Origin of the sequence: Legionella maioricensis (genome assembly GCF_023618015.1) — a bacterium.
GTDB classification, from domain to species: Bacteria; Pseudomonadota; Gammaproteobacteria; order Legionellales; family Legionellaceae; genus Legionella; species Legionella maioricensis.
Genome location: NZ_JAJKBJ010000001.1, coordinates 1 through 57,671, shown reverse-complemented (window position 1 = coordinate 57,671; position 57,671 = coordinate 1). Strand labels below are relative to the sequence as shown.

Genomic DNA, 57,671 nt, shown 5'->3' with positions numbered 1-57,671 from the left:
TCTTTGATAATTAACCGGTGCTTTTTCTGCCTGTGCTTTAGACAATTCTATGTAAAAGCCTTGAACATTATTGAACCCCAGCTTCAAGGTGGATAGACCGGTGCGTTGTTTTTCTTCCAGTTCCAGCTGAACCAAGGTTTCGTTAGCATTGGTGCTTAGTATTTTTAATTCATCCAGCTCCTCATCAAAACCAGGAGCAATCACGCCACCATCACGAATGAGCACGGGGGGATTTTCGACTATTGCCGAATCCAGCAATTCCTGGAGGACAGGAAATGGGCTGATATGTTCTTTTAATTGGTTGATAAGTGGTGTTTGATTGTTGTGAATAGAAGCATTTATTTCTGGAAGCAAACTTAAAGTGGTGCGTAAAGCAATTAAGTCTCGTGGCCGGGCCGATTTTAAAGCAATCCGTGACACGATTCGCTCTACATCGCAGCATTGTTTGAGTAGCGGATGGAGCATTGTATCCTGTTGAAGATGTATGATTTCTTTAATGGCCTGTTGACGAGCCTGGATTAAATGCTGTTGTTTGAGTGGTCTTCCCAACCAACGCTTTAGTAAACGACTTCCCATGGTACAGGCGGTATTATCCAGAACCGAGAGTAAACAGTGATCACTTTTTCCATTAATATTTTCAAATAACTCTAAATGTTTCTGTGTTGAAGCGTCCAGTTGCAAGTAATCTTGCGAATTTTCAAGCGTAATGGAAGTCAGATGGGGCAATGCCTGTTTTTGAGTGGTTTGTAAATAGGCAAGTAAAGCACCTGCTGCGATTAGGGCTATAGGATGGTCTTGTTCACCAAATGCTGATAAATCAGTAACGCCAAATTGATTGCATAACAATTTATAAGCACTGTCTGCATTGAATTCCCAGCCTGGTCTGACTTTAACCGGGAAATTGCTGCAGTAATCGCGTAGGGGCGATGATTCTTCCAGCAGAAGTTCTGCAGGTTGCAACCGTGTTAACTCAGCACTAAGTTGATTGTTCTCCTGCAACTCAATTAAATGAAAACGGCCACTACTTAAGTCTACCCAGGCGAGGCCTATTCTCTGTTTTTGTTGATGGATGGCTAATAACAGATTATCTTTTTTGGCATCCAGAAAAGCTTCATCGGTTACTGTACCGGGCGTAATAATGCGCGTTACTTCTCGTGCAACGGGGCCTTTGCTGGTAGCTGGGTCGCCTATTTGTTCACAGATTGCTACCGATTCTCCTTTCTTAATAAGGCGAGCCAAATAGTTTTCTACCGCGTGATAGGGCAGGCCTGCCATAGGAATTGGTTTATCAGCAGATTGTCCTCTATGAGTCAGAGTTAAGTCCAGTAATTGGGATGCGCGCTTTGCATCATCAAAAAACAGCTCATAAAAATCACCCATACGATAAAACAAGAGCATATCGGGATATTCTGATTTGATGCGTAAATATTGTTGCATCATTGGGGTATGAGAAGTAGTCATGAGTGCTGGCTAAAATGAAATTGGGGTGATTCTAACAAAATCATAGGTGTAAGTCAGTAAAAGGAGTTGTCGATAAATGCTTGGGATAGGATTAAATCAACATACAGTTTCATCGTATAAAATCATATACCCAGCATGACAGATAGAGATCACCAATCGCGACACCGTAAGCTTTTAAAGCCCAAATTGCTTTAAAGAAGCAGCTTACTTACAGGATGTTTTGCATAAAAAGTAATCGTTATAGTATAATGTTGATTCAATAATGAAACATTTAACTTATAGTCTTGAACAAGAAATCAAGCATAAGGTAATCATCATAAAGAATGTGGGCATTTAGAGCAACTAAATGAAGCACTATTAATGGTGATTAAAATGGTTAATCCAATAGTATTTATTAACCAGATAAAATGTTTTCCATGAGACGACTTGTCTTCTCCCTAAGGACAGCTGGAGAACTGGTAACGCTACACCCCCTAGTTTTAATTAATAAACGGGTTCGTCGTCGAGGTAAAGACCAAAGGAACAGGTATATCGGTATTGCTTCTTATTGAACAATCCTGCCTGTTTTTATTGTGCTTTAGTTCGGCGAACCTTTTGTTTAGCCCTTCTGCTCAGTACCCTTTGGTTTCTTGCCTTCTATTTCATTTTTAAGCCAGGTTAAGCCTGTCTTGGAATCTTTAGGAGCAATTGACGATGTATTGCCATTTAGACAACCTTGAAAATCTTAATGCCGTAGAATTAGCGGGAGCCCTTGCAGAAATTTCAGCCTACGCCACCTCCCTTGATTTGAGCGGTAATAACCTTGGCAGCCGAACCGGTGCCGAATTAGCGACAGCCTTCGCAAGAGTTCCTGCCCATGTTACCTCCCTTAATTTGAGCGTGAATCAACTGGGCAGCCAAACCGACGCTGAATTGTCGACCGCTTTGGCGGGAATTCCAGCCTACATAACCTTCCTTGATTTAAGCTTGAATATATTTTACAACAAAACCGGTGATGAGTTGGCGAGAGCCTTTGCGCGAATTCCAGTTGGGGTAACCTCCCTTAATTTGAGCTTCAATAACCTGGGGGTCAAGACCGGTGATGAGTTGGCGAAAGTCTTTTCGGGAGTTCCAGTCGGGGTAACCTCCCTTAATTTGAGCTTCAATAACCTGGGGAGCCAGACCAGTGATGAGTTGGCGAAAGCTTTTGTGGGAGTTCTTGCTGGGGTAACTTTTCTTGATTTGAGCGGCAATAATTTGGGAAGTCAAACCGGTGCTGAATTGGCGAAAGTCTTTGCGAGAATTCCAGCTCACGTGACCTCCCTTGATTTAAGTAATAATGAATTATACAAATTAAATTCAGCCAACCTGCTCCTGGCCTTACAGTCTATTCCGACAACTGTAACTCACATCAATTTGGGTGGGAATCGGCTGTTTGTGGGAAAAACAACAATCGAACGTGATGAACTATTAGAGTCTCTAAAGCCCTTAGAGCAGGATGGACGTCTTATCCTTTCCTATAATGGCGAATCGGCTTTTGCTCGAGCTCTCCTGCCTTTACTTTCTGCAGTGAAGAGTCATCTTTTTACTTTTGATGTGGCAAGCAATATTTTGTCCTGTCTTCTCCTGAATAAAGAGGGTTTAGCTCCTAATGTTGTGGTGCAGTCTAAAATCAACCAAACCGTGACGAAGGATGATAATCAACTCCTTAACGATTGCTATAAGCGTTTTGGCGGAACTTTTTTTCAACCAGCCACTTTGGAATTACTGACGACCAGGCAAGAAAAATCCGAGGAACAAAGAGTCTGCGAGCAAACCCTGCAGCATTTTTGTTTGTAAAATAATTTATTTTACTTTTTAAACATTGGCAAAAACGTCATCCTGAACAGCGTAGGGATCTTCTAAAAAGGGGCTCCGTCCTTAATAAGAAGCTCCCTCACGCTGTTCGGGATGACGTAGTTTCCTCTACTATAAACTAGCGCATAGTGAAGTGGCCCTGTGTTTTGGTGTCAGATAGCCGGCCACCTCTGGCTATTTCTGACATAAAGAACCGCTGTGGGCGGATTAAAATTGACCCGGGTGGTGCAATAAAAAACATTACGGGACAATGTTTAACCTCTGAGGTTTGAACCAAAGATTAAGCCTCAGGTAAAACGTGCCCCATAAGACGACTAGTCTTCTCCCTAAGGACAGCTGGAGAACTGGTAATGCAACATCCCCCTAGTTTTAATTAATAAACGGGTTCGTCGTCGAGGTAAAGACCAAAGGAACGGGTATATCGGTATCACTTCTTATTGAACGATACTGCCTGTTTTCATTGCGCTTTAGTTCGGCGAGCCCTTGTTTAGCCTTTCTGCTCAATACTCTTTGGTTTCTTGCCTTCTATTTCATTTTTAAGCCAGGTTAAGCCCTGTCTTGGAACCTTTAGGAGCAATTGACAATGAATCACCATTTAAGCAACCTTGAAAATCTTAGTGCGGAAGAATTAGTAACAGCCTTTGCATCAATTCCAGGCGGCGTGACGATCCTTAATTTGCGTGGCAATAATCTGGGGAGTAGATCCGACGCTGAATTGGCGGCAGCTTTTGCGAGAATTCCATCCAGCGTGAGATCCCTTAATTTGAGCAGTAATAACCTGGGGAGCAAAGCTGGTGCTGAATTAGCTACCGCCTTTGCTGGAATTCCAGATGGGGTGACCTCCCTTAATTTGGACAGAAATAATCTGGGGAGCAAAAGTGGTGCTGAATTAGCGGCCGCCTTTGCGGGAATTCCAACCGGCGTGACCAACCTTCATTTGATCGCCAATAATCTGGGGAGCAAAGCCGGTGCTGAATTAGCGAAAGCCTTTGCGAGCATTCCATCCGGAGTCGCCGCTCTTAATTTGCGCGTCAATAATCTGGATAGTCAAACTGGTGCTGAATTAGCGACTGCTTTTTCGGGAATTCCAACTCACGTGGCCGCTCTTGACTTGGGAGGCAATAATCTGGGGAGCAAAGCCGGTACTGAGTTAGCGAAAGCCTTTGCAGGAATTCCTGTCGGAGTGGTTGCCCTTGGTTTGGGCTTCAATAAGCTGAGCACAAAAACCGGTGCTGAATTAGCGACTGCCTTTTCGGGAATTCCAGAACATGTGACCTTTCTTGATTTGAGCAGCAACAACCTGGGCAGCAAAGCTGGTGCTGAATTGGTGAAAGTCTTTGCGAGAATTCCAGCTCACGTGAGCTTCCTTGATTTAAGTAATAATGAATTAAACAACTTAAGTTCAGCTGACCTGCTCCTGGCTTTGCAGTCTATTCCGACAACTGTAACGCGCATCAATTTGGGTAATAATCGGTTGTTTGTGGGAAAAACAGCAATCGAACGTGATGAACTATTAAAGGCTCTAAAGCCCTTAGAGCAGGATGGACGTCTTATCCTTTCCTATAATGGCGAATCGGCTTTTGCTCGAGTTCTCCTGCCTTTACTTTCTGCAGTGAAGAGCCATCTTTTTACTTTTGATGTGGCAAGCAATATTTTGTCCTGTCTTCTCCCTAATAAAGAGGGCAAAGCTCCTAATATTGTGGTGCAGTCTAAAATTATCCAAACCGTGACTAAGGATGATAATCGACTCCTTAACGATTGCTATAAGCGTTTTGGCGGAACTTTTTTTCAATCAGCCACTTTAGAGTCACTGACCTTCAGGAAAGAAAACAGCAGGGAGCAAGGAATCTGCGACCAAACAGTGCAGCATTTTTGTTTGTAAGCGTACCAAAAGCCTCTGGATCCCAGCCAGAGGCTTTTCTTATGTCATTATTTTGTTTATTAGTTAACCACCCTTTCTTGAAAAAATTATATTTATCTTAGATTTAAGATATGTCCTTCATTTAATGTTACCATTTGCTACACTATAAAGAGATTTATAATAAATGTTAAATAAATAGGGAGAATAGTTATGAATCGTTTAGCTATGATAGCTGTAACTTGCGTTTTGGGTTTCGTATTAACTGCTTGTGGCCAACAAAGTACACCAAAGCCAACAGCAGGTGCTACTAATCCTCCTGCTAGCCAAACCACTGATCAGACAACACCAGCTAAAACAGATGGTCAAAGCCACTAAGAAACTCGCTGGTTTTTGCTGATTCAATCCAAGAAAACTCCATGTTGTTACTGCATGGAGTTTTTTCTTTTACAGGGTTTTCTTAATGAATCGTTTAATTATTTTAATTAAAGAAATAGCTCTGCTTTTAAAAAAGAATGATTGGCAATTAGTTACCGCAGAATCATGTACGGGCGGATTAGTTGCAAGTTATATCACTGAAATACCAGGTAGTTCTCTCTGGTTTGAACGAGGGTTTGTTACTTATAGTAATTTAGCCAAGCAGGAGATGCTTGCCGTGCCCAAAGAGCTAATAGAAGAGTTTGGAGCAGTAAGTGAAGAGGTTGCTTCGGCTATGGCTATGGGGGCCTTACAACGCAGCGTTGGCGATATTGCTTTATCCGTGACCGGTATTGCTGGCCCAGATGGGGGAACTGTTGATAAGCCTGTTGGCACAGTATGGTTTGCCTGGGCTACTCGCGATGGTTCATTAAATACTGTAAAAAAACAATTTGCAGGGACGAGGCAGGAAATTCGTTTGGCCGCATGCCATGAGGCTTTACAAGGCGCTCTTACGATGATTAAGAAAATTCAACTAATTCGCGATTAATTCACTTTGCTGCTCACCCACATCTGTGTGATAATTTTGGTCTTGCACACTACTACTTGGATAAAATTATGGAAGAGAACAAACAAAAAGCATTATCGGCAGCCCTCTCGCAAATTGAGCGTCAGTTTGGTAAAGGATCGGTAATGCGTATGGGCGATAGTAATGTATCGCGTGATATAGAAGCTATTTCTACAGGGTCTTTAGGCCTGGATATTGCATTAGGAATTGGCGGTTTACCTAAAGGTCGTATTGTTGAAATTTATGGTCCAGAATCCTCTGGTAAAACAACATTAACGCTTCAAGTTATTGCTGAATGTCAAAAAATGGGTGGTACAGCAGCATTTATTGATGCAGAACATGCTTTGGATCCAAGCTATGCTCAAAAACTGGGAGTGAATGTCGATGAGCTGTTAGTTTCTCAGCCAGATACCGGGGAACAGGCTCTGGAAATTACGGACATGCTAGTTCGTTCTGCGGCTGTGGATGTAGTGATTATTGACTCAGTCGCTGCTTTAACACCTAAAGCGGAGATTGAAGGGGAAATGGGGGATACTCATGTTGGCTTACAAGCAAGACTGATGTCCCAGGCATTACGTAAATTAACCGCTAATATTAAACGTTCTAACACTCTGGTTATTTTTATTAACCAGATTCGAATGAAAATTGGGGTTATGTTTGGCAGTCCCGAAACAACAACAGGCGGTAATGCATTAAAATTCTATGCTTCAGTGCGTTTGGATATTCGTCGCATCGGCTCAATTAAGAAAGGTGAAGAAATATTAGGTAGTGAGACACGCGTTAAAGTTGTTAAAAATAAAGTTGCGCCTCCTTTCAAAATGACAGAATTTGATATTTTGTATAACGAAGGTATTTCACGGGAAAGTGAAGTTATTAATTTGGGCGTTCAATTGAATCTAATTGAAAAATCAGGTGCATGGTATAGCTATAAGCAGGAAAAAATTGGCCAGGGCAAGGATAATGTCCGATTATATCTGAAGGATAATCCTCAAGTAGCTGCAGAGCTTGAACGGCAGATTCGTGCTGAGTTATTAGAAAAGAAATTACCCATGCTTGCTGCGGCAACTGAAGATAGCTTTGAGACTATTAATGACTAAAGCATTTGATAGCGCCTTACGCCTGTTAACCAGGCGTGAGCATGGCGCTATAGAATTATGTGATAAATTAGAACAAAAAGGATTTAGTCCTAAAGAGGCTAAAGATGCGTTGGAGTCTTGCCAACGTCTTGGTTTACAAAATGACAAGCGTTTTGTAGAAAATTACAGTCGCTCACGTATTCGCCAGGGATATGGACCGCTAAAAATCAGGCAGGAATTAAAAATCAAAGGTATTGACAGCGAACTTATCCAGTACGAATTACAGCAGGAACAAGACAACTGGGTAGACTATGCGATGAAGGTATGGCAGAAAAAGAGTAAGGGAAAAGTTGATTTATCGTTTGATGAGATGCAAAAACTACAGCACTTTTTACTTTACCGCGGCTTTAGTATGGATATAATCGCAAAGGTCGTAAAGGAATTGAAGTAAACTTTTAGACTATCATTAAAAATTTAAGGTAACAATTCACCACTATTATTCTCGAATAGACTCATGCAATGGTATAGTCATTGCAGTTGGTGCTGAGTGATAGACAAAGCCCAATTGCTCATTTGAGCACAATAAGTAGTGAAAGAAGCCCCGTGTCGGACTTCATTTCGTTCAGCGCTAACCAACGCTAATTAAATAGCGTGGTACGCTATTTAATTAACTTAACTGGTAAGTAGTAAAAATGAAAAGTTCTGAAATTAGACAGGCATTCTTTGATTATTTTGCACAACGCGGTCATCAGTTAGTAGAGTCCAGCTCATTGATCCCTGCCAATGATCCTACATTATTATTTACTAATGCAGGTATGGTGCAATTTAAAGATTTATTTTTAGGACTTGAAACTCGTCCTTATCAGCGTGCAGTTAGTGCTCAGCGTTGTGTTCGTGCCGGTGGTAAACATAATGATTTGGAAAACGTTGGCTATACCGCAAGGCATCATACCTTTTTTGAGATGCTAGGTAACTTTAGTTTTGGTGATTATTTTAAACGAGAAGCCATTCAATTTGCCTGGGACTTCTTAACTCAAGTCTTGCATTTACCTGCAGAGCGTTTATGGGTAACCGTATATAAAGAAGATCAGGAAGCAGAGGACATCTGGTTAAAGGAAATGGGCGTTTCTGCTGAACGCTTTTCCCGCTGCGGAGAAAAAGATAATTTTTGGTCTATGGGGGATACTGGCCCTTGTGGTCCTTGTACCGAAATTTTTTATGATCATGGTCCTGATATTGCTGGCGGTCCTCCTGGAAGTCCTGAGGAAGACGGGGACAGGTACATAGAGATTTGGAATTTGGTGTTTATGCAGTTTAACAGGGATAAAGAAGGTAATCTTCATCCCTTGCCCAAACCCTCTGTAGATACCGGTATGGGATTGGAGCGGCTTGCTGCTGTAGTGCAGGGAGTACATAGTAATTATGAAATAGATACGTTCCAATTCTTAATTAAATCCATAGCAAACCTTGGAAGTGGCATCGATTTAAATCATACGTCTTTAAAGGTCATTGCGGATCACATTCGTTCTTGTGCTTTTTTAATAGTGGACGGCGTAGTGCCGGGTAATGAGGGCCGCGGTTATGTATTGCGAAGAATTATCCGAAGAGCGGTAAGACACGGCAATAAACTAGGGTTATCCAGTCCATTTTTTTCTCAGCTGGTTCAGCCATTAATTAAAATAATGGGTGATGCATATCCTGAGTTAGTTACGGCAAAAACGCATATAGAAAAAATATTAATGCAAGAAGAGAATCAGTTTGCCCGTACTTTAGAGCAGGGACTCCGTTTGTTACACGAGCAAATGCACACCATGGGGGGGGATGAAATATCCGGAGCAATTGCATTTAAGCTATATGATACCTATGGTTTTCCTGTAGATCTTACTGCTGATATAGCTCGAGAGCAGGGTTTGCATATTGATATGGATGGTTTTAACCAATTAATGCAACAGCAAAGAGAACAATCTCAAGCAGCCAGCCAATTTACCATCGATTATCATGCAACGTCTCAGTTGGATCATCAATCCGAGTTTCATGGTTATGATAAAGAAGTGACGGAAGGAAAAATCATCGGATTGCTTCAAGAAGGGCATGAAGTTAAAACTCTGGGTAAAGGGTTAAAGGGGGCCGTTATTCTTGATAATACCCCGTTTTATGCAGAAAGCGGTGGGCAAGCGGGCGATAAAGGTATTCTTTCCGGAAAAGGATTTAGTTTTCGCGTAGAGGACACTCAAAAAGTAGGTCAAGCGATAGTACACCATGGTGAAGTCATTGAAGGCACTTTAACTTTACATTTGGCGGTTAGGGCGGAAATCGATAAAGCAAGACGAGATGCAGTTCGTTTGAATCATACCGCAACTCATTTATTGCATGCTGCACTAAAAACTATAGTTGGCCCTCATGTCCAACAAAAAGGTTCTTTAGTGGAAGCTGAGCGAGCCCGTTTCGATTTTTCTCATTTTGAAGCATTGACTCAAGAACAAATTCGCCAAATTGAAATCCTGGTTAATAAACAAATTAGGGCCAACAATGAAGTAGTCACCCAAGTTATGGATATAGAAGCAGCCAAGAAAAGTGGAGCTGTTGCCCTTTTTGGTGAAAAATATGCTGAAGCCGTGCGTGTTTTATCTATGGGAGAGTTTTCTAAAGAGCTTTGTGGGGGTACCCATGCGCGAAGAACAGGCGATATAGGCTTATTTAAAATTATTGCGGAGTATGGAATCGCCAGTGGGGTAAGACGTATCGATATGGTTACCGGTAGTTATGCATTGGCCTGGGTGAATGAACAACAAGATCTTTTAGGCGACTTGGCAGCAAGTCTGAAGACTACTGTAGGTAATTTACGCGATAAGTTGTCCCAGTTACTCATTGACAATAAAAGTCAGGAGAAAGAAATAGCGAAACTTCTTAGTGAGAAGGCACAGAAATCAGGTGCTGATCTTGTAAGTGAGGTCGAGAATATAAATGGGATTAATCTACTGGTAAAACAACTTGATGGCATGGACAATCAAACGCTACGGACTACTCTGGATCAGCTTAAATCCACTTTAGATTCAGCAGTCATTGTATTATTTACCGTAGATCAAAATAAGATGAATGTCATTGCCGGGGTAAGTAAAAATATTTTAGGCAAAGCGCCAACCGCTGCGATGTTAGTACGCCATCTATGCGGAAAAGGTGGCGGGAGAGATGATATGGCTCAAGGTGGGGGAGCCGTTCCCGACAATTTGGCTGAGAAAATAAAAGAAATAAAAACAATGGTAGAAAATTCTTAAGCTGAAACACTTGGGGCGGGTGTATTGCTTAAACGTATCTTGCACGTCATCAGTAAGTAAACGTAGCCCGGCTGCTTGCAGCCGGTATCTGTTTGAAAACCGTAGCTGGCAACCCCGGTTGCAACAACCGGGTTACCCCTGTAAAAATTGTCTTTAAAGACGGTATTTACTTTTTAGTCTGGGCAAGCCAGAGTGCAATGCCTTCATTCATTAAGGGAGTAAATGATGAGTTTTATAAAGGAGTTTAAAGAGTTTGTTATGCGCGGTAACGTAGTTGATTTAGCCGTTGCCGTCATTATAGGGGCTGCATTTGGTAAGATCATTACCGCTTTTGTCGATGGAATTATTATGCCTCTTCTTGGTTTATTGTTGGGGGGAGTTAATATCGCCAATAAATCATTCACTCTGGGTGACGCAGTGGTTAAATGGGGCGGATTTCTTCAAGCTATTATTGATTTTACCATTATCGCGTTTGCCATATTTGTAGCAATAAAATTTGTGAATATGTTAAAGAGGAAAGACGAGGAGAGGCAGGAACAGACTCCCATATTATCTCATCAAGAAGTTTTATTGATGGAAATTCGCGATTTGTTAAAAGGCAAGAGCAAGCCAACTTAAAAGCTTGGTCATCTCTGGTTTGATTTTAATCAAAAACCTGGGGGATCTGCTATACTAGATTTAGTAGTTAATTAATAAGGATATTTTATGAGCGAGCTATTGAATTTAATCGCACTCATTATTGTTTTTGGGGTGTGCTTATGGTTAATTAATGCCTTTATTCCCATGCCTGGAGCAATTAAAAGCCTCTTAAATGTATTGGTTTTAATTGTTTTAATTATCTATATACTGCAATTTTTTGGCATCATCAAAACCATCTTGCCCATGGTTAAAATTTTAAAATGATCATAAAACAGGCGAGGTAATGCGGAACATTGCAAGGATTAAGGCTCATCTGGAGCCCTTGCAAACGGAGTATGCATATTTCGTCATTGCGAGCCTTGGCGAAGCAATCCAGAACGATACTTCGCTGAAAATCTGAATTGATTGCTTCACCGTGTTTGCAATGACGATTGTTTTTATCTGATTCCCAAAAAAATGACATATGCCATGAGCATTTACTTGTTTTCACTTATTACTTGTTCTTAGGGCAGCTATAAGGAAATAAGATGAGACTGTCACAACAAGAGGTAATTGCTTTGCTTGGTTTAGTGCCTCACCCTACTTGCGGATTAGTTAAACAAACCTATATAAGCCAAACGCGTATTCCTCAAAGTGTATTGCCTAGTCAATTTGATAGCGATCGTTATGCCGGTTAGGTCATGTACTTTATGATTTCACAGCAAACACCAATCAAGCTACATAAAATTCATTCCGACCAAATGTATCATTTTTATTTTGGCGGCCCCCTGGCTTCATCATAAAGCGTAAGTGTTCGTGACCTATGCTGTTTTGAGAGTCCCAAAAAAGTCGTCATTGCGAACAAAGTGAAGCAAACCAGCTCATATTTTTAACGAAGTATCGCTCCGGATTGCTTCGCCAAGGCTCGCAATGGTGCACCATAATACTCCGTGAGATTTACACGCATCCAAAAAAAATCCCGGCAGAAGCCGGGATTCAGGTAGAGGAGACGGTATTAGTCACGGCCTGAAAAAGCACTCAGCAAGTTAAGCAGGCTGACGAATAAATTGTAAATTGATACAAATAATCCAACAGTAGCCGAGATATAGTTTGTTTCACCGTTGTGGATTATCTCACTGGTTTGCAGCAGGATTAAACCGGAAGAAATGAGTACAAACACCGCAGAAATTGTTAATTGTAAGGCGGGCATGTGGAAGAAAATACCTGCTATCATAGCCAGTAGAGCAACCATAGTGCCTACAAATAAGAATCCGCCCAAGAAGCTGAAATCTTTTTTGGTTGTCAGGGCATAACCTGATAAAGCAAAGAAAATCATTCCTGTACCACCTAAAGCGGTAGCAATTAATTGAGGACCATTAGAAAAACTGGTGATGTAAAAGTTCAATATCGGTCCCAGGGTATATCCCAGAAAACCTGTGAAAGCAAAAACGCTGACTAATCCCCAAACGCTATTTCTTAATGCCTGGGTTAAAAACATCAAACCATAAACACCGACTATCATCAGAAGTGGGTTCATTGGTCGAGCACCACTAGCAAAAGATAAATAGGCTGTGAACGCGCTGAACAAGAAGGTTAAGCTGAGTAACAGGTAAGTATTACGTAGCACCTTATTGGTTGAAAGAACAGACTCACCGCGCTGGGTAAGGATGTTAACATTATTTCGGTTCATTCTTTAGAACTCCAGTTATTTATAATTAGTCTAGCATATCTATGGGCAAGTTTCCTGTATTTCAAGTTTGTAGCTTGAAATTTTCTAATTAGTCTTTATTTAAAGAATAATAGACAGGTTATTATTAATGTGAAACGTCTTTTATGTCAATTTTGTTTTGGGGTTCTATGCGTCAATATAGTAAGATGAATATATAATTTAAAATTTACTCAGGACGATATTTATGGCACGAGTTGCGCTGCTACAAATGGTTTCTTCCGCTCGGGTTGCGGATAACTTACAGCAAGTGGAACGCTATATGCTTCAGGCCAAAGAGGAAGAAGCAGAGCTGGTGGTGCTTCCCGAGAATTTTGCCTTTATGGGAATTAATGAAACGGATAAATTTCAGGTGGCCGAACAGTATGGACAGGGCCCCATCCAGCAAAAAATAAGCCAGTTAGCTAAAAAATTTGGTTTATGGGTTGTCGCAGGAACAATCCCTCTCAAAGGCGCAGGCTCAAAAGTCCGTGCCAGTTGTATTGTTTATGATGATAACGGTCTAAGTGTTGCGCGATACGATAAAATTCATTTATTTGACGTACGTGTTTCAGAACAGGAAGCACACCAAGAATCTTTATCAGTAGAGCGGGGGAATGAGGTTGTCGTTGTTGATACTCCAGTAGGTATGATTGGACTCACTATTTGCTATGACCTTCGCTTTCCGGAGCTCTATCAGCAATTATTGTTAAAAGGCGCCCAGTTATTTACAGTACCGTCGGCTTTTACAGCAGTAACGGGCCTTGCTCATTGGGACATTTTGCTTAGGGCGAGGGCAATAGAAAATTTATGCTATGTGCTGGCTTCAAATCAGGGGGGTCAACATGAAAATGGACGACAGACTTATGGCCATAGCATGGTGGTAGAACCGTGGGGTAAAGTCATTGTCCAGAAAGAAGCAGGAACTGGATTACTGACTGCTGACATTGACTTGCAGCGTTTGCAACAATTAAGACGACACTTTCCTTGTGTTGATCATCATGTCCTGCTTTAGAAAGCTTATTAAAAGGTAATCAAATGACACAAGCTCTGACAATTGCAAAAAAAATTTTACTGTCTCCCGCATCCTTAGATGAAACCGGAATAGAACAGTTGTTTAAAACAATGGCGAGTCGCCATATAGATGATGCCGATCTTTATTTTCAAAGTTGTAGTTATGAGTCCTGGTATCTGGAGGACTCGGAAGTAAAAAGCGGTAGTTTTTCTCTTGATAAAGGCGTGGGAATCCGTGCCGTCAGCGGGGATAAAACAGGTTTTGCTTATTGTGACGATATTTTATTGCCTTCTATGCTTCGTGCTGCCGATGCGGCTCGTTCTATTGCCCTTTCTGGAACTAAAGCAGTGCAGGCCATTCAAGTCAATAGTGCCCCTATTAGCCGGTATCAGGGGTTAAATCCCATCGAAGGCATGAGTAAACAGGAAAAAATCGCTTTACTGGAAGCCGTTGATAAAGAAGCGCGCCGAATTGATCCGCGTGTAATCCAGGTCAATGCCTCGTTAAGTGGGTGTTACGAAGTGGTGATGGTCGCTGCCATGAATGGACAGATGATAGCAGATGTTAGACCTTTAGTTAGTATTAATGTAAGTGTCATAGTTGAAGACAAAAACGGTAAAAGAGAGTCTGCACGTTCCGGTGGTGGTGGCCGAGTAGCCTATTCTTATTTTACCCAGAAGGAAAATGCGCTGAGTTATGCGCGTGAAGCCGTACGTGAAGCGCTTATTAATCTTGAGGCTCAACCCACTCCTGCCGGAACCATGCCTGTGGTTTTAGGCCCTGGTTGGCCAGGGGTTTTATTGCATGAAGCGGTGGGGCATGGTTTGGAAGGGGATTTTAATCGTAAGGGCTTGTCAGCCTTTTCGGGTCGATTAGGGCAACAAGTTGCAGCGCCCGGGGTCACTGTCGTGGATGATGGCACATTGGTCGATAGACGCGGTTCTCTAACCATTGATGATGAAGGAACTCCTTCCCAGTGCACTACGTTAATTGAGAATGGGGTTTTGGTGAATTACATGCAGGATAAATTGAATGCCAAATTGATGGGGATGCAATCTACGGGTAATTGTCGCCGCGAGTCCTATGCGCATGTGCCCATGCCGCGAATGACTAATACTTATATGTTGGCGGGACAGCATGATCCGGAAGAAATTATTCGTTCTGTTAAACATGGCTTATATGCTGTTAATTTTGGTGGAGGCCAAGTAGATATTACTTCAGGTCAATTTGTGTTTTCAGCCAGTGAGGCCTATTTAATTGAAAACGGTAAGGTGACTAAACCAGTTAAAGGAGCAACTTTAATTGGCAACGGTCCTGATGTAATGAAAAAAATCAGTATGATAGGGAATGATTTAGCCTTGGATAAAGGAATTGGCGTTTGCGGTAAAGACGGTCAATCAGTGCCTGTTGGAGTTGGGCAGCCCACCTTGAAGATAGATGCGTTGACTGTGGGCGGAACGAATTAATTTTACCGTTTACCTACACAATCCGGCGGCAGAAGGATGTTTTACCCTTCTGCCATCCAAAGTATTAATCAGAGCTTGAAGCTTCTTTCATAAACCTCTTCTTGCTCTCTTTTTTGCTGATGAATACCAGTTTGCTCTATTTTATTTAATGCCATTTCTTTCCATTGGATGTGGATTTGTTTTTGAATTTCAAGCCACCACATTCTTAACTCAAATTCTTTGTTTTCAGGCGTTTGGACGAGTGATTTTATCATATCATCTAATTTAGCGATTGATTTGCTGAGCCCATCTATTTGGGCCTTTAAAGTCTTAGGTGAGTTTAAATTAATAAATAACCTGGTTTTTGCCAGTTCACTGATAACCAGATCTCGAGTATCCGCATCATACACTACCTCACAAAGCTGGAGCAGGTCTTGAGTGGTGGGCGGGGTCTGATTGGCTTCACTGCTATGTTCGATGAGAAATGAAGTAATGGCCGCGAAGTTAATTTGCTTCACGGAACAAAACTCGCTCATCGTGTTAATAAATAATGATTCTCGCAATACAGGATCTTCAATTTGGCTTTTAAGGGCATTAAATTCTACTTGATGAGGTGTCATTTCTGGGCTAGCAGCAAAAAAGGGAATCTTTTTACCCTGAGAGGTCAGTAGTTTTCGCATTATTAATAATTGCTCTGATTCTGATGCTTTAGAAATATCAAAAGGAAGTACTTTTTTAGATAAAAGAATTAATTGTTCTAATAGAACGACGTCATGCTTACTGATTTTAAAGGGTATAAGGTTGGGGCCTCTATTATAAGATTCACCAAAGAGGAATTTATTGGGTGAGGGCTTCAGGGTAATTGTTTTATTACCTGCTACGTTTAAATTTTGTTGCCTCCAAATCATAATAAATAAAGTTCTGAGCGGTTCGCAATTTTCAAAACAGATGAGAGACAGAAGCATGGGGTGAAGATCAAGGCCGGCTTCTTTTAATTGAGTATTCAGAATAGCACCAAAAGTGACATCAGCTGTTTTCATGTTTTGCTTTGAAGTCGCGGTATGTTTTGGCATGGATGTACCATATTTTTGTGCCAAAGTTTTGAGTGCTGCGGGAAGCTCGGTACCTGCGTAGGTAAAAAATAATAGGGGCCGATCTACGCTTGCGTGGTCAAATAGAAATAGGGAAACATAATAAATAAGCTCTGGCCATTGTTCTTCAGTTAAACCAGGAACAAGCTTGAGATTCAGCTTAATTAATAAACTTAATTCAAGACTCAAAGTATCAGGTATTTTAATGCCCTGTCCGATCAGCAACGCTTCCAGGGTGGGCGGATATTTTTTAGCTAGGGAAGTTAATATTTCCTGATAATATTTTAATATTTCAGGAATCAAATTATTTTCGTCAACTAGAGCCAGTTGTGCATTTATTTCGCTAAGAAATTGATAAATTAAACTTTGAGGACTGGGGTGGTTTTTAAAAGGCTCTATTTGCATCAAAGTTAAAACAAGTTTGGGAATGTTTAATTGGTAATTTCCCGTTTCTTTAAGACATTCCCAGTCACTTACCACGTCAGTTTTATCTAATGCAGAAATTTTCCCAATCCACCTTAAGAAAAAAATTAATTCATTAAGGCATTGGGAACTATCTTTCATTAATTGAAAGACGGGATTATTACTAATGTAGTGAGTAACTTGAGTAGGATTGACCCAGATGACTGGTTTACTGGAGAGGGTGAGTAATTTATTGTTCTCTTCTGAATTGGGATCGTTACGGCGTAGTATTGCCTGAAACGCTTCTTTTTTTAATGAGGTATAAAATCGATTGACGTGATCGTAGGAAACTTGCCCCATCACTACACCCGATTTTGGTGTTTTCGCATCATCAATCCATTTTTGCTCATACAGCCAGAGAATAACGAGTAAATCAGGGTATTGTTTTTCTTCAAATAAAGAGAGAGGGATACCTAATAAAGGGGAGTCCTTAATTGGATTGTGTTCCACTTTTAATTTTTTTAATAAGTCGGCTGTAGTGTCAGGCATGATTGAATTCTTTGAACTCCGTTTTAAAAAATTAAAAACAAATATACATTATTAGCATTAGAGCAAACAGTTAATCGTCTCGATAAAAGAAAAAAATTTATACTTCATAATCAGTTGGTCTAGACTGAACATAGGGAACAGATTTTGCGCGTGCTCAAGGATTATTTTAGAAAGGGATGAGACATGTCAAAAGACTCTAATTTGAATTCATTATGCCAATTACTGTTAAAAAATGAAAAGGAAGCAGCTGACAGGATATATTTAAGACAACCTAAAAAAGGAATTTGGCATGAGTTAACTTGGGCTGAGACGATGTTGCAAGCCCGAAAAGTAGCTGCATTTTTATATCAATTAGGACTTAAAAAAGGCGATCATGTGGCCATTATTTCTAAAAACTGTGCCGAGTGGTTTATCGCTGATTTTGGTATTTATCTGGCGGGTATGGTCAGCGTACCTCTTTTTACTAATCAACATGAAAAAAGTGTTCACTATATTTTAGAACATGGTGATGTCAATGCAGTCTTTATAGGTAAACTTGATGAGCATCAGTTAGTGCGTAGTTATATTCCTGAACAGCATATGACCATTAGCTTTGGCTACCATAAGGACCTGAAAGTAAATCATCTTTGGTCAGATGTACTGGCTACTCAACCGCTTATAGAATTAACAGAACCATCACCGGAGGATGTATATACCATTATTTATTCTTCTGGAACGTCGGGTTTGCCAAAAGGGGCTATGTTCACCAATCAGTCTATAACCAATTATCTGAATCTTTTTCCAGAAGATCTGCTTAGAATTAGAAAATTGGAGCATTATAAGTTGATTTCCTATCTGCCACTGGCCCATGTATATGAGCGGTCCGCAATTCAATTGGCTAGTGTAACTATTCATTGTGATGTGTCTTTTATAGAAAGTCTGGCTCAATTTTCCAAAAATTTACGCAGCATTCAGCCTATTTTTTTTACGGCAGTTCCCCGTATATGGGGCATATTTCAGCAAAAAATTGAAGAAAAACTCTCACCTTCATTGCTCAATTTTTTATTGAAAATTCCTTTTATTTCGCGTTATATAAAAAATAAAATCATTAAAGAATTAGGATTAAATGCATGTACTAATTCTTTTTCTGGTGCCTCGCCTCTACCTGTATCAATTATAAAATTTTTTGAAAAAATAGGTATTCGTATCCAAGAGGGCTATGGACAAACAGAAAATTTAGCCTACGCCACTTTATCCATATTAAATGAGAGAAGGCCGGGTTATGTCGGAACTCCGCGGTTAGAGGTTGAAATTAAAACAGCCGAGGACGGAGAGTTGTTGCTTAACTCCCCTTGTTTAATGTCTGGATATTATAAAGATAAAGAAGCAACCAAAAAGGCATTTACCTCTGAAGGATGGCTGCGAACCGGCGACGTAGTCGAACTGGATGATCAAAATCGAGTTAAAATAGTCGGAAGAATTTCAGAAAACTTCAAAAATCAAAGCGGCGAATTTGTGGCTCCCACTCCCATAGAGCAACAATTTGAGATTAATGAGATAATCGAACAATTATGCTTGGTCGGACGCGGCTTACCCAGCAATGTTTTACTAATCACTTTAAGTGAAGGCGCTCTGATTCGTAAGAAAAAAGAAGAGATCAACAAATTGCTGGAAGATATTTTACACCATGTTAACAGTGGTTTACTTAAATATGAACGAATCAGCCATATCATTATTGCAAAAGAAGAATGGACGCCTAAAAACGATTTGTTAACGCCAACCCTTAAAGTAAAGCGCCGCGTTGTGGAGCAACACTATGCTGGCGTCATTGAATCTGCATTAGCTCAATCTCAGCGTATTATTTGGGAGTAATAAAAATCATGCCTACGTCCCGCGGCCGCGGGACGTAGGGGAAGGGGATTGATGCAACAACACCGGATGAGCTTGCGGGACTTACAGCAATTGTAGGTTGGGCCTTGGCCCAACAAAAGGCATTAGGCCGCACAAGAACTCAATGTTGGGCTATGGGCCCCCACTTACGGGTCGTACACTCTAGAACAAGTCGTAGTACGTAGCGGCGGTAAAGACTGTCAACACGCCCTGATTAAGAAGCTAATTTACTGAGCAAAGAACTGATTTCAAATATACGTTCTTCAGGAGTAGTACTATCTAAAGTAAAGCGTAAGCGTTGTGGTCCTTCCATCTGATAGCGTTTGGCATGCACTTGAATCAGATTGATTAATACCCCGGGATTGATAGATGGCTTTTCGCTAAAGTCCAACTTACCTTTTTCTGATGCAGCACTAATTTTTTGAATGCCTAATTGGTCTGCTTTTAATTTTAATTCCGTAATGAGTAATAAATGCTTCACTGGCTGGGGTAGCAATCCAAAGCGGTCAATTAATTCAATTTGTAAATCATGTAATTGCTGAGTGGTTTTCGCATTGGAAATTCTCTTATACATGATTAATCGATTATGAATGTCGCCTATATAATCTTCTGGGATAATAGCACTGATGCGTAAATCAATTTCTGGCCCCTGATGCATGGGCGCTGATAATTCTGGTACTTTACCTGCTTTTAAATCCTCTACGGCTCTGTCGAGCATCTCCATAAATAAATTAAAGCCTATGGCGTGCATATTTCCGCTCTGATCTTCGCCTAATAACTCTCCAGCACCGCGAATTTCAAGATCATGAGTTGCCAGAGTGAATCCAGCGCCTAAATCTTCCAGCGATACTATAGCTTCGAGGCGTTTGACCGCATCAGGAGTTAATAATTTTTCATCAGGGGTTAATAAATAGGCATAGGCCTGATGATGAGAGCGTCCAACACGACCACGTAACTGGTGCAATTGGGCTAAACCAAATTTATCGGCACGATCAATAATAATGGTATTGGCGGTAGGGATGTCGATCCCGGTTTCAATAATGGTCGTACAAACGAGCACATTAAATCGATGATGATAAAAATCGGACATCACCCGTTCTAATTCTCGTTCGCGCATTTGTCCGTGAGCGCTACGGATTTTTGCTTCAGGGACCAGGGTTTGCAAATCCTCACACACTCTATCAATTGTTTGTACATTATTGTGAAGGAAAAATACCTGCCCACCCCTTAAAATTTCACGCAGCAACGCTTCCCGTACGACAATGTCTTTTTTTTCTTGCCAAAATGTTTTGATGGCCAATCGTTTGGCCGGGGGAGTGGCTATTAAGGAAATATCTCTAATTCCGGCCATTGCCATGTTTAATGTTCTGGGAATCGGGGTGGCTGTCATGGATAAAATATCAACATGGGTCCGCAGAGATTTCATGTGCTCTTTTTGCTTTACCCCGAAACGGTGTTCTTCATCAATAATTAATAAGCCCAGATTTTTAAAAGCGATGTTACTTTGAAATAATTTATGAGTGCCTATTACTACATCTACTTTCCCAGAGGATAGTCCTGAAAGGACTGCTTCTGATTCTTTGCCACTGCGAAAACGAGATAATAATTCAATATTAATAGGGAAGTCTGCAAAACGATCTCTAAACGATTCAAAATGCTGTCCAGCCAAAAGTGTTGTAGGTACCAGGACACACACTTGTTTTCCATTCTGAACCGCCACAAAAGCCGCGCGCATGGCAACTTCTGTTTTGCCAAATCCTACGTCACCACAAATTAATCGGTCCATGGGACGAGAGGATTGCATGTCTTTAATGATTTGTTCTATTGCGTTTAACTGATCTGTGGTTTCCGTAAAGGGAAACCCGCTGGCAAATTTGATGTACTCAGCCTGATTAAAATCATATTGATGTCCTGGCTGGGCTTCTCTTTTGGCATAAAGATCCAGTAATTCAATGGCAACATCGTGGATTTTTTCAGCTGCTTTTTTCTTTTCTTTTTGCCATTGTTCGGAGCCGAGTTTATGTAAGGGAGCGTGTTCGCTGTCAACTCCGGTATAGCGGCTAATTAAATGAAGAGAGGTAACTGGCACATAAATTTTATCTTCGCCTGCATAGGACAGAACTAAAAACTCACTCGACATATCATTAGTGGTGATGTATTGCAGACCTTGATAGCGTCCGACCCCAAATTGCAGATGGACTACTGGTGCGCCTAACTGTAACTCGGCCATATCCCGAATAATTAAATCTGGATCAACAGCTTTTTGAGAGCTACGTCGTTGAGGAGTGCTTTGTTCACCAAATAATTGTGACTCAACAATGATTACAATATTTTTGTTACTTAATTCACAACCATAAATCAATGGACCAGTCGTTATATTAAGGGGGGCATTATCATTAATAAAGTCATGCCAGGACGGTTGTACTTTAGGAGCAAGTCCACTCAGTTTTAGCAAATCAAGTAAGACCTCACGGCGCCCAGCACTTTCGACCACAATTAAATAACGACGAGAGGAATCAGCACAATATTCACGTAAAAGGCTCAGAGGTTCTGGCGTTTTTCGATCTATAGGCAATTGCGGTGCCATTGCGATATCAAAGTTGATCACTGCGCCTTTTTTTTCTGATGGTCTATGAAACAAGCGTACTTGTTCGTAAGTGTTCGCTTGAGTTAATAATTCGGTTGGATTAATAAAACAAGCAGTCGGGGCGAGTAGGGGACGAGTGATATCATAGCGTCTTTGTTCATACCGCTCCGTTAATTCTTGCCAGAACTGTTCTGCATTTTGTTGAATATCCTCAATCAGACAAACTTTGGCGTTTTGGGGTAAATAATCAAAAAAAGTAACCGTTTTTTCAAAAAATAGTGGGAGAAAATATTCTATGCCTGAAGGAAATTGACCATTGCTTATTGCTTCGTAAATAGGGCATTGGCTCGGGTTGCCTGGAAAGAGCTCTCTAAATGCTCTTCTGAAAAGAGTCTGACTTTGCTCATTTAAAGGGAATTCTCGAGCGGGTAAGACGTTAATTTCTGATATTTTTTCTATGGTACGTTGTGTTTCAGCATCAAATTCTCTTAGGCTTTCTATTTCATCATCAAATAGTTCAATACGAAAGGGGAGGCCACTGCCCATGGGATAAACATCAATAATCGATCCGCGTAAAGCAAACTCGCCATGCTCCAGAACTTTATTGACGCAATGATATCCGGATTGTTGCAGCTGATTTCTAAAGGCATTGAGCTCCAGCTTTTGGCCTTCCCTGAGCATTAATGCATATTGATTTAAAAACTCAGGCGGGCAGAGTCTATGCATTAAGGTGCTGGCGGAGGTAATAATTATCGCATTGGTGACGTGCTGTACGCGGCTTAGCGTATGCAGCCGTTCTGAAATAATATCCTGATGAGGTGAAAACTGATCATAGGGTAAGGTTTCCCAGTCAGGAAAAAATAATAGTTCTTGGGGGGCATTTTGCTCATTGAGGAAAAACTGCAGTTCATCCTGGAGTTGACTGGCACTGAGATTGTCCTGAGCAATCAGTAATTTTACTCCAGGTGTTTGCTGGCAATATTCTGCCAAGGCAAGCGCCAAGCTACTCCCATACAGTTGTCCCCATATTTGTTTGGTTTGTCTGGTTGGCGTGGTTTGAAAGAGCAGCGTTTTGGTCACCATGGGATTAACAGATCATGACTTAAAGGGGGATGATTATACCTTTATATTTAATTTTCTGCATCTTAAAGATGCTGTTATGTTATTGGGCTTCGCTAAGCTCAGCGCCAACCTACATCATCTCGAGCCACCTTACGTCATCCCGAGCGAAATCACATCATCTCGAGGAAAGTCACGTCATCCCGAGCAAAGTCACGTCATCCCGAGCGAAGAGAGGGATCTCCTGAATGCTGGCATAGTGCCTGCACTTGGAGATCCCTCGCTTATGCTCGGGATGACGTAAGGTGGCTCGAGATGACGTGACTTTCCTCGAGATGACGATATTTGCTTTAAGCCGGGGATGCGTCCACTTCACAAATGATTTCCTTATGAGTATCGCTGCTTAAAACACGTTGTGACAAGTAAAGAGTCAGTATACTAAGCGGTAAAAGGCATACTAAATCCAAGGGAAAGTGCAGTATTCCTATACCACCGAAGGTACCCAAATAAGAGACTATCAGCAGAGAGACCATATAAAACACGAACCAATACAGTGGGTAATTCGGCGTAAAAAGGCTTTTACCATGATAGGTTATGGCAATAAAAAGACCAACCAATAATGCTACATCAAGTTTCCACAAAATGGAGAATCCACACCAGTACAACATTAAATTACAAATATAAAAAGCGAGATGAGAGAAAAACAGGTGACCGGACAGTTTGAATGGTCTGTGGGTTTCTGGTTGTAATTTTCGCATGGCTAGAAGACAAATTGGCCCAATACTGTAAGAAAGAATACTGGCTGAAGAAAGAAAAGCGACCAGTTTTTGCCAGCCGGGGAAAGGCAAGAAAGAAAAAACACCCACTAAAAAATTAGCATAAAGCGTTATATAAGGGATTTTATGACGATTCACTTTTAAAAACACTTTGGGTAAGTGATGGTTTAGAGCCATTCCATACACTATTCGCGAAGTTGCAGCAGTATAGACAAGGGTTGTACCAAAGGGAGAGAATGCAGCATCAATCATTAAAAGAGTTGCGACCACTCCTAATCCGAGTAATAAAGTTAATCCCACCAGAGGACCACTATCGCCCGGATAACTCAGTGCGCTCCAACCATTGGCCAGATATTTTTGGGGCATTGCCACAATAAAACTTAATTGCAACATGAAATATAAGATAAAGCCAATCAAAACAGCGCCTAAAATGGCTATGGGAATATTTCGTTGCGGATTTTTAACTTCTCCGGCTAAAATTAAACCATTCTGGAACCCGGTGAAAGCAAATACAACTCCCCCGGCAGAAAGAGCGGCAAATATATTTGCCCAGCTGGTTTTATCTCCTAAATGGATACTGACATTGGCCATGCTGGGGGCGCTATGTAACAGAGTAACGATGGCAATACTGGGGAGCGCAAATTTAATGATACTGGCGTATTTGTTACATTCAGCCAGCATTTTAATACCATAAGAATTCAGGATGACAACAAAAAACATGATCCCAATAGCCACAAGATAGCCATAGCCTGACAATTTGAGAGTGGTCGGGTCATTCACAATTAAAGCAGGAAAAAAATGGCTGGAATATTGGAGAATGGCCTGGATTTCGATTGGAGTCATCACTACATAGGAAAGCCAGGATGTCCAAGCGAATAAAAAGCCAACCTCTTGGCCATGAGTGAACGTAGGGTAATTAGACATCCCTCCTGAAACAGGAAACATCGTACCGAGTTCACATAAGGGTAGGGCGATAAATAACATAAAAAGAGCCGCGATTACCCAGCTGATTAACGCATTGGAACCCGCCATTTGAGCGCTAATAAAGGGGCTAAAAAGCCATCCGGAGCCAATCATACCCCCTGCTGAAGCAATGAGTATATTAGTTGTCGAGATATCACGTTTGAGCACAGTAGTTTCCTTTTTAAGGTCCAGCAACTTGTAACATACCCTACGTCCCTATAAGGTAAAACGGGATATGGGTATACCCTTAGGTTTCTAACTCCACTATCGATGTTTCCAGTTCTTTTAAATCCATTTCAACCGATTCAATCTTCTGAAAACGGGAAGTGATTTTTTTAGCGGATGTATTCACTTCATTAACATCCTGATGAGCCAAATCAATGTGTTTGGATAATTTATCCATTCGTTTTTCAAAGCGTTGGAAATCATCAGCAAGGGCATGTAAATGTTTTTGGATGATGTGCACTTGCTTGCGGGTCGCATCATCTTTTAATACCGCCTTCGCAGTGGTAAGGACTGCCATTAGAGTGCTAGGTGAAACCAACCATACCTTCAGTCTTTGAGACAGGGAAATCAAATCCGGATAATTAGCATGAATTTCCGCAAAGATGGATTCGGCCGGAATAAACATCATGGCACCATCAGTAGTTTCATTTGGGATAATGTATTTTTCCGCAATGTCTTTAATATGTTTTTGAATGTCCTGGCGAAATTGTTGTTGCAGCGATTTTCGCTCAACAGAAACTGCATCAGTGTTGATTAAGCGTTGATAGGTTTCCAGGGGAAATTTGGCGTCAATCACTACATTACCCGTGGGTTCGGGTAAAAACAAAATGCAGTCAGCCCGTTTTTGGTTACTTAAGGTATATTGCATTTGATAGTGAGCGCTTGGAATCATGTTACTTATTAGGGTTGAAAGCTGGACTTCGCCAAAAGCGCCTCTGGCTTTTTTGTCTACCAATACGTCTTGCAGACTGACTACATGATTAGAGAGTTCAGTGATTTTTTTTTGTGCTTCATCAATAATGGTTAATCGTTTTACTACATCAATGAAAGTAGAGGATGTTTTTTCAAAACCTTCAGTCAGTTTGTGATTTACTTGTTGCGTCAGACTATGCAGGTGCGTACGAATTTCCTCAGTGAGTATTTGTAAATGGGAGGTAAGCGAGCTCGCATGCTGTTTAAAACTGTGGCTCATTTGTTCTCTTATATCACTCATTTGTTTTTGGATGGTATCACTAATGAGTAATTGCATAGCAAGCTGGCCTTGAGCCACTTTTTCATTAATAGAATGTTGGCTGTTTTGGTACGAGTGGCTTAAATCAAGATGCAACTGGTGAAGCTGTGTCGTTAAGGCTTGTTGCATTTTTTCATGGAGTTGCTCAGTTAAAATTTTTTGCTGATTTTGTTTTTTTAAAAACCAGAGCAGAAGAATGAAATGGAGAGCAACGGCGCAACCTATGCCCTCCATAAGCGTGATAGATGAAAAAAATAACATTCATTATTCCAGTAATTGAGTAACCTTAATTGGTTGGTTATATTGATATACAGTTTTTAATTGTCCGTAATCTAACAAGCGCAAATAACCTAAGTAGAGACTATCGTCTGATAATTGGCTTAAATTGTCAAAGGTAAATTGTATTACCTGCTGGCCTGATTCAAACCATTGAGCTTTTTGAGAGGTTTCAATAGGCTTAATTTCACCATTGCTGTCTTTATAGAATAAAACGCTTTGTAATGCATATCTACTTGCGGTTGCAACATCCATAGTTGCTGTAAAGGTTAAAGGGTGGGAGGATGTTTTTTTTAAGGTCAATAAACTGGCGGATGGAATAGAGTAAGAAAAAGCGGTGTGCCCACTACGTTTAATTCTCGTTTGCCCTATATCGGTTTCTATGTTTGCTTCAATATACCAATTTTCTCCGTGATCATTCAGTTCGGAATCAAGAGTGGTAATGGCCTCGAATTTGTTTCGTTTCAGTCTGGTTAATTTCAGGGGATTCACTTGTCCTTGGGGACCAATCAGGGCCAAATCTATATCGTCAATGGAATAATCAGCATCATTATCTTTAAGGGTAATCGTTGAGATTAATTTATCACCGTATTGATAATGAATGGAATCAGATTCGACTTGTAAATAAAGCAAGGAAAATTTATCCAAAACATTAATCAGATAAGCGTCCGAATTTTTTTCACCAATGGTTTTGCTTTTGATGATAAATTTTCCAGCGCCCAATTCCGGTTTAATTTGCAGCATGGTTTGGTATTTTGTTGCAAAAAACTCATCTCCTGATGTTTCGTTTTCACTGTATAGAGAAGATGCCTCTTTCAAATTCATTAGTTTATTGGTAGGGGTTTTAAATAATAATTGAGGCATGGCTTTTTTTTGTAAGGGGGTAATGCGAATTACCGCCCCGGGCGCCAGTGTTGATATGGATACACCCGCTTGTAATTGTTTGGCCGTCACGCGCTCTTTATAACCAAAACTCTTTTGAATATTGGTGACTTTCTTATCCAATGGCACATCTGAAATACTCCATTTATCCTGCAACTTTTCATGCGATAATTTGGTGCACACATCGCAGTCGTAAGCCTTGGTAGGTTGACTGGGTAAGGTATATGCATGAGTTTGCGAGAAACAAAATGCGGACATCAAAACAAGATGAGTAGTTTTCATTGTGCAACTCCTTTTGCGGCCAAGGCACTGATGAGAACGCCATCCAAACCAAAACAGGAATGACGGCTTTGATTATGACTTAAAGGGATATTATTTTCTGTTTTATCCCGATCATAAAACCATACATCGCCAGCCTCTGCTTGAGAAGAACAATTTAAAAAGCCATCAGAGCATGGTTCAAGATATAATTTAGCGATTTTAAGACCGCTGTTATGCCAATAACCATTGCAATAACTGGATGAAGAAAAAGGGGAGGCATACACGTCAGTGCCTACAATTACTTTAAAAGGCACGGATAAAGAGGGACGACCTTTCCCCCCTAACAACAGTTCCTGATTAAAAATGAGCATGTCAGCGACACGCTGTTGTTTTACAGCGTCAGAAGTGTAACCTAATAGCCAGGCGAGACTGGTTTCAAAAACACCGCCATTCAGCACTTCATCCGCCAGAGGAGTTCCACCACTTGATGGCGCTATAGCAATCACTTGTCTGATTTTGCGTTTTAACATCAGGAATTTTTTATCATAGGTTGGATTAGAAAGGATCCACCTCACGATGTTGGCTCCATTCGAATGAGTATAAACGGTGAGGGAATTAATATTTTTATCTGCCATAAAGGTTAACAGTTGTTCGGCTGTACAATTAGCCGCGTCTTCATGCCACATATACTGGCTAAAATCACAGTGGACTACATAATAATTGTCCGGATTTTCCATACGTTGAGTGACACTTTGTATAAAATCAGTTTTCCAATAGCCTCCATAGGCATCCTCTCGATGATCTCGTGTGCCATGTACAAAGGCGATCCCTTGATTATCCTTTGGTGCCGGAGTTGCTTGGATTAAACTGTAAAATATAAATAAAAAGAGAGTAATTAAAGCGCGCTGAAGATCCATTTCTTTCATGCCTCCTGTCTGACCCATCAATATCTATAGCATGCTTTTTACGTGAGATTCAAGGAGTGATATTGAGCAAGATAAGTGCTGAAAATTATTGAAAAATCTCTTCGGTTCATAAGAGGATTGTTCGAAAGTGTTCATAATAATGATAAACTGATGTTTTAAATTTTTAGGTGGTTTTTTGATGGGTGACGATGAGATAAAGGGACAGATCGCAGCACTTAAAGAGCAAATAAGAAATTATGACTATCATTATTATGCACTTGATGAACCTCTTGTACCTGATGTGGAATATGATCGCTGTTTTCGCGCTTTACAAAAACTAGAGGCTGAGTACCCACAATTTTTAACCACAGACTCCCCAACCCAACGAGTTAGTGGTACTCCTTTAGAGGCATTTATGCCTGTTGCTCATAAGCAACCCATGCTATCACTTTCCAATGTGTTTACTACCGAGGAACTACAGGCCTTTATTAAACGTGCAACGGAAAAATTGGATGAGCCTAATCAACAGTTAATTTTTGCCTGTGAGCCCAAGCTGGATGGCTTAGCAGTAAATCTTACCTATGAAGAGGGAATATTAACCCATGCTGCGACACGAGGGGATGGGGCAGTGGGGGAAAACATTACAGCCAATATCAAGACCATTACATCCGTTCCTTTAAAGTTAAGAACCGATAAGCCACCTAAGTTTATAGAAGTACGCGGTGAGGTTTATATGCCTAAAGCCGGGTTTGAAGCTTATAACCAGAATGCACGAGAATCAGGAGAAAAGACTTTTGCTAATCCGCGCAATGCCGCGGCAGGTAGCTTAAGGCAATTAAATCCCGCTATTACTGCCACTAGACCCTTAGCTATTTATTGTTATGGGATTGGTGCCTGTGAGGGGTATCGTTTACCGGACAGTCATTTAGCCCAATTGCAATTACTCAAGGATTTTGGTTTTAGAGTGTCTTCGGAAACGAGGAAAGAAGTTGGAATAGAGGGATGTTTGAATTATTACCATTACATATTAACCAAACGCGAGCAATTACCCTTTGAAATAGATGGGGTGGTTTATAAAATTGACAGTATTCCCTTTCAGCAACAATTAGGTTTTGTGTCTCGTGCCCCTCGTTTTGCCTGTGCTCATAAGTTTCCTGCCTCAGAGGAAATGACTCAATTATTAGCTGTTGATTTTCAGGTGGGGCGAACCGGGGCATTAACTCCCGTTGCCCGCTTGGAACCAGTGAGCGTGGGGGGCGTTACTGTCAGTAATGCTACCTTACATAATCTTGACGAAATTGCCCGCAAGGATATTCGGATTGGCGATACGGTTATTATTCGCCGAGCAGGGGATGTGATTCCTGAGGTAGTATCCGTCGTGTTAGCCAAGCGCCCACCCAATACCGAAATGATTCATCTTCCGAAAAGATGTCCGGTATGTGGATCTGAAGTCATACGCGAGGAAGGGGAAGCTGTTGCACGGTGTATTGGCGGATTATTTTGCAAAGCCCAATTAAAAAGAATGATGTGGCACTTTGCTTCAAGAAAAGCGATGCATATAGACGGATTGGGATCCGTGCTTATAGAGCAATTGGTCGATGAGGGCATAGTGCATCATTTATCCGATCTATATGAGCTTGATTTGTCTACTTTGGCCAATCTTCCTCGCATGGGTGAGAAATCGGCAAAAAATCTTTTGGCCTCTTTGGAGCAAAGCAAGAAAACCACCTTTAATCGTTTTCTTTATGCATTAGGAATAAGAGAAATTGGTGAGTCCAGCGCTCGAGTATTGGCTGAACATTTTTCAGATATTGATACGATTCAATCAGCCACCGTAGATGATTTGATGACTCTAAACGATATAGGTCCAGTCGGTGCTGCTTACGTGGTACATTTTTTTGCACAACCCCACAATCTTGAGGTGATTCATCGTTTATTAGAGTTGGGGATTCATTGGCCTAAAACTGAGAAAAAAACCGTTAATCAAGAACATCCTTTATTCAGGAAGACGGTGGTATTAACTGGCACCCTCAAGAGCATGGGGCGTGAGGATGCAAAAGCAAAACTATTGGCTTTAGGTGCTAAAGTTAGTGGCAGCGTGTCTGCAAAAACAGATTATGTCATTGCCGGAAGCGAAGCGGGATCTAAGTTAGCAAAAGCAACAGAACTTGGGGTTGCTGTTTTAGATGAAGAGCAGTTGATCAAGATGTTGAGTTATTAAAGAAAGAAAAAGGAGCCTTCAGGAGATCCTTCGCTTCGCTCGGGATGACGGTGTACTTCACCAATACACGTCATCCTGAACAATACCACGTCATCTCGAGCGTCAGCGAGAGCTCTCCTGTTATGAGCACCGTCTCCACAAGTGGGGATCCTTCGCTTCGCTCGGGATGACGGTGTACTTCACTAATACACGTCATCCTGAACAATACCACGTCATCTCGAGCGTCAGCGAGAGATCTCCTGGTATGAGCACACTGCACCCATAAATGTTCTTGTTGTCTGGCACGAAATTCCGGATTACGTTGCGCTAATCCAGGCTATAAAAGCTTAATTTAATGACAATGTCCCCCACGCTTCGCGCGAAGGAGAGGTGATTAAAGTAGATCCCAAACCTAATATTCTAAACTCGGCCCCGGTGTAGTAAAGAACTCTTCTTTAAATGGACTTAATTTACTTATAAAAAAGCCTATCGTGGCTCCCACAGTATTCATGCCTTGGTATCGCAAGAGTCTTGCAGCAGGTTGATCAGTGCCAATAAGTACTTTATTAACCAAGGTATGACAATCATTATCACCAGGTTTCATGCGGGTTAATATATAATCGTAAGTACACGCGTTGGTTTCCTGTAATTTTTTATAAGTGGCGAGCATTTCAATTATCTTTTTCCCTTTAACCGTCCTCATTTCCTGCTGGTCAGGCGGTATACTGGTGTCTGCTGGCTGGCGGGTGAATTCAATTAAATGTTGCGACTCTTTAATTTTAATGACTATATACAGATGATGTCCCAAATAGCCATGAAGGGAGGCGCCACCTATAAATCCGGCTTTGAAACTATTAATCTCATAAGTAATATCTTCATCAAGGAATGCTTCGAATTCAGAATCGCTGGCAAAACATTGATTACGAATGAGCGCTTTTTCCTCTTCAAAATAATCTTCAAAAGGTTTAAGGTTCTCACGCTCATGATTCAAGGTTTGGCGTAGATTTTCCAAACCTCTACCAAAACCATTAAGACCAAACTCAAGCTGTCTTTGAAATTCATCCTTACACAATTTTTTAGGAGTCCTGAAACCAACAATTGCCCCTACAAAATAGCCGGTGAATAAACCGATGCCTAAACCTTTATGCGGCTCATGATTCCAGGTTCCTCGTGCCAGGCCAACAATGCCGCCTACTAATCCACCTGCAATACCACAAATTACTGCAGCGATAGCGCCACCTATATGGAGGACAATGATTTTGAATTGATAACCATAGCTATTTATCTGAGCAATGGTTTGTAACTTATTGTAATTTTCATAAATTTTATTAAAAAGAGTCAGATCAAATGAGATTAGCTGATGCAAGTCATTTAAATTATCCAGAAGTTCTGAAAGTACTACTATAAGCTTTTGAGAAGCTTCATTATTTTTTTCTTTAATGGAATGAAGCAGAATGAACAAATGATATTTAATTTCGCCTGCCGGCAAGGACGAGATTTTCTTCTCGCAATCCTGTATTGCCAGAAGATGTTTATCCTGTTTTGCTTTCATATTTATTCACATCAAATTGTATTACAAATGGACTATTATAGGTGGTTTTGTTTTTTTGGCAACTAATGTGCTCCAGCGGTGACCTCGGTTGCAGCTCCTTTTTTAGGTTTTGTAGTAAACCAGACTACAGGTATAAGCGCAATAAAGATAAGAGAGGATATCCAAAAAATATCATTTAATCCGAGCATGTCCGCCTGAACATTTAATATGGTGTTAAAAAGTCTATAACCTTGTTCCGCTTTAAGCTGAAGCAGGGCACGGCTTGACTCCATAAATCCAGTAAAGTTAGGGTTGTAGGGATTGGCTTCCTCGGTTAATTGAGCATGATGGAGTATGGAGCGATTATTCCATGCAGTGGTTGCAATGGAGGTACCAATAGCTCCACTGAATATCCGGGCGAAATTGGATAGTCCTGCCGCCGCGGCAATTTTTTCGGGCGGCAGTCCCGAAAGAATAATCATGGAAAGCGGAATAAAAAACATCGCAATAGGAATCCCCTGCAATAAAGTGGGTATTACTAAATGCCAGGTATCCACATTTGTGGTATAGAGGGAGCGCATATAAAAGACCAGGCCAAGCAGAAGAAAGGCGATGGTGACCAGGATTCTTGCGTCAACTTTAGGTAGAATTTTACCTACAATGGGTGAGCAAATCACCGCAAAGATCCCTAGCGGTGCCATAATTAATCCTGCGTTAATTGAAGGATAGGCTTGATCTATCTGAAGCCATTGAGGTAATAGGACTAAATTACCAAAAAACACTCCATATCCAACCGATATAGCAATGGTTCCCCCGGTAAAGTTGCGATTGGCGAAAAGGGTCAGATCAATGATGGGGTTTTTTTCTGTTAATTCCCAGACCAGAAAATAACAAAAACCAATTGTCGCGGTGATGGCAAGAGTAATGATGGTCGGGGAATTAAACCAATCCAGATCTTTGCCCTTATCCAGCATGATTTGTAATGCGCCCACCCAAATGATTAAAAGAATAAGTCCCATCACATCAATAGGAAGTGATAATCTAGGTGTTTCTCGATTACGGTAAATAAGCCAGGTGATACCTGCAGCAAATATTCCAATAGGTATATTGATGTAAAATATCCATGACCAACTGTAACTGTCTGTTATCCATCCGCCAAGAGTCGGCCCTGCTATAGGACCAACCGTTGCAGTCATGCCCCAAAAAGCCAAAGCCAGCGAGCTTTTTTCCTTGGGATAGGAGCCCAGTAAAATAGCTTGAGATAAAGGAATTAACGGACCTGCAACCAATCCCTGAAGTACTCGAGCACCTAATAAAAAAGGAAAGCTTGACGCTAAACCACACAACCAGGAGGCAAGAACGAAGAGTACAATAGCAGATACAAACAACCTGACTTGACCAAAACGCAACGTTAACCAGCCAGTCAACGGAATGGCAATGGCATTTGCTGCTGCAAACACGGTAATGACCCAAGTTCCCTCATCTGCAGAAACCCCAAGGTTGCCGGCAATTGTTGGAAGGGCCACGTTTGCTATTGATGAGTCAAGGACAATCATGAAGGTAGCCAGAGCAACGGCTATTGTTGCTATAACCAGCTGCAGCCCTTGTAAAGGGGGCGGCAGTTTCATGGTTGCAGCAAGAGGAGGGGTTGCACTCATTGAGATAATCCTTTGGAAGAGCTTTTTTCTTTCTCAGTCTTTTCTGCAGAGCTCTCAACATTTTGATTAAGGCTGGCCGTTTTTCCAATATTTTCTTTAATGATTTTTGCTATCATCTCATTGGATTTTTTTTCTAACTGTTCATAAATTGATGTTTTATAAACAGGTGGATTGGCCGTTTCACCGATGAACTTTCCGTTTCGGTCATGGGTATCGACTGTTACTTCCATAGATAAGCCAATACGCAAGGGATGATCTTGAAGTTCTTTAGGATCTAACTGGATGCGTACTGGTAGGCGCTGTACCACCTTAATCCAGTTTCCTGTTGCATTTTGAGCGGGTAAAAGAGAGAACGCACTGCCGGTTCCTGCTGCAAAGCCCATAATTTTCCCGTGGTATTCAACAGAAGAACCATAGACATCTGCTGTTAAAGTAGCTTTCTGTCCCAGGCGCATGTTGCGTAATTGCTTTTCTTTAAAATTTGCATCAACCCATACTTGTTCTAAGGGAATAATTGCCATGAGTAGGGTACCAACAGTAATACGCTGACCTACCTGAGCGGTGCGTTTCGATATTTCACCAGCAACTGGAGCACGAATAGTGGTGCGTACGTAATCGATATAGGCCTTACGTAATTGTGCTGCCGCAGCAAGAACATTGGGATGATGCTCCAGATCTGCATTATCCGTTAATGCTTTATTGGCTAAAAGGGCTGCGCGAGATTGAGCAAGTGATGCCTGAGCGCTTTTAAATGCATCTTGTGCATGAGTTAATTCTTCTTTGGAAATCGCCCCATACCCTATGGCATTAGTACGACGTTGCAGATCTTGAATTGTCTGTTGCAGAGATGTTTCATGAACATTGACTGTTGCTTGCAGGCCACTATTATTGAGAAAGAATTGATGAGTGGTTCGTACGGTTTGGGCGAGATTGGCCTGGGCTTGCTCGTAAGCTATTCGACTGTCAATGGGATCTAATTGGACTAGCGGTTGTCCGGCTTTTACAAACTGGGTATCATCCACTTTGACGGCAATAATAATGCCGTCAACCTGTGAGTTAATCGGTATAATATTACCGCTGACATAGGCATTGTCAGTCTCTTCATAAAAACGGGCCACGAGTACCCAATACAAGAAAAAAAGTAAACCTATAGCCAGGAAACTGATGGTCATGACAATAAGGTAAAATTGCCTTTTCTTATTTAGCGGATCATTTTCTTTAGGCAAAACAACGATCGGTTTTTTTTCACTGTCATTCATTACTTATCCTCGTGCATTTTTTTACCAGGGGCATGGCAACAGGCATCAAATCCACCGCCGAGCGCTTTAATCAATGCGATTTGCTGATTACGTCGGTTGGCGATGAGTTGCAAACGTGTTTGTTGCGCGTTTAAGAAAAGGGTTTCTGCATCCAAAACCACTAATTGTGATGCCAGGCCTGTACGATATTGAAATCGTGCCAGATTATAAGCGTGCTCCGAAGTATAAAGAGCCTCTTTCTGGGTACGTATCTGATTATCCGTTGAATGAATTGAAGTCAGTTGAGCAGCAACGTCAGATAAGGCATTGTTTAAGGTGTTATTATAATTGGCTACTGCTTCCTCATAATACCCATATTGTCCACGCAGTTGGGAACGCAGATTGTTCCCATCAAAAATAGGTAAACTCAGTGCTGGTCCAAATTGATAAGCGGTACTGGGATTCTCAAAAAGACGGTCAATTCTCAGGGAAAGGAAGCCTGCAAGAGCAGCCAGATTCACATTGGGATAAAATTTTGCTTTAGTATATTTTACACCTTGACAGGTTGCTTCTACATTCCAACGCGCCCCTACGATGTCGGGTCTCCGCCCCAATAGACTCAATGGTAAATTGGGCGGCAATTCAGGGGTATTAATTGACTTTAAGCGAGGGCGTTTGATTTGGAGTCCTCTGTCGGGCCCCCCGCCTAGCAGAGTACCTAATTGCTGTCTTGTAAGTAAAATTTGTCCTTCTACATCAAGTAACTGAGTTCGAGCATTTGCTGTGGTATTACGCGATTGATAAAGCTGAACTCGAGTATCTAAACCAGTGCGTAAGCGGACAGCAGAAATTTTCTCCAGCGCTTCCCTTTGAGCAACAGTACTGCGTAGTACCTCACGTAAAGCGTAGTAATAGGCAAGCTGGTTATAAGAGGAGGCCACTGTAGTGGAAATGATCAATCGGGATTGCTGTGCCTCTGTTTCACTTACTTTTTCTTGGGCAATAGCTTGGCGGTAATTGGCTAAATTTTTCCCCCAAATATCAATTTCATAATTTGCACGAACCAGAAACTCACCAAAGGTAAACCATCTTCCGCCTCCCAGGTCCGGAGGGAGAACGTTAGCTGATATCCTGGTACGTGCTACCTGGCTTGATAAATTGATTGTCGGAAAAAATGCTGCGGCCCGGCTATCAGCAAGGGCTTGGGCTTGCACAATACGCGCTTGGGCAACCTGTAGGCTGGGATTATTGGCAAGGGCTTCATTAATTAAAAATACCAGCTGCGGATCGCCAAATTGCTTCGCCCAGTTCGTTGTTGGCCAATGACCATTTTGTTTGGGGATACTCTTCTGTGTCTGAAACTGAGCGGGGTGTGCTATTTTTTTATGACTACGAATACCAATATAATTCGCACACCCTGAAAGGATTGCAATTCCTGCAAGGAGAAAACAAATGATAAATAAATTATATTTGTTTGCACATGGAGTGCTCGAAGTTAACCTCATCTTAGAATTCCAAAAAATCACTTAAGTCCTTGCATTTTGGCACTATTCACGTATTAACTTGCCGCTAGTTGAATTTTATTTTTATGACTAACCATACTTGATGTTGGCAAAATTATCCATACTTTCAATAGGCTATTATTGATGCTTTCGCATTATCTATGGCAGCATTCCTGACAAGAAGTACAGATAAATTCCCACGCTTTAATTAAAGGCAGGATCAATACAGACGTTTAATTCCAGTTTGGAAAAAGTTCAATTAAGGATATACTTCAGAGTTAACGTGGTTAATTGGCACAGGGAAAACTCAGGTGCAGCGACTCACCTTTACAGGAATATTGTTGGTTTTTATGCTAAAAAACTGGGGTTTAGCATATGCTGACGGCTGGATGATGAATAATCCTTATCCGGAAAGTGAGTCTAAAGAAAATATTTATTATTCTTCCTTCACTCAACAACCCAAAACGCTGGATCCGGCGCGCTCTTATTCCGTTAATGAATATTTGTTTATTACGCAGATTTATGAACCCCTGCTGGCCTATGATTATTTTAGTCGTCCTTATCAATTAACTCCCTTGACCGCCACTCAAGTACCTCAACCTAAATATCTCGATGCCAATGGAGCGGTTATTCCTATTGGAGATAAGACGGAACCCGCCTATAGTGTTTATACGGTGCAAATCCAAAAAGGTATTATGTATCAACCCCATCCTGCTTTGGCAAAAGATAAAAAAGGGGCTTATCGTTACTTTAAAATAAACGAAGATTATCTGGACGATCACGACATCAGCAGCTTATCCGATTTTAAATACACGGGCACTCGCGAATTGGTCATTGATGATTATATTTATCAAATCAAACGATTGGCTAATCCTGCAGTAAGTTCGCCGGTTTATGGATTGTTGAGCCAATATATCCTTGGTTTTAAGGAGTTTGCTGATTCCCTTCCTCCATCCGAGTCAGGTGAAAAACGTTATGTTGATCTGCGGAATTATCCTTTAAAAGGTATAAAAAAACTGGATGATTATACTGTTGAAATTACTTTAAAAGGGCAATATTCCCAATTTTTATATTGGATGGCCATGCCCTTTTTTTCACCCGTCCCTTGGGAGGTCGATTTATTTTATTCGCAAAATGGGATGGAGGATAAAAATATAACTTTTGGCTGGTATCCTATTGGAACGGGGCCCTTTATGTTAACTGAAAATAATCCGAACCGGCGGATGATATTGGAGAAAAATCCTAATTATCGGGAGGTTTATTTTCCTTTAAATGCTTCTGATGAAGACAAAAAAACAGGCTATTTCGACAATGCAGGAAAGCGTTTACCTTTAATTGATAAAGCTATTTTTACCTTGGAAAAAGAATCCATACCACGCTGGAATAAATTCTTACAGGGATATTATGATATTTCAGGAGTTAGCTCGGATAGTTTTGATCAGGCCATTCGCATTAATCAGTTTGGTGAGCCCATGTTAAGTGAGGAAATGGCAGCTAAAAAAATATATTTAATTCAGACTTTGGAGCCTACCATTTATTATATGGGATTCAATATGTTTGATAATGTGGTGGGCGGCACCAGTGAGCAGGCACGAAAGTTAAGGCAGGCTATTTCTATTGCCGTTAATTATGATGAAAACATCGCTATTTTTTATAATGGGCGGGGACGTGCGGCGCAAGGCCCAATTCCTCCCGGAATTTATGGATATAAGGAAGGGCAGGCGGGGATGAATCCTTATGTGTATGAATGGAGTAATAATGCCATGAAAAGGCGTTCATTGGATGATGCTAAAAAACTGATGGTAGAGGCGGGTTATCCCGATGGCATTGATCCCAAAACAGGGGCTAATTTAATTCTTCATTACGACGTCACTACCACAGGCAGTCCAGAGGACAAATCCATATTGGATTGGATGCGCAAGCAATTTGCCAGCATTGGCATTGATCTGAATATTCGAGCCACGCTCTACAATCGTTTTCAGGAAAAGATGCGTACGGGTAATATGCAAATATTTAGTTGGGGGTGGAATGCAGACTACCCTGATCCTGAAAACTTTCTATTTCAACTGTACGGTCCTAATGGCAAAGTAAAGTATGGCGGTGAGAATGCAGCAAACTATAAGAATCCTGAGTTTGACCGATTATTCAACTTAATGAAAAATCGTAGCAATGATCAGCAAAGGCAGGAGATCATTGACCAAATGTTAGAGATAGTAAGACATGATGCTCCTTGGGTGTGGGGAATGCATCCGCAAGATTTTACTCTGCTGCAGAGTTGGGTTACCAAGGTTAAAGTAAATACTGTTTCGCCTAATACTTTAAAATATGTGTCGATCAATGTAGGCGAGCGCAATAAATTACGCCTTGCCTGGAATAAACCTGTTCTATGGCCTTTAGGTCTGTTGACCCTCATCATTCTTGCATTAATCATTTTCTTACTCATTGCCTATTTGAAAAAGGAAAAGTCACCTGCAACGAGGATTAAATCATCATGATTAAGTACATGTTTCGTCGAGTTATGTATGCTATTCCTATTCTTTTTGGTATAAACCTCCTTACTTTTGCCTTATTTTTTATGGTGAATACACCTGATGACATCGCTCGGATGCAGTTAGGGAATAAACATGTAGAGCAAAAAGCAGTTGACGAATGGAAAGAGGTTCATGGTTACAATTTCCCCTTATTTTTTAATGAATCTCAATCAGGCTTTAATCGTATAAAAAACACCTTATTTTTCCAGAAATCATTGATGCTGTTTACCTTTGAATTTGGCGTGTCGGACGAGGGTAGGGATATCAGTCATGATATTAGTTACCGAATGTGGCCTAGCCTGGCTATTGCCTTACCTGTTTTATTATTGGGTATAGTAACGAACATTATCTTTGCTATGGCCATGGCTTTTTTTCGCACCACTTACCTTGATTTAACAGGGGTAATTATTTGTATTGTCTTAATGTCTATCTCCAGTTTATTTTATATTATTGGCGGCCAGTATCTGTTTGGAAAGTTATTAAGATTATTCCCTATCTCGGGTTATGATGGCGGTATGGACGCACTAAAATTTATTATGCTGCCCGTAATTGTGGCTGTTTTGGCGCAGATTGGAGCGGGTTCCCGCTGGTATCGAACTTTATTTCTGGAAGAAATTCACAAAGATTATGTTAAAACAGCTCGAGCGAAGGGTTTATCCGAACAGAGAGTTCTTTTTATACATGTATTAAAAAATGCCATGCTGCCTATTTTGACTGGTATCGTGGTCATTATTCCTTCATTATTTATGGGCAGTTTGGTTCTGGAATCTTTTTTTGGCGTGCCAGGGCTGGGAAGCTATATCATTGATGCGATCCAACAACAGGATTTCGCCATAGTCAGAGCCATGGTTTTTTTAGGTTCTATTCTTTATATTGTCGGCTTAGTTTTAACTGATTTTTCCTATATGCTCGTCGACCCTAGGATACGATTATCATGAGTCGGAATGTGTGGCGAGGAGCGCGATGACCTTTCAATTGCTATGGACAGACAAGTGTTTTCTGACCCTTTTAGTTTTGGGCTGCATTATGACTTTGGCCAGTCTGCGCAAAAGGCATATCAGGATGTCTTTTGCCATTATTTTACACCGGCCTCTGGCAGTGAGTGCCGGCATTGTATTATTATTTTTTTTGACTATAGGGGTAATGGACTCCATTCATATTAATTCATTACAGAATGGAACTGAAAGTTCAGAGTCTCTTCTGGATAAAGTATTGTCTCCATTGGGTAGTACTTATGAAAAAACGTATTCTGCTCCCTTAGCATTAACGATGTTTGTCACCGAGACCGAATTAATTGATGGGGTGGCCAAACAAGTGTATCCCCGTTTAAACTATCTTCCCAATTCGATACAAACTAAAGCAGATAGGGATGAAATCATCAAAGCGGTGAGCAGCCGGTCCTTAAAATATGCTTTGTTCATCGTTTTAGGCTGCTGGCTGGTCAGCATTATCATCAAAATCAGTCTGCACTCCGGGCAGGTTTATGCTTTAAGCGCTACGGGAGTTAGCGCTTTAATGACCCTGGGGATTCTGGTGTTTGCCGTTTTGTTTTCTTATTGGATTTCCCGATCGCTTCATTTATTTGGTACGGGACAAATTGGACAGGATATATTTTATTTTAGTATCAAAAGCATACGGACGGGGTTAATTATTGGCTTGTTAACTACTTTATTTATGTTGCCCTTGGCTTTGTTTCTAGGAATAGCTGCAGGATACTTTGGTGGGGTAATCGACGATATTATTCAATATATCTATACTACTTTAAGCTCTATTCCCGGGGTCTTATTAATTACCGCCTCCGTTTTATCCTTACAAACTTATATCGCCAGTCATCCTGATCAATTTACCACCCTGGCTCAAAGCGCTGATGCTCGATTATTGGCGCTTTGTCTCATTCTGGGGGTCACCAGCTGGACCAGTTTATGCCGTCTGTTAAGGGCTGAAGCCTTGAAGTTACGTGAAGTAGACTATGTTACCGCAGCACGGGCACAGGGGAGTAACTGGTTTACAATTATTCGCAAACACTTGCTGCCTAATGTGATGCATATAGTCGTAATTACTCTGGTTCTGGATTTTAGTTTTCTAGTCATGGCAGAGGCAGTATTATCTTACGTGGGAGTGGGGGTATCGCCCATGACCATCAGCTGGGGCAACATGATTAATGGTGCTCGACTTGAATTAACGCGCGATCCTTTAGTTTGGTGGCCTATGTTTGCGGCATTTTTATTGATGTTTCTTTTAGTCCTTGCCATTAATTTATTTGCAGATGCCGTCCGAGATGCATTTGATCCCCATCAATCCAATTTGTAGTTTTCTTTCAGGATTGATTAAGCTACATAGAATGTGGGAATTAATTTTCATCAAGCTTTAATCTATGTCCTTCGATTTGTCCGGCGTTGTTGTCCTCAGTTCTCTTACGTCCCGCGGCTTGTGTATAGCAACGGGACGTGGGGGTACAGAAGATTTATAAGTTGCGATGCGTCGTGATTTTTAAAGATGAATTGTCAATAGACCCTAGATTAGTTCACCCCATTTAGGTTAAAGTTCCCCAATTATGCTTAATGAGTTTATCCTCTATGCAACAACGATTTGTTCATTTGCGAGTTCACACGGAGTTTTCTTTAGTTGATGGTCTGGTGCGTGTCAAGCCATTGATGAAGGCTTTATCGGCCAGAGGAATGTGTGCTGTAGCAGTGACTGATTATTGTAATTTATTTGCCGCAGTGAAAGTATTTAAGAGTGCGGTGGATACCGGGATAAAACCCATCATCGGCAGTGATTTGCCTTGTCACGATCCTGAAAATCCTGAGGCGACTTTCTCTTTAGTACTTTTATGCATGAATTCAGAAGGCTACAAGAATTTAACCTGTCTGGTTTCCAAAGCGTATCAAGAAGGCCAGTATCAGGGGCAACCGCGTGTCCAAAATCAATGGATAGATGAGTATTCAGCCGGATTAATTGCTTTATCAGGTGGGAAGTTTGGTGATATTGGCCAAGCGTTGTTAGCTAATGATGAGGCTTTGGCTAAAAAGCGTGCCCAGCACTGGATGAGCTTGTTTCCCAATCGCTTTTATTTGGAAATTCAACGTACTGGACGAGAGGACGAGACACTTTATAGCGAGAAATTAATTGCTTTGGCAGAAGAACTCAATTTGCCTCTTGTTGCCACGAATGATGTGCGTTTTCTTGATGAAGATGATTTTGATGCTCACGAAGCTCGAGTATGCATCCATGAAGGATATAGTTTAGCAGATCCCAGGCGGGTTCAACGTTATAGTTCCCAACAGTATTTGCGCTCTGCAGACGAGATGGAGGCTTTGTTCTCGGATTTACCCAGCGCAATAGCCAATACGGTGGAAATTAGCAAACGCTGCAGCCTGAAAATTGATTTGGGTAACAACTACCTGCCTAATTTCCCTATTCCTGAAGGATCAACGGTTGAAGCTTACTTATCTCATTTATCCCAAATGGGCCTGGAGGAGCGTTTAAAGCAATTATTCCGCACAAAATCAGAAGAAGAATTACTAACGATTCGTGGGGAATATGATCGGCGTTTGCAGATTGAATTAGAAGTTATTAACAACATGGGCTTTGCCGGTTATTTCTTAATTGTTGCCGATTTCATTCAATGGGCCAAGCAAAACGGGGTTCCAGTTGGTCCTGGACGAGGCTCAGGCGCGGGCTCTCTGGTGGCCTATGCCTTGAAGATCACCGATCTTGATCCTTTAGAGTATGAACTGCTTTTTGAGCGATTTTTGAATCCTGAACGGGTTTCCATGCCGGACTTTGATATCGATTTCTGCATGGAAGGACGTGATCGGGTTATTGATTATGTTGCAGAGAAATACGGCAGGCAGAGCGTATCCCAGATTATTACTTTTGGCACCATGGCTGCAAAAGCGGTTATCCGCGATGTGGGCCGTGTTTTTGGCCATCCCTATGGTTTTGTCGATAAACTGGCAAAATTAATTCCTTTTGAAATAGGAATCACGTTAAGCAAGGCGATGGAGCTTGAGCCTGAATTGCAGAGACGTTATGAAGAGGAAGAAGATGTTAAAGAGTTAATCGATCTGGCATTAAAACTGGAAGGGATAACCCGTAATGCAGGAAAACATGCGGGGGGCGTGGTCATTGCTCCATCTCAACTTACTGACTTTACTGCGATTTATTGTGAAGAAGGCTCCAATCAAATAGTCAGTCAGTTTGACAAAGATGATGTGGAGGCAGCCGGTTTAGTCAAATTTGACTTCTTAGGCTTAAGAACGTTGACCATCATTGACTGGGCATTAGCCACCGTAAACAAGCAGTGCCAACACGCTGGATTACCTCTGGTAGATATTAGTCAAATACCCACCGATGACCCAGCGACCTTTGATTTATTAAAAGCCTGTAAGACTACTGCCGTATTTCAGCTTGAGTCCCGAGGAATGAAAGAGCTGATTAGTCGGCTGCAGCCTGACTGTTTTGAAGACATTATTGCTTTGGTTGCTCTTTTTAGACCCGGGCCTTTGCAATCCGGGATGGTTGATGATTTTATTGACCGTAAGCACGGCAGGGCTTTGGTGGATTACCCACATCCCGATTTGGAGCCCATTCTAAAGCCAACATACGGGGTCATTTTATACCAAGAACAAGTAATGCAAATTGCTCAGGTATTGGCTAATTACACCTTGGGTGCTGCTGATATGTTACGAAGAGCTATGGGTAAGAAAAAACCCGAAGAAATGGCCAAGCAGCGGGAAATTTTTACTCAGGGAGCAACGGCGAGAGGGGTAGATGAGCAGGTTGCTACTCATATTTTTGACTTGATGGAGAAATTTGCGGGCTATGGATTCAACAAATCACACTCCGCAGCCTATGCATTAGTAGCTTATCAGACCGCTTGGCTAAAAGCGCATTATCCCGCTGCATTTATGGCTGCGGTGATGTCTTCCGATATGGATAATACCGATAAAGTGGTCACCTTTATTGATGAATGTGCCCATATGAAATTAAAGGTACTGCCTCCATCCATTAATCTCTCTTTATACCATTTTACAGTTAACGATGAGAAAACCATTATCTATGGGCTTGGAGCTATAAAAGGAGTAGGGGAATCCGCTATTGACTGCATTACCCAGGAGCGAATACTAAACGGTACCTACAGCGATCTATTCAGTTTTTGTCAAAGACTGGATTTACGTAAAGTGAACAGACGAGTACTTGAGGCCTTAATTAAAAGTGGTGGCTTTGATGATTGGCAAGTGGAGCGAGCAGTACTGACCGCATCTTTAGAAAAAGCATTGCGAGTTGCGGAAAAAGAACATCAGAATCAATCCAGCGGCCAATTTGATTTATTCTCATTGCTTGAAGATAATGCCAGCGAACAAAGCTATGTTTCCTGCAAACCCTGGTCTGAAGCGCAAAGACTGGAGGGAGAGCGAGAGGTTTTGGGCTTCTATCTCACCGGTCATCCTGCCGATCAATACCGGCGTGAGTTTGGTGATTTTATCGTCCCCATCAGTCAACTCAATCCATCCATGCAAAAAAAGGCAAATATTTGTGCTCAGGTTTCGGGAATTAGAAAAATCATTACCAAACGTGGCAAAAAGTTGGTAATCATTGGGATGGATGATTCTACTTCTAGAATGGATGTAGTGGTTTTTGGTGAAATTTTTGAACAGTTTACCGATCCACTGGCAACCGGAGACATGCTTGTTGTTGAGGGGGAAGTCGCCCACGATGATTATAATGGGGGCGTGAAAATGACCGCCACTCAGCTCCATAATATTGCTTCTGCCCGGACCAAGTTCGCCCGTTGTTTGGAAATACGTGTAAACCAAAACAGTCAATCTCTTGTAGGTTCAATCCAGGCGCTTTTAAAGTCACACTCCGGACGTTGCATTGTCCAGTTGAGCTATATGAATGAGTATGCAAAAGCCCATTTGAGCTTGCCGCAGCAGTGGCACGTTACACCAACTGATGAATTACTTGGTCTTATGACTAATCTTTTAGGCGAAGATCAAGTTGTCATGAGATATTAGCGATAACCTGTAATCAAAATTGATTACAGGTTAAAACAATTATCAAAGTTGTTCTTCATAAAACATCACATAGTACAAACTTGTGAAAGAGGTTCCGGCCGATCGTCTCGCCCTGTATCTTCTACTGCCGATACTTCTTCTTCCTGTACTATTTTTGGCTCCTCGACCATTCCTGTTGAGTATGTTTTTAACTTTTCTTTCAACTCCTCAATGACCATAGGCGGAAGCTGAACTCCGTTCTTTTCTGTGAAGACGGGTTTCCCATCAACATGTAAGGAGCCATCTTCTTTTAGTTCTATTATTTGTTTTTTATGGGCGATTTCAGCTAATTGATCTACTGGAGTAATATTAATGGCGATACCACCTACCAATGCCACACCATCTGAAATACGTATGCCGGAGATTGTCGGTTTTTCTGAGTCTGGATAATAATAACCTCCCACCTCAGCACATATTTTCCAAAGTAAATGATAGGCCAGATCCAAAGGTAAACCGACCATAGTACCTACTCCATATCCGAGAATTCCCATTGTCGCTCCAAGGACATGAGCCAGAGTGATACTACAGAAGGAAGTAATTAATTTACTGGCTATAACAGGGGCAAATAAGGCAACTCCTGTAGGACCGGTAGGGCCAAAAAGTAAAAGACTGCTTCCTATCAATGCGGTGAGCTGATATTTTACCGCCATGCCTTTGGTAGACTTACTGAGAACATCACCGCTTAATAAACCAACAGTGGCTCCAGTGTATGCAAACGTAGCGCTGAATAAAGGTTGGGTAATTGAGGTAATAGGATAATTAGTGTAGGAATTGGTAGATACTTTTTTAACCTGAAATGCGCTTAGATATTGAGTAAACTCGCTCCAGTCTTTTTCAGAGAAGGGTCTCTTTTTAGCTTTAATCAGGGCTACATTAGCATCTTCCAAAGCATTTTTAGTATTGACGAATCGCTTGGCAGTGGCGTAACAGTTTTCTTTATCTTCATCATCAGGGTAATTCTCGGCAGTTATCCCTAAATCTTCATTAATGATTCGCGATAATTTTGAGTTTTTGTTGTTTTGCGATTGTACATACCAACACGCTGTCAGGTAGACTCTCCAGGCGGTAATATTGGCCTGTAGTTCTTCTGGACTGGTAATTTCTTCCAATTTTTTCAGATTAGGGCGGAGGATGATGAGTAATTTTTCCAGGAATACAATCTGTTTTTTCCGTGATTTTACGTCTGTTCCTCCAAACATAGTTGGCATTCCTATCATGGAAGGAGTTTCTTCTATATCAACACTTCTTGCTTTTTGGTATTGTTCGCGTAAAAAAGGCAGTTTATCTAGGGCCTCTGTGGGGATAACTAAGCGCATAATTTACCTCTCATGTCCGTTGAGAATAATCCATTCGTATATTTTATCTTACTTACTCATTGGTTAAATGCAATGTTATTTGATTAATTTTTACTAAATTGTTGCATTCTCTTTGCTTCTTCTTTTTTATTTATCGATTAAGTCATTGAAATGATGATTTTTTACAGGATTATGGTACTTTTAACTTAAAGGTAATTAGCAGCATTGTTTTAGAGCTTTAGGAATATATCGTATGATCGAATTAGTGAATAACATCATAAGGGTGAGTTTCATGGAACGGTTGACCCATTTTTTTTTACTTCTGCGAGTTTCTCACTGGAGTAAAGCCGCTTTTGTTATGTTGGGTTTTTTTTACACCCCTGCATCAGGATATCTGGTACCTGCTCTTTTGGCTGCTTTAGCTTTTTGTCTGATTTCAAGCGCAGTATATATTTATAACGACATACAAGATCGTTCAGAAGACAGTTTGCATCCTCATAAATGTCGTCGCCCCATAGCCAGTGATAATGTGTCAGTTTCCGAGGCAATTTTCATGTTATTTCTGCTGCTGGTGACAGGGCTTACGCTTGGATGGTTCATTTCAAAACAATTGGCTATTATTCTGACGGTCTATTTAGTGGTCAATTTGTCATACAACCATGTCTTGAAATTAATACCTATTTTAGATGTTGCCTGTATTGCAACAGGTTTTATGTTAAGAGTCCTGGCAGGTACTATAGGGATAGGATTGCCTATTTCAGGATGGTTGACCGTGGCGGCAACTTTGCTGAGCTTGTTTATTGCCTTAAATAAACGTCGCCTGGAAATGCAATTGGGATTAAAACATTCCACAAGAAAAGTACTGAAAAAATATCACCCATTACTTCTTCAGTGGTTGATTATCAGTACCGGGATTGCCTGCTTTTTTACTTACCTTTTTTATACCATTTATGCCCGAGATGAGTCATTTTATTTCGTGTTGACTTTGCCTTTTGCCGCTATTGCCTTATGGCGTTTTTCCTGGCTTTCTACTCAGAATATAGATAATGATGATCCGGTAAATGTCTTTATAAGTGATAGATTATCAAGAGTAAATTTATACTGTTTTGCTGCATTAACCTTTATGGCTTTAACCCAATGAGAAAGGGGGTTCATTGGTATGACAGTATTTTTATTTTACTCTTCATCTATTTATTTGTTTTACAAATACAGGCGATTTGGCCGTTCACTATAGATGACATGTTTATCTCTTTGCGTTATGCCCGACATTGGGTGGCAGGAGAGGGCCTGTTGTGGAATCTTCATTCGCCTCCTGTCGAAGGGTATTCAAATTTTAGCTTTGTTGTCCTGGGGGCATTGGCTTTAATTTTAAATAGTGATCCCGTTTTGGTACTGAAGTCTGCGGGCGTGGTGGGTCTTTTTTTTACCTGTTTTTTTATATTTTTTATTAGCCGATTTTGGTTCGAACGACGTGAGTCTTTGCTTCCCTGCATTGGTATTCTGCTTTATAAGGGACAAATTATATGGACGGTGGCTGGTTTGGAAACCACTGTTTATCAAGCATTACTTTGTGGTGCAGTTTATTTTGCTCTTCGCGGATTAGGTTATCATTCTTTTCCTGGTTCTCGTGGTTCTTCCCAACCAACCTCTTGCTTTTTTTCAGGAGTATTTCTCTCATTAGCAGGGATGACGCGTCCTGAAACTCCTGCTTTTATGGCCGTTTTTTTTATCTTGATGCTTTGGGATAGACCTCAAATAGAGAAAAAAATGTTTTGGCGAGGAATGGTTCTTTTTGTGCTTCCTCTTTTATTCCTCTACTTGCCTTATTTTTTATGGCGTTGGCACTACTATGGATTTTTATTTCCTAACTCGGTTTATTGTAAAAGCCTGGTGAATAGCGCTACCGTATTGGATAAAAACTATTTGAAACTCATTTGGCCTTTTGCTATTTTTGCATGCTTCGCCTGTGTCAGAAAACCAGATAAACGCTATTGCTTCCTGGTTTTTCCCAGTCTGCTTTATTTATTAACGCTGCTGGGTTCAGATCCGGTGGCTGCTTTTGATAATCGTCTTTTTTTACCGGCCTTTGTGCTGTTACTCCCTTTAGCGCTTCTGGGCATCAGTGAGGCTGTTTTAATGTATCTAAAGCAAAGGGATCAGACCTTTATTCGAGCTTTATATATCGTTTCTTTCTGCATGGCCTTTTTTTTCATTCCCACAGCGACTCTTGAGGAATATCGTTATTTCACTAATAATCCGGTACAAGGAGAACAATTACGGAAAAAGGTGGTGCACTGGTTAAATAGTCATACCCAGGAACAGGATACTGTTGTTTTAGTCGATGCAGGATATATTCCGTATCATAGTAAGCTAAATTTTGTTGATTCCTATTGTCTGAATAATTTGGCGATGACTCAATACCCTAAAGCACAGATGTATGATCAGTTTTGTCATCAGATTTTAAAAGAAAAACCCCAGGTAATTATTTTGACTTCTTTAATTGAACAGGGGCAAGTAATCTATATTCCAAGTGATATTTGTTTAAAAGCATTACTTAATAGGCAGGGTGATTACAAATTAGTCAAAACATTTTTTACCGGATCTGCCGATTCAAAATATCAGTATGAATTGTTTACTAATTTTTGATGCGATGCCCTTTAACATGGTGTACCATCCTTTCTATATAGAATGGATTTAATACTGTATATTTTATGATGAAAAAAATAATTTTATTTCTAAGAAAACTGCTTTCCAAGTTGCCCGTGATTTTATTTGACGTAGCGGCTATTCCCATCGCCTGGTATGCGGCATATTGGTTGCGTTATAATATGCATCCTTATCCCAGTATTTTAACATCCACTCATTCTTTTATTGCTCTGGCTTCATTAACCGTTGTTCAAATCAGTTGTTATTATTATTTTAAAACGTATCGAGGTTTATGGCGCTTTTCTTCTTTAAATGACGTAGTGCGCATCTTAAAAGCCTCAGTCAGTGCCATCGTTTTAGTCATCCCCGTATTTTACGTGACCTCTTCATTACATTATCTACCCAGATCAGTTTTTCCCTTGTATTGCATTATTCTGGCTACCTTGCTCTGCGGTGGACGGTTAATGTTTCGTCTTCACTGGGATAAGCGGGAAGGGGGCAAAAAAGACGGTGACCTTAAGAAAGTGCTGATCGTTGGGGCAGGACACTCCGGAGAAGGATTGGTACGGGATTTAAAACGGAGCACGACTTATCAACCCATAGGATTTGTTGACGATAATATCAGCAAGACCGGGTTAGAGGTTCATGGGGTCAGAGTATTGGGAACAACTCGCCAGATTGTGGAGTTTGTTAGCCTTTACGGGGTAGATTTAATTTTTATCGCCATTCCATCCGCACGATCTTCAACCATGAGACGTATTGTCACTTATTGTGAAGCGAGTCAGGTGCCATTTAGGACCTTGCCCAGTATTTCTGCCTTAGCTGCTGGGCGAGTTGAAGTAAATGCCTTAAGACCAGTCAATATAGAAGATTTATTAGGTCGAGATCAGGTGAGCTTGCAATGGGATAAAATTGCGGCGAACATCTTCCAAAAACGAGTGGTAATCACTGGCGGTGGCGGCTCAATAGGATCTGAATTATGTCGACAGGTTTTGGCTTTAAAACCTGCCAGTTTAATTATTGTGGAAAATAGTGAGTTCAATCTTTATAAAATCGAGCAGGAACTGAGCGAGAATTTCCCTGGAATTCCTATTGAGCTGGGCCTGGTGAGTGTCACTGATGAAGTGGCCATTAATCATCTGTTTGCCCGTTTTCAACCGGAAATCGTATTCCATGCTGCGGCATACAAACATGTTCCCATGCTACAAAACCAGATACGCGTTGCGGTATATAATAACGTATTGGGTACGCAAACGGTTGCTAAAGCCAGTGTGACCTACGGTGTGGAGAAGTTTATTTTAATTTCTTCAGACAAAGCGGTGAATCCAACCAACATTATGGGTACTACCAAGCGTGTGGCAGAAATTTATTGTCAGAATTTAAATGACAAGGTACAAACTCAATTTATTACGGTTCGTTTTGGTAATGTCCTTGGTTCAGCAGGAAGTGTGGTTCCCTTATTCCAAAAACAATTACAAGCAGGGGGCCCATTAACGGTAACTCATCCCGACATGCAACGCTATTTCATGACCATACCAGAAGCCTGTCAGTTAATATTGCAAGCGATGGTGAACGGGCGCGGCGGCGAAATCTTTGTATTGGATATGGGTGAACCGATAAAAATAAGCTATCTGGCCGAACAAATGATTCGTCTGGCTGGAAAAGAGCCAGGTAAAGACATCCTGATTGAATACTCTGGATTACGCCCGGGAGAGAAATTATACGAAGAATTGTTCCATGAGTCAGAACAATTAGCTCCTACCGAACATGAGAAATTATTCAAGGCTAAATTCCGTGAGCTGGATTGGAATGAGTTAACTCAGACCATGCGAATGTTGAATAGTGCCTGTGCTGACTATCAGGAACATGAACTATTAATTTTATTAAGAAGCCTTGTCCCTGAATTGCAGTTGAATGATTTCGTGGTGATTTGACATTAATCCTCACTCTTATCATACCATTCTAATGATGGGTATGTTCTTTAAATGAGCTGGAGTAAGGACGTGAGCTGTCTTTGGACTTCATTAAAAGCGCGTTTGCGTTATATTAAGAGCAGCGAAGGCAAGCCATATAACTGGGTCTTCTTGCCGGGAGGCCCTGGCCTTGGCTCCGAGTCACTTTCGGAGTTAACCTCGTTACTGCAACTGCCAGGAACCATTTGGCATCTTGATCTTCCTGGAGATGGATCCAACATTACAGAAGACGACAGCCATTATTTTTCTCACTGGTCCGATGCTCTTGTGGAGGCGGTTGAATCTCTGGATAAGGTGATTCTTGTCGCCCATTCAACCGGAGGCATGTATGCCTTGGCCACCATAAAACTACAGCGTTTGCTGTCAGGTCTGGTTTTAATGGACTCTGCACCTGATGCATCATGGCAACAGATTTTTGGAGAATACGTTAAAAAACATCCTATCGCAGCACTGGAAAAACTGCAGGAAAAATATCTCGAACATCCTGGCAATGAAACCCTCAAAAAGATGGTTATTGTTTCAGCTCCTTATTTATTTACCCCTGCTGGATTAAAAAAAGATCTTTCTTTTCTCGAGTTGTTACCCTTCAACTATCGCACTTGTGATTGGTCTGCCCAGTATTTTGATGGTGATTACACCTGCCAATGGATACCTGAAACAATCCCTACCTTGATTTTGGCTGGTGACAGCGATCGAATCACCCCATTAAAATTATTCAGTGATTCCTCAGGGTTTCATCGTGACAACATTTTGATAAGAGAAATTCCTCAATCTGGCCATTTTCCCTGGATTGATAACCCTGATGGAGTTCGTTTGGCTTTTCGTGAATATTGCCAGCGATTATAACACGCCCCGATTAGCTTAATATCAGCAAGACAATAATGAACAACTATGCTAATTTTAATTTTTTTGTTTTTAAAAGGGGTGAGCCAATGATTGTGACTTTCGATGATTTTGAAAAAATAGAACTACGTTCCGGAACCGTAGTTAAAGTAGAAGAGTTCCCAAGAGCCAAGAAGCCCGCCTATAAGGTGTGGGTTGATTTTGGAAAAGACCTGGGTATATTACAAACCTCTGCTCAAGTCACCGTACACTACACCCCTGAGTCTTTATTAGGCCGCTCAGTAGTCGGCTGTGTGAATTTAGGGGAAAAGAACATCGCTGGCTTTACCTCCCAATTTCTACTGGCCGGCTTTTCCGATGAGAACGGAGCCATCTGCCTGATTACCACGGATCCCAAAGTACCCAACGGTCAAAAACTGCATTAATTGTCATGTGCCCCACGTGATCTCAAGACCTCCACGCGATCTCGAGCTTCCCCTCACGTCATCTCGAGCCCCCCACGTCATCTCGAACGTCAGCGAGAGATCTCCTGACAAAAGCACAGTGCCCACACAAGGATATCCTTCACTTACGTTCGGGATGACGGAATACTTCTACGCGGTGACGGAATAACTATCGAGCATAAGCTCTAGGATGAATACATTGAACAATTATCCCTTCGCCCTGGGGCGAAGGGATATCTCTTTCCTACAATCCCAATTCAAGCCTAAAGAGGAGGAAACAAATCCTGAAACTTAACCCGACTTTTAACATGCAAAGCCTTACGTCTCTTTTTGGAAATATCAAAGACCTTATAAATACCAATAGGCACAAGGAAGCTTACCATGCCAATGCCAAAAGCTAATTTATACATCGGATCTTTATTGAGGACGAGGAAAAATAAAGCAATGAGCATTAATACAATTGCTAAAATGCCGGTGTACGGAGAGTAGGGCGTCACATAGCGGAGATCCTTAGTGCTATAACCCGCCTGATACAATCGATTTCTAAAGCTGATTTGCGAGGCGCATAAAGAAATCCATGCCAAAGCCCCGGTAAATCCAGAAACAAGTAATAAAGCGATATAAAGCTTCGTTTGGCCAAAGAAGTATCCGACGCCTAAGAGAATCCAAACGCCAATGAGGGTGGCAATTACTGCGTTTTGAGGAATCGAGTTTTGATTAAACTTAGCAAAAGTATGAGGTGCCATTCCATCACGCGCCAGGGCATTTAATGAACGAACGGTGCCGTAAAAGCCTGAGTTAGCGCAAGAAAGAGTCGCTGAAAGAGTGACAAAACTGGTTACCGACCCTGCCCATTTTAAGCCATAGAAATTAAGGGCATCTGCAAATACAGAATTAGATAAACCTGCCTTCTGCCAAGGAAAGATTAGCACCAGACAAAAGACCGGGATAATGTAAATAAACAGAATTCTAAGGGTGACATTACGAATAGCATGAGGAATCATTCGTGCAGGATTTTCAGACTCTCCCGCAGCAAGACCAATAATTTCTGAACCTTGATAGTTAACCAGCAACAAAACCATGGCCGTTAACAAAGCCATCGTTCCATGGGGAAGCAAGCCGCCATCACCCCAAATGTATCTAAGGCCTATAAAACCAGGGGGTTCATTCCCATTGAAAACACCCAGAAAGATCAAAAAGGCTAAGATAACGAATCCCATCAACGCTACAATTTTAATTAAAGCCAGCCAGAATTCAATTTCACCAAAAGTATCTACTTTGGCCAGATTAATGTAAGTAATTAATAAACCGAAACAAATTGCCCATATATAGCCATTAATCCCGGTAAACATTTCCATAAGGATGCCACCGGCCACACATTCCGCTGGAATATAGGCCACCCAGCTAATCCAATATGACCACCCGACGCCACAAGCCACCGCAGGGGAAATAAAATCAGAGGTATAGGTAACAAAAGATCCTGAAATGGGAATGGCAACTGCCAACTCACCCATACACAACATGGTCAAATAAATTATCAAACCGCCCAGCATATAGGCGATAAATACAGCAGGGCCTACGAGATTAATAACCTCACCAGTTCCTAAAAAATAACCTGATCCAATGATCCCCCCCAAGGCGATTAACTGAACATGACGATCCTTTAAACCCCGGCGATAGCCACTGTCTTTAATAGGTTTGGACATAGTTGGAATATTCTTCTTCACGGGCTGTTTATTTCTCTCAATAATTAAGTAGGGTGGTAATGTTATATTCATATGAAAAATAATAAAACCATCCAAACTTAAAAAAAATCATAAAAGATGTTATCTATATGATTTAAATAACAAATTATTTTAGAGGTTGGATAAAATTTATATTCAACATGAATATTTTAAGCGTTTATAGCATAATTTTTGAACTTTTAAAAGAAAACTAATATTTCAGCTTATTTATCAGGGGAATACCAAAAACAACCATTGAAACGTATTTATGGTCTGTTTTTCAAAAAAACAAAGTTATAAACCAACCGACTCTGCTCTGATTGATTCATAACTCCACGTGATAAGGAGCAAATAGCATATGGATTGAATCTATATGACCAACGTTACAGAAAGAATAATAAACTTTGAGCTTATTGATTTTATGTGATTATTAAGCTAATACTCTCTATGCCAGTTGTTAATTTTAAGGCGCTAAAAGCGGTGTCTCATATATCATCCGATATATGATTTATGACCAAAGGGTTAAATTAGATGCCTCAAATTTTAAGTAAAGAATTTACGATTGGTAAATTATATTTCATCAATGAGTTTGAGACGCGCGCCTTAATCTATGAAATTTTTTATCAAAGCTCTTATTTGTTAAATTGCCTCACTTTAAAGCCTGGTTCGATTATTATTGACGTAGGAGCACATATTGGGCTTTTTTCGTTATTTGCCCTGAGACAATGTGAATACGATGCATTGATCTATAGCTTTGAGCCTATTCCGGCCACGTTTGAATGTTTAAAAAGGAATTTAGCGCAATTTAAAGACCAAACGCGCCTTTATAACATGGGAATTAGTGATGTCAGCGAAGAGTGTTCTGTTGAATTTACTCTTTTTGGAAGGGATACGACGACTGCAACCTATAAACCAGGGGATAAATTTATTTCTAATTATAATCCTCTTTTAAATTATGAGACCTTATTAAAAATTTCTAAAGTTCGGGACAAATTATTGTATTACCAACTGAAATTTTTGCCTTTTATGCGCAACTATCTGATTAAAAGAAACTTTAAAAAAAGAACAGCAGAAAAAAAAGTCCAATGTACCCTTACCTCACTCGGTCATTTTATTGAAAAAAATGGAATAAATCACATCGATTTTATAAAAATTGATGTTGAAGGAGCAGAATTCGAGGTAGTAAAAAGCATAAAACCCTCCCAATTCTCCATGATTAAACAGCTATGCATCGAGGTGCATAACATCGACAACCGAGTCGAACACCTTGCCACGTACCTGCAAGAACAAGGCTACCTTACCGAAATCCATAGAAACTCCATTTACGAAAGACTCGGCTACAACCAGCATATGATCTATGCAAAGAGACCATCTTGAAAAAAGTAACAACCTACTTCGTTCGAGATGTTCTCTCATCAAACAATAATGAGCAATAGTCTATTCACTCGACTGCTTCATCATGAAAAGAACCCTCAGCTGTAAGAGCCTGTTTTTTGAAATAGGCCTATAAGAATATTTTCCCTATGCCGCTGTAGCTCAGTTTGTAGAGCCGTTGATTTGTCATCAGCCAAATAGAAACTATTGTAATAAGAATTAGTTTTGCCATAATGACTCGGCGTTCTAAACGCAATCTTCAGGGCGGGGTGAAAGTCCCTACTGGTGGTAAGCATCATGCAAGCCCACGAGCGCCTTAAATTATTAAGGGTCAGCAGATCTGGTGTAATTCCAGAGCCAACAGTTATAGTCTGGATGAAAGAAGATTAACGTTCATCATTTGTTCATAGACATCATTTTGATCGTTGTCTTGTCGCCCTATGTCCATTAAACATAAGCAAGGATATAGGTATGTCAAATTTAGAGATGTTTGGTAATAATTTTGTTGAGCGAGTTAATACAGCTTGCAAGGCGCTATCTTTAGGCAAAGGAATTATATTAGTTGATGATGAAGATCGCGAAAATGAAGGGGATCTTATTTTTTCAGCTGAAAAAATTTCTATTGAAAATGTAAATATCCTGATACAGGATTGCAGCGGTATTATCTGCCTATGCTTAACGCCTGAAAAAGTGGAAAAATTATCTCTCAAGCCTATGGTAACAAATAATACAAGTTCATATCAAACAGCTTTTACTGCTTCAATCGAAGCCAAAACAGGTGTTACAACAGGGGTATCAGCAAGCGATAGATGGACTACTATAAAAACAGCAATTCAGGAAGACTGCACCCCTGCAGAGCTTAATCAGCCTGGTCATGTTTTTCCACTGGTTGCGTGCAAGCAAGGTGTGTTAGAAAGACGTGGTCATACTGAGGGAAGTGTTGACTTAATGATGATTGCTGGCCTACAGCCAAGCGCTGTTCTTTGTGAACTTATGAATAAAGATGGGACTATGAAAAAATTACCTCAACTAATCCACTATGCACAAACTAAAGGTTTACCTCTCCTCAGTGTGGAAGATATTTATCAATATCGATTATCTTTTGATGATAGAAGAAAGCAAGCGTAGGCTGGGCTGAAAAGCCCAGCGTTGATGCTGCGTATGAATCTGAGTTGGACTTCGCATTCAGCGATACGAAGTCCAATAACCAAGCTTGTCATTACATCATAGATCCGTGTTGGGCTTTTCAGCCCAACCTACGCTTACTTCATCATGAAAACAACTCAGAACTGTAAGAGCCTGTTTTTTAAAATAGGCCTCTAAGACAAACAGTTAACTCGATATTTTATTTAGAGATCTCCCATTAAAACCAGTATTGCAACCTCAATAAACTACAGTATACTTTCCCTATGCCGCTGTAGCTCAGTTGGTAGAGCAGTTGATTCGTAATCAAAAGGTCTGCGGTTCGATTCCGCGCAGCGGCATTGTAAAATCAATGGGTTACGAGAATTAAAAATTAAATTTTATCCGCGTGTCGAATATGTGTCGAAGGTTGGAATAATTAATAAGCGAAATAATTACTTTCAGTTGAAACATATTCTATATTTTTTTACGAGCATTCTGTTTGTCACAGATCTTTGATCCGAATTTCCGTTCTAAAATTAACCAATAAAATTGTAAATTGTGCTAACTTTATAAATGGAAGAATTAATATGGATGACAATAATTTGAAGTTACATACATTTAGAGAAATCGTGATCAGTATTTTGACTACATCTATTAACGAAATAGAAGATGCCAAAGATCTCCTCGAGGCTCCCTTCTGATAAGCACTATGAATCTCAAGAAAGTTACAAACAATTTCTCGAAGGAAGAGGACTTGAAGATTTATTATTACAAATGAAGGACGTAATTAAAGTATTGCAATAACAAACACGGTCAGATATCAGTTAAATCTCATATTTCTGAGGTGCGGGAATGTATTTAAATGGGGGGCACTACAAAATGATAAAATTAGCATTCACGTTTTATCCATTTATCAATAGAATCAATAAGTGAATTATATTGCAGGGAGTATGAATTAAAATCAATTCCTAAAATTTCAAGAAGTATACGCCTATATAAGATCGAAAGTTTCATACCATATGCTGCACATTCACAGCCATTTAAAAAGTTCTTTTGATTATCGATTATGTGAAAAACTCTATTTCTAGTGTTTATAAATTTCTTAAGTAACTCTGTAAGCTCGGAGTCTTTAGACATTTCTCTGAAAAATAACTCTTTTCCAAAAATATTAATTATTTCATGTAATTTTTCTTTTAATGTAAATCTATCAAAAAAATGTTTTTTTATACTTTCTGTTAAAAATTTTAAAAATTTCTTTTTATCTGTTTTACTCCAAATATCTGATGTGTCTGATGAAATTAGCTGATTTATATAGTTCGAAAATAAATTTCTGTATTCTTTATTTGTTGGTGAAATTGTTAATTGGTTGGTTTTATTTAAATAATCAAATAAGGG

40 protein-coding genes, 1 tRNA gene and 1 riboswitch (1 of these 42 running past the window's edge) are annotated in these 57,671 nt (G+C 40.7%); of the genes, 26 read left to right on the top strand and 15 right to left on the bottom strand.

The window, feature by feature from the left end:
* On the bottom strand, nt 1-1,461 hold the 5' portion of the coding sequence (gene mutS / locus LOX96_RS00205) for a DNA mismatch repair protein MutS (protein WP_250420046.1). It extends 1,077 nt beyond the left edge of the window; 1,461 of the gene's 2,538 nt are visible here — the first part of the coding sequence; it begins with the start codon at nt 1,459-1,461; its stop codon lies off the left edge, out of view.
* A gap of 693 nt (nt 1,462-2,154) precedes the next feature.
* On the opposite strand from mutS, the gene LOX96_RS00200 reads away from it, so the two are divergent.
* The 10 genes from LOX96_RS00200 to LOX96_RS00155 all read left to right on the top strand — a co-directional run bounded on the left by LOX96_RS00200 (nt 2,155) and on the right by LOX96_RS00155 (nt 11,807).
* A complete protein-coding gene (locus LOX96_RS00200; RefSeq protein ID WP_250420048.1) occupies nt 2,155-3,279 on the top strand; it encodes a leucine-rich repeat domain-containing protein in 1,125 nt (374 codons plus the stop codon).
* A gap of 601 nt (nt 3,280-3,880) precedes the next feature.
* Complete coding sequence (locus LOX96_RS00195) at nt 3,881-5,179, top strand: leucine-rich repeat domain-containing protein (protein WP_250420051.1); 1,299 nt, start codon at nt 3,881-3,883, stop codon at nt 5,177-5,179.
* A 189-nt stretch (nt 5,180-5,368) separates the two neighbouring features.
* Entirely contained in the window at nt 5,369-5,533 is a 165-nt protein-coding gene (locus LOX96_RS00190) for a hypothetical protein (RefSeq protein ID WP_250420054.1), read from the top strand.
* Between the two features lie 85 nt (nt 5,534-5,618).
* Nucleotides 5,619-6,122, top strand: a complete 504-nt coding sequence (locus LOX96_RS00185; protein ID WP_250420057.1) for a CinA family protein — start codon at nt 5,619-5,621, stop codon at nt 6,120-6,122.
* Between the two features lie 68 nt (nt 6,123-6,190).
* Nucleotides 6,191-7,237 (top strand): recombinase RecA, encoded by a 1,047-nt coding sequence (gene recA / locus LOX96_RS00180; RefSeq protein ID WP_250420060.1) that lies wholly within the window; start codon nt 6,191-6,193, stop codon nt 7,235-7,237.
* Nucleotides 7,230-7,667 carry a recombination regulator RecX gene (gene recX / locus LOX96_RS00175; protein WP_250420063.1) on the top strand — a complete coding sequence of 146 codons (438 nt, stop codon included), beginning with the start codon at nt 7,230-7,232 and terminating at the stop codon, nt 7,665-7,667. Before recA ends, recX begins: the two co-directional genes overlap by 8 nt.
* Before the next feature lie 241 nt (nt 7,668-7,908).
* A complete protein-coding gene (gene alaS, locus LOX96_RS00170; protein WP_250420066.1) occupies nt 7,909-10,491 on the top strand; it encodes an alanine--tRNA ligase in 2,583 nt (860 codons plus the stop codon).
* Nucleotides 10,492-10,716: 225 nt separating this feature from the next.
* Entirely contained in the window at nt 10,717-11,109 is a 393-nt protein-coding gene (gene mscL, locus LOX96_RS00165; RefSeq protein WP_250420167.1) for a large-conductance mechanosensitive channel protein MscL, read from the top strand.
* Nucleotides 11,110-11,196: 87 nt separating this feature from the next.
* The gene (locus LOX96_RS00160; protein ID WP_250420068.1) at nt 11,197-11,394 is read left to right on the top strand and encodes a Thivi_2564 family membrane protein; all 198 of its coding nucleotides are present in this window, start codon (nt 11,197-11,199) and stop codon (nt 11,392-11,394) included.
* A 263-nt stretch (nt 11,395-11,657) separates the two neighbouring features.
* Nucleotides 11,658-11,807, top strand: a complete 150-nt coding sequence (locus LOX96_RS00155; RefSeq protein WP_250420071.1) for a cupin domain-containing protein — start codon at nt 11,658-11,660, stop codon at nt 11,805-11,807.
* A gap of 317 nt (nt 11,808-12,124) precedes the next feature.
* On the opposite strand, the gene LOX96_RS00150 is transcribed toward LOX96_RS00155, so the two are convergent.
* Nucleotides 12,125-12,799, bottom strand: coding sequence for a Bax inhibitor-1/YccA family protein (locus LOX96_RS00150; protein WP_250420073.1), 675 nt, complete (start codon nt 12,797-12,799; stop codon nt 12,125-12,127).
* 223 nt (nt 12,800-13,022) lie between these two features.
* On the opposite strand from LOX96_RS00150, the gene LOX96_RS00145 reads away from it, so the two are divergent.
* Both LOX96_RS00145 and tldD read left to right on the top strand, forming a co-directional pair.
* Nucleotides 13,023-13,829 carry a carbon-nitrogen hydrolase family protein gene (locus LOX96_RS00145; protein ID WP_250420076.1) on the top strand — a complete coding sequence of 269 codons (807 nt, stop codon included), beginning with the start codon at nt 13,023-13,025 and terminating at the stop codon, nt 13,827-13,829.
* 23 nt (nt 13,830-13,852) lie between these two features.
* Entirely contained in the window at nt 13,853-15,295 is a 1,443-nt protein-coding gene (gene tldD, locus LOX96_RS00140; RefSeq protein ID WP_250420080.1) for a metalloprotease TldD, read from the top strand.
* 68 nt (nt 15,296-15,363) lie between these two features.
* On the opposite strand, the gene LOX96_RS00135 is transcribed toward tldD, so the two are convergent.
* Nucleotides 15,364-17,316 carry a hypothetical protein gene (locus tag LOX96_RS00135; RefSeq protein ID WP_250420083.1) on the bottom strand — a complete coding sequence of 651 codons (1,953 nt, stop codon included), beginning with the start codon at nt 17,314-17,316 and terminating at the stop codon, nt 15,364-15,366.
* Nucleotides 17,317-17,499: 183 nt separating this feature from the next.
* On the opposite strand from LOX96_RS00135, the gene LOX96_RS00130 reads away from it, so the two are divergent.
* Entirely contained in the window at nt 17,500-19,167 is a 1,668-nt protein-coding gene (locus LOX96_RS00130) for an AMP-binding protein (RefSeq protein ID WP_250420086.1), read from the top strand.
* Nucleotides 19,168-19,399: 232 nt separating this feature from the next.
* Here the strand turns inward: LOX96_RS00130 and mfd are convergent, their stop codons facing one another.
* From mfd to LOX96_RS00105, 5 genes are all read right to left on the bottom strand, one after another.
* Nucleotides 19,400-22,855: a transcription-repair coupling factor gene (gene mfd, locus LOX96_RS00125; protein ID WP_250420088.1), complete on the bottom strand. Its 3,456-nt coding sequence runs from the start codon at nt 22,853-22,855 to the stop codon at nt 19,400-19,402.
* A gap of 326 nt (nt 22,856-23,181) precedes the next feature.
* Complete coding sequence (locus LOX96_RS00120) at nt 23,182-24,738, bottom strand: APC family permease (protein WP_250420091.1); 1,557 nt, start codon at nt 24,736-24,738, stop codon at nt 23,182-23,184.
* Nucleotides 24,739-24,817: 79 nt separating this feature from the next.
* Nucleotides 24,818-26,068, bottom strand: coding sequence for a DNA recombination protein RmuC (locus LOX96_RS00115; protein ID WP_250420094.1), 1,251 nt, complete (start codon nt 26,066-26,068; stop codon nt 24,818-24,820).
* 3 nt (nt 26,069-26,071) lie between these two features.
* Complete coding sequence (locus tag LOX96_RS00110; RefSeq protein ID WP_250420097.1) at nt 26,072-27,247, bottom strand: DUF4785 domain-containing protein; 1,176 nt, start codon at nt 27,245-27,247, stop codon at nt 26,072-26,074.
* The gene (locus tag LOX96_RS00105) at nt 27,244-28,143 is read right to left on the bottom strand and encodes a hypothetical protein (protein ID WP_250420169.1); all 900 of its coding nucleotides are present in this window, start codon (nt 28,141-28,143) and stop codon (nt 27,244-27,246) included. The genes LOX96_RS00110 and LOX96_RS00105 overlap by 4 nt, the downstream gene beginning before the upstream one ends.
* Before the next feature lie 187 nt (nt 28,144-28,330).
* On the opposite strand from LOX96_RS00105, the gene ligA reads away from it, so the two are divergent.
* Complete coding sequence (gene ligA, locus LOX96_RS00100; protein WP_250420100.1) at nt 28,331-30,352, top strand: NAD-dependent DNA ligase LigA; 2,022 nt, start codon at nt 28,331-28,333, stop codon at nt 30,350-30,352.
* Between the two features lie 391 nt (nt 30,353-30,743).
* Here ligA and LOX96_RS00095 read toward each other — a convergent pair whose 3' ends face one another.
* The 4 genes from LOX96_RS00095 to LOX96_RS00080 form a co-directional block, all read right to left on the bottom strand.
* Nucleotides 30,744-31,883, bottom strand: a complete 1,140-nt coding sequence (locus tag LOX96_RS00095) for a hypothetical protein (protein WP_250420103.1) — start codon at nt 31,881-31,883, stop codon at nt 30,744-30,746.
* Between the two features lie 62 nt (nt 31,884-31,945).
* Complete coding sequence (locus tag LOX96_RS00090) at nt 31,946-33,520, bottom strand: DHA2 family efflux MFS transporter permease subunit (protein WP_250420105.1); 1,575 nt, start codon at nt 33,518-33,520, stop codon at nt 31,946-31,948.
* Nucleotides 33,517-34,779 (bottom strand): HlyD/EmrA/EmrK family protein, encoded by a 1,263-nt coding sequence (locus tag LOX96_RS00085; protein WP_250420108.1) that lies wholly within the window; start codon nt 34,777-34,779, stop codon nt 33,517-33,519. The genes LOX96_RS00090 and LOX96_RS00085 overlap by 4 nt, the downstream gene beginning before the upstream one ends.
* On the bottom strand, nt 34,779-36,263 hold the full coding sequence (locus LOX96_RS00080; protein WP_250420111.1) for an efflux transporter outer membrane subunit: 1,485 nt from the start codon (nt 36,261-36,263) through the stop codon (nt 34,779-34,781). The genes LOX96_RS00085 and LOX96_RS00080 overlap by 1 nt, the downstream gene beginning before the upstream one ends.
* Nucleotides 36,264-36,610: 347 nt before the next feature.
* Here LOX96_RS00080 and LOX96_RS00075 point away from each other — a divergent pair, with 347 nt between their 5' ends.
* The 4 genes from LOX96_RS00075 to dnaE all read left to right on the top strand — a co-directional run bounded on the left by LOX96_RS00075 (nt 36,611) and on the right by dnaE (nt 44,814).
* Nucleotides 36,611-38,755 (top strand): ABC transporter substrate-binding protein, encoded by a 2,145-nt coding sequence (locus LOX96_RS00075; protein WP_250420172.1) that lies wholly within the window; start codon nt 36,611-36,613, stop codon nt 38,753-38,755.
* Nucleotides 38,752-39,729, top strand: a complete 978-nt coding sequence (locus LOX96_RS00070; RefSeq protein WP_250420114.1) for an ABC transporter permease — start codon at nt 38,752-38,754, stop codon at nt 39,727-39,729. Before LOX96_RS00075 ends, LOX96_RS00070 begins: the two co-directional genes overlap by 4 nt.
* A 25-nt stretch (nt 39,730-39,754) precedes the next feature.
* Entirely contained in the window at nt 39,755-41,101 is a 1,347-nt protein-coding gene (locus tag LOX96_RS00065) for an ABC transporter permease (RefSeq protein ID WP_250420117.1), read from the top strand.
* Nucleotides 41,102-41,367: 266 nt separating this feature from the next.
* Nucleotides 41,368-44,814 carry a DNA polymerase III subunit alpha gene (dnaE, locus tag LOX96_RS00060; RefSeq protein WP_250420120.1) on the top strand — a complete coding sequence of 1,149 codons (3,447 nt, stop codon included), beginning with the start codon at nt 41,368-41,370 and terminating at the stop codon, nt 44,812-44,814.
* Between the two features lie 65 nt (nt 44,815-44,879).
* Here dnaE and LOX96_RS00055 read toward each other — a convergent pair whose 3' ends face one another.
* Nucleotides 44,880-46,169, bottom strand: coding sequence for a type IV secretion protein Dot (locus LOX96_RS00055; protein ID WP_250420122.1), 1,290 nt, complete (start codon nt 46,167-46,169; stop codon nt 44,880-44,882).
* 232 nt (nt 46,170-46,401) lie between these two features.
* Between LOX96_RS00055 and LOX96_RS00050 the strand changes: the two genes are divergently transcribed.
* The 5 genes from LOX96_RS00050 to LOX96_RS00030 all read left to right on the top strand — a co-directional run bounded on the left by LOX96_RS00050 (nt 46,402) and on the right by LOX96_RS00030 (nt 52,035).
* Nucleotides 46,402-47,289 (top strand): decaprenyl-phosphate phosphoribosyltransferase, encoded by an 888-nt coding sequence (locus LOX96_RS00050; protein ID WP_250420124.1) that lies wholly within the window; start codon nt 46,402-46,404, stop codon nt 47,287-47,289.
* Nucleotides 47,286-48,794 carry a DUF8728 domain-containing protein gene (locus tag LOX96_RS00045; protein WP_250420127.1) on the top strand — a complete coding sequence of 503 codons (1,509 nt, stop codon included), beginning with the start codon at nt 47,286-47,288 and terminating at the stop codon, nt 48,792-48,794. Before LOX96_RS00050 ends, LOX96_RS00045 begins: the two co-directional genes overlap by 4 nt.
* A 68-nt stretch (nt 48,795-48,862) precedes the next feature.
* Entirely contained in the window at nt 48,863-50,728 is a 1,866-nt protein-coding gene (locus LOX96_RS00040; protein WP_250420174.1) for a polysaccharide biosynthesis protein, read from the top strand.
* Nucleotides 50,729-50,797: 69 nt separating this feature from the next.
* Complete coding sequence (locus tag LOX96_RS00035) at nt 50,798-51,613, top strand: alpha/beta fold hydrolase (RefSeq protein WP_250420130.1); 816 nt, start codon at nt 50,798-50,800, stop codon at nt 51,611-51,613.
* A gap of 86 nt (nt 51,614-51,699) precedes the next feature.
* Nucleotides 51,700-52,035, top strand: a complete 336-nt coding sequence (locus LOX96_RS00030; RefSeq protein ID WP_250420132.1) for a tRNA-binding protein — start codon at nt 51,700-51,702, stop codon at nt 52,033-52,035.
* Between the two features lie 281 nt (nt 52,036-52,316).
* Here the strand turns inward: LOX96_RS00030 and LOX96_RS00025 are convergent, their stop codons facing one another.
* The gene (locus LOX96_RS00025) at nt 52,317-53,780 is read right to left on the bottom strand and encodes an amino acid permease (RefSeq protein ID WP_250420177.1); all 1,464 of its coding nucleotides are present in this window, start codon (nt 53,778-53,780) and stop codon (nt 52,317-52,319) included.
* A gap of 528 nt (nt 53,781-54,308) precedes the next feature.
* On the opposite strand from LOX96_RS00025, the gene LOX96_RS00020 reads away from it, so the two are divergent.
* From LOX96_RS00020 to LOX96_RS00010, 3 genes are all read left to right on the top strand, one after another.
* Nucleotides 54,309-55,154 (top strand): FkbM family methyltransferase, encoded by an 846-nt coding sequence (locus tag LOX96_RS00020; protein ID WP_250420135.1) that lies wholly within the window; start codon nt 54,309-54,311, stop codon nt 55,152-55,154.
* 248 nt (nt 55,155-55,402) lie between these two features.
* Nucleotides 55,403-55,542: riboswitch (FMN riboswitch) on the top strand.
* An 80-nt stretch (nt 55,543-55,622) separates the two neighbouring features.
* Nucleotides 55,623-56,279 (top strand): 3,4-dihydroxy-2-butanone-4-phosphate synthase, encoded by a 657-nt coding sequence (gene ribB / locus LOX96_RS00015; protein ID WP_250420138.1) that lies wholly within the window; start codon nt 55,623-55,625, stop codon nt 56,277-56,279.
* A 283-nt stretch (nt 56,280-56,562) separates the two neighbouring features.
* Nucleotides 56,563-56,635, top strand: a tRNA-Thr gene (locus tag LOX96_RS00010).
* A 529-nt stretch (nt 56,636-57,164) separates the two neighbouring features.
* Here the strand turns inward: LOX96_RS00010 and LOX96_RS00005 are convergent.
* A partial coding sequence (locus tag LOX96_RS00005; RefSeq protein ID WP_250456337.1) for a HEPN domain-containing protein occupies nt 57,165-57,671 on the bottom strand: 507 nt, incomplete at its 5' end.

Excerpts from the sequence above, each read along its gene's own strand:
- LOX96_RS00200 (WP_250420048.1), top strand. The coding sequence starts at position 2,155 with ATGTATTGCCATTTAGACAACCTTGAAAATCTTAATGCCGTAGAATTA.
- LOX96_RS00195 (WP_250420051.1), top strand. The coding sequence starts at position 3,881 with ATGAATCACCATTTAAGCAACCTTGAAAATCTTAGTGCGGAAGAATTA.
- LOX96_RS00190 (WP_250420054.1), top strand. The coding sequence starts at position 5,369 with ATGAATCGTTTAGCTATGATAGCTGTAACTTGCGTTTTGGGTTTCGTA.
- LOX96_RS00185 (WP_250420057.1), top strand. The coding sequence starts at position 5,619 with ATGAATCGTTTAATTATTTTAATTAAAGAAATAGCTCTGCTTTTAAAA.
- recA (WP_250420060.1), top strand. The coding sequence starts at position 6,191 with ATGGAAGAGAACAAACAAAAAGCATTATCGGCAGCCCTCTCGCAAATT.
- recX (WP_250420063.1), top strand. The coding sequence starts at position 7,230 with ATGACTAAAGCATTTGATAGCGCCTTACGCCTGTTAACCAGGCGTGAG.
- alaS (WP_250420066.1), top strand. The coding sequence starts at position 7,909 with ATGAAAAGTTCTGAAATTAGACAGGCATTCTTTGATTATTTTGCACAA.
- mscL (WP_250420167.1), top strand. The coding sequence starts at position 10,717 with ATGAGTTTTATAAAGGAGTTTAAAGAGTTTGTTATGCGCGGTAACGTA.
- LOX96_RS00160 (WP_250420068.1), top strand. The coding sequence starts at position 11,197 with ATGAGCGAGCTATTGAATTTAATCGCACTCATTATTGTTTTTGGGGTG.
- LOX96_RS00155 (WP_250420071.1), top strand. The coding sequence starts at position 11,658 with ATGAGACTGTCACAACAAGAGGTAATTGCTTTGCTTGGTTTAGTGCCT.
- LOX96_RS00150 (WP_250420073.1), bottom strand. The coding sequence starts at position 12,799 with ATGAACCGAAATAATGTTAACATCCTTACCCAGCGCGGTGAGTCTGTT.
- LOX96_RS00145 (WP_250420076.1), top strand. The coding sequence starts at position 13,023 with ATGGCACGAGTTGCGCTGCTACAAATGGTTTCTTCCGCTCGGGTTGCG.
- tldD (WP_250420080.1), top strand. The coding sequence starts at position 13,853 with ATGACACAAGCTCTGACAATTGCAAAAAAAATTTTACTGTCTCCCGCA.
- LOX96_RS00135 (WP_250420083.1), bottom strand. The coding sequence starts at position 17,316 with ATGCCTGACACTACAGCCGACTTATTAAAAAAATTAAAAGTGGAACAC.
- LOX96_RS00130 (WP_250420086.1), top strand. The coding sequence starts at position 17,500 with ATGTCAAAAGACTCTAATTTGAATTCATTATGCCAATTACTGTTAAAA.
- mfd (WP_250420088.1), bottom strand. The coding sequence starts at position 22,855 with ATGGTGACCAAAACGCTGCTCTTTCAAACCACGCCAACCAGACAAACC.
- LOX96_RS00115 (WP_250420094.1), bottom strand. The coding sequence starts at position 26,068 with ATGTTATTTTTTTCATCTATCACGCTTATGGAGGGCATAGGTTGCGCC.
- LOX96_RS00110 (WP_250420097.1), bottom strand. The coding sequence starts at position 27,247 with ATGAAAACTACTCATCTTGTTTTGATGTCCGCATTTTGTTTCTCGCAA.
- LOX96_RS00105 (WP_250420169.1), bottom strand. The coding sequence starts at position 28,143 with ATGGATCTTCAGCGCGCTTTAATTACTCTCTTTTTATTTATATTTTAC.
- ligA (WP_250420100.1), top strand. The coding sequence starts at position 28,331 with ATGGGTGACGATGAGATAAAGGGACAGATCGCAGCACTTAAAGAGCAA.
- LOX96_RS00095 (WP_250420103.1), bottom strand. The coding sequence starts at position 31,883 with ATGAAAGCAAAACAGGATAAACATCTTCTGGCAATACAGGATTGCGAG.
- LOX96_RS00090 (WP_250420105.1), bottom strand. The coding sequence starts at position 33,520 with ATGAGTGCAACCCCTCCTCTTGCTGCAACCATGAAACTGCCGCCCCCT.
- LOX96_RS00085 (WP_250420108.1), bottom strand. The coding sequence starts at position 34,779 with ATGAATGACAGTGAAAAAAAACCGATCGTTGTTTTGCCTAAAGAAAAT.
- LOX96_RS00080 (WP_250420111.1), bottom strand. The coding sequence starts at position 36,263 with ATGAGGTTAACTTCGAGCACTCCATGTGCAAACAAATATAATTTATTT.
- LOX96_RS00075 (WP_250420172.1), top strand. The coding sequence starts at position 36,611 with ATGCTAAAAAACTGGGGTTTAGCATATGCTGACGGCTGGATGATGAAT.
- LOX96_RS00070 (WP_250420114.1), top strand. The coding sequence starts at position 38,752 with ATGATTAAGTACATGTTTCGTCGAGTTATGTATGCTATTCCTATTCTT.
- LOX96_RS00065 (WP_250420117.1), top strand. The coding sequence starts at position 39,755 with ATGACCTTTCAATTGCTATGGACAGACAAGTGTTTTCTGACCCTTTTA.
- dnaE (WP_250420120.1), top strand. The coding sequence starts at position 41,368 with ATGCAACAACGATTTGTTCATTTGCGAGTTCACACGGAGTTTTCTTTA.
- LOX96_RS00055 (WP_250420122.1), bottom strand. The coding sequence starts at position 46,169 with ATGCGCTTAGTTATCCCCACAGAGGCCCTAGATAAACTGCCTTTTTTA.
- LOX96_RS00050 (WP_250420124.1), top strand. The coding sequence starts at position 46,402 with ATGATCGAATTAGTGAATAACATCATAAGGGTGAGTTTCATGGAACGG.
- LOX96_RS00045 (WP_250420127.1), top strand. The coding sequence starts at position 47,286 with ATGAGAAAGGGGGTTCATTGGTATGACAGTATTTTTATTTTACTCTTC.
- LOX96_RS00040 (WP_250420174.1), top strand. The coding sequence starts at position 48,863 with ATGAAAAAAATAATTTTATTTCTAAGAAAACTGCTTTCCAAGTTGCCC.
- LOX96_RS00030 (WP_250420132.1), top strand. The coding sequence starts at position 51,700 with ATGATTGTGACTTTCGATGATTTTGAAAAAATAGAACTACGTTCCGGA.
- LOX96_RS00020 (WP_250420135.1), top strand. The coding sequence starts at position 54,309 with ATGCCTCAAATTTTAAGTAAAGAATTTACGATTGGTAAATTATATTTC.
- ribB (WP_250420138.1), top strand. The coding sequence starts at position 55,623 with ATGTCAAATTTAGAGATGTTTGGTAATAATTTTGTTGAGCGAGTTAAT.